This window comes from Streptomyces sp. NBC_00322 (genome assembly GCF_036147535.1).
Taxonomy (GTDB): domain Bacteria; phylum Actinomycetota; class Actinomycetes; order Streptomycetales; family Streptomycetaceae; genus Streptomyces.
In genome coordinates this window covers 7614995-7671937 of the sequence record NZ_CP108019.1, presented here as the reverse complement: position 1 = coordinate 7671937, position 56943 = coordinate 7614995, and the positions used below count along the sequence as shown (strand labels likewise).

The 56943-nt window shown below is 69.5% G+C and carries 55 protein-coding genes and 1 pseudogene (2 of these 56 only partly in view); 28 read left to right on the top strand and 28 right to left on the bottom strand.

All coding sequences use genetic code 11. From position 1 onward, the window contains the following. From OG905_RS35105 to OG905_RS35090, 4 genes are all read right to left on the bottom strand, one after another. A protein-coding gene (locus OG905_RS35105; RefSeq protein ID WP_328680729.1) for an ABC transporter substrate-binding protein crosses the window boundary here: on the bottom strand, positions 1-1194 show its 5' portion. The gene continues 78 nt to the left of window position 1, outside the view; the window shows 1194 of its 1272 coding nt (coding positions 1-1194); its start codon is at positions 1192-1194; its stop codon lies beyond the left edge, outside the window. Further along, positions 1194-3422: a sensor histidine kinase gene (locus tag OG905_RS35100; RefSeq protein ID WP_328680727.1), complete on the bottom strand. Its 2229-nt coding sequence runs from the start codon at positions 3420-3422 to the stop codon at positions 1194-1196. Before OG905_RS35100 ends, OG905_RS35105 begins: the two co-directional genes overlap by 1 nt. A 257-nt stretch (positions 3423-3679) precedes the next feature. Beyond that, entirely contained in the window at positions 3680-4996 is a 1317-nt protein-coding gene (locus OG905_RS35095; protein WP_443044026.1) for an MFS transporter, read from the bottom strand. Positions 4997-5136: 140 nt separating this feature from the next. After that, a complete protein-coding gene (locus OG905_RS35090) occupies positions 5137-5586 on the bottom strand; it encodes an ATP-binding protein (RefSeq protein WP_328680723.1) in 450 nt (149 codons plus the stop codon). 514 nt (positions 5587-6100) lie between these two features. Between OG905_RS35090 and OG905_RS35085 the strand changes: the two genes are divergently transcribed. Together OG905_RS35085 and OG905_RS35080 are read left to right on the top strand one after the other, a co-directional pair. Further along, positions 6101-7681, top strand: a complete 1581-nt coding sequence (locus OG905_RS35085) for an acyl-CoA carboxylase subunit beta (protein WP_328680722.1) — start codon at positions 6101-6103, stop codon at positions 7679-7681. Positions 7682-7710: 29 nt separating this feature from the next. Continuing rightward, entirely contained in the window at positions 7711-7983 is a 273-nt protein-coding gene (locus OG905_RS35080; RefSeq protein ID WP_328682765.1) for an acyl-CoA carboxylase subunit epsilon, read from the top strand. Between the two features lie 3 nt (positions 7984-7986). Here the strand turns inward: OG905_RS35080 and OG905_RS35075 are convergent, their stop codons facing one another. From OG905_RS35075 to OG905_RS35050, 6 genes are all read right to left on the bottom strand, one after another. Continuing rightward, a complete protein-coding gene (locus OG905_RS35075) occupies positions 7987-9225 on the bottom strand; it encodes a cytochrome P450 (RefSeq protein WP_328680720.1) in 1239 nt (412 codons plus the stop codon). A gap of 131 nt (positions 9226-9356) precedes the next feature. Beyond that, on the bottom strand, positions 9357-10631 hold the full coding sequence (locus tag OG905_RS35070; protein WP_328680719.1) for an MFS transporter: 1275 nt from the start codon (positions 10629-10631) through the stop codon (positions 9357-9359). Between the two features lie 218 nt (positions 10632-10849). Next, entirely contained in the window at positions 10850-11773 is a 924-nt protein-coding gene (locus OG905_RS35065; protein WP_328680717.1) for a carbohydrate ABC transporter permease, read from the bottom strand. Continuing rightward, positions 11770-12678 carry a carbohydrate ABC transporter permease gene (locus tag OG905_RS35060; protein ID WP_328680716.1) on the bottom strand — a complete coding sequence of 303 codons (909 nt, stop codon included), beginning with the start codon at positions 12676-12678 and terminating at the stop codon, positions 11770-11772. The genes OG905_RS35065 and OG905_RS35060 overlap by 4 nt, the downstream gene beginning before the upstream one ends. Positions 12679-12808: 130 nt before the next feature. Then, a complete protein-coding gene (locus OG905_RS35055; RefSeq protein ID WP_328682763.1) occupies positions 12809-14104 on the bottom strand; it encodes an ABC transporter substrate-binding protein in 1296 nt (431 codons plus the stop codon). 410 nt (positions 14105-14514) lie between these two features. Further along, on the bottom strand, positions 14515-15480 hold the full coding sequence (locus tag OG905_RS35050; protein WP_328680715.1) for an ROK family protein: 966 nt from the start codon (positions 15478-15480) through the stop codon (positions 14515-14517). Positions 15481-15691: 211 nt separating this feature from the next. Here OG905_RS35050 and OG905_RS35045 point away from each other — a divergent pair, with 211 nt between their 5' ends. Beyond that, positions 15692-16678, top strand: a complete 987-nt coding sequence (locus OG905_RS35045; RefSeq protein ID WP_328680714.1) for a LacI family DNA-binding transcriptional regulator — start codon at positions 15692-15694, stop codon at positions 16676-16678. On the opposite strand, the gene OG905_RS35040 is transcribed toward OG905_RS35045, so the two are convergent. The 6 genes from OG905_RS35040 to OG905_RS35015 all read right to left on the bottom strand — a co-directional run bounded on the left by OG905_RS35040 (position 16664) and on the right by OG905_RS35015 (position 23083). Continuing rightward, entirely contained in the window at positions 16664-18445 is a 1782-nt protein-coding gene (locus OG905_RS35040; protein ID WP_328680712.1) for a serine/threonine-protein kinase, read from the bottom strand. The genes OG905_RS35045 and OG905_RS35040 overlap by 15 nt on opposite strands. A 71-nt stretch (positions 18446-18516) precedes the next feature. After that, positions 18517-19815 (bottom strand): DUF6986 family protein, encoded by a 1299-nt coding sequence (locus OG905_RS35035; RefSeq protein WP_328680710.1) that lies wholly within the window; start codon positions 19813-19815, stop codon positions 18517-18519. 153 nt (positions 19816-19968) lie between these two features. Beyond that, a complete protein-coding gene (locus tag OG905_RS35030) occupies positions 19969-20931 on the bottom strand; it encodes an electron transfer flavoprotein subunit alpha/FixB family protein (RefSeq protein WP_328680708.1) in 963 nt (320 codons plus the stop codon). 58 nt (positions 20932-20989) lie between these two features. Further along, positions 20990-21775 carry an electron transfer flavoprotein subunit beta/FixA family protein gene (locus OG905_RS35025; RefSeq protein ID WP_328680706.1) on the bottom strand — a complete coding sequence of 262 codons (786 nt, stop codon included), beginning with the start codon at positions 21773-21775 and terminating at the stop codon, positions 20990-20992. A 189-nt stretch (positions 21776-21964) separates the two neighbouring features. After that, the gene (locus tag OG905_RS35020) at positions 21965-22471 is read right to left on the bottom strand and encodes a flavin reductase family protein (protein ID WP_328680704.1); all 507 of its coding nucleotides are present in this window, start codon (positions 22469-22471) and stop codon (positions 21965-21967) included. 198 nt (positions 22472-22669) lie between these two features. Next, complete coding sequence (locus OG905_RS35015) at positions 22670-23083, bottom strand: TlpA family protein disulfide reductase (RefSeq protein ID WP_328680703.1); 414 nt, start codon at positions 23081-23083, stop codon at positions 22670-22672. Positions 23084-23158: 75 nt separating this feature from the next. Here OG905_RS35015 and OG905_RS35010 point away from each other — a divergent pair, with 75 nt between their 5' ends. Beyond that, positions 23159-23575, top strand: a complete 417-nt coding sequence (locus OG905_RS35010; protein ID WP_328680702.1) for a DUF4395 domain-containing protein — start codon at positions 23159-23161, stop codon at positions 23573-23575. Positions 23576-23735: 160 nt separating this feature from the next. Continuing rightward, complete coding sequence (locus OG905_RS35005) at positions 23736-24458, top strand: lysophospholipid acyltransferase family protein (protein WP_328680700.1); 723 nt, start codon at positions 23736-23738, stop codon at positions 24456-24458. Positions 24459-24462: 4 nt separating this feature from the next. On the opposite strand, the gene OG905_RS35000 is transcribed toward OG905_RS35005, so the two are convergent. The 5 genes from OG905_RS35000 to OG905_RS34980 all read right to left on the bottom strand — a co-directional run bounded on the left by OG905_RS35000 (position 24463) and on the right by OG905_RS34980 (position 29081). After that, positions 24463-25164, bottom strand: a complete 702-nt coding sequence (locus tag OG905_RS35000) for a B3/B4 domain-containing protein (protein WP_328680698.1) — start codon at positions 25162-25164, stop codon at positions 24463-24465. A gap of 13 nt (positions 25165-25177) precedes the next feature. Next, positions 25178-25756 carry a transglutaminase-like domain-containing protein gene (locus OG905_RS34995; RefSeq protein WP_328680696.1) on the bottom strand — a complete coding sequence of 193 codons (579 nt, stop codon included), beginning with the start codon at positions 25754-25756 and terminating at the stop codon, positions 25178-25180. Positions 25757-25834: 78 nt separating this feature from the next. Further along, positions 25835-26905 (bottom strand): threonine aldolase family protein, encoded by a 1071-nt coding sequence (locus OG905_RS34990; RefSeq protein ID WP_443044106.1) that lies wholly within the window; start codon positions 26903-26905, stop codon positions 25835-25837. Continuing rightward, positions 26902-27657: an SDR family NAD(P)-dependent oxidoreductase gene (locus OG905_RS34985; protein WP_328680694.1), complete on the bottom strand. Its 756-nt coding sequence runs from the start codon at positions 27655-27657 to the stop codon at positions 26902-26904. Before OG905_RS34985 ends, OG905_RS34990 begins: the two co-directional genes overlap by 4 nt. A gap of 26 nt (positions 27658-27683) precedes the next feature. After that, positions 27684-29081: a DUF6421 family protein gene (locus OG905_RS34980; protein ID WP_328680693.1), complete on the bottom strand. Its 1398-nt coding sequence runs from the start codon at positions 29079-29081 to the stop codon at positions 27684-27686. 345 nt (positions 29082-29426) lie between these two features. Here OG905_RS34980 and OG905_RS34975 point away from each other — a divergent pair, with 345 nt between their 5' ends. Next, on the top strand, positions 29427-30110 hold the full coding sequence (locus tag OG905_RS34975; protein WP_328680692.1) for a glycerophosphodiester phosphodiesterase: 684 nt from the start codon (positions 29427-29429) through the stop codon (positions 30108-30110). A 6-nt stretch (positions 30111-30116) separates the two neighbouring features. On the opposite strand, the gene OG905_RS34970 is transcribed toward OG905_RS34975, so the two are convergent. Beyond that, positions 30117-30668 (bottom strand): GNAT family N-acetyltransferase, encoded by a 552-nt coding sequence (locus OG905_RS34970; RefSeq protein ID WP_328680691.1) that lies wholly within the window; start codon positions 30666-30668, stop codon positions 30117-30119. Positions 30669-30982: 314 nt separating this feature from the next. Here OG905_RS34970 and OG905_RS34965 point away from each other — a divergent pair, with 314 nt between their 5' ends. The 6 genes from OG905_RS34965 (at position 30983) to OG905_RS34940 (ending at position 35377) form a co-directional block, all read left to right on the top strand. Continuing rightward, positions 30983-31369, top strand: coding sequence for a VOC family protein (locus tag OG905_RS34965; protein ID WP_324989184.1), 387 nt, complete (start codon positions 30983-30985; stop codon positions 31367-31369). 119 nt (positions 31370-31488) lie between these two features. Then, positions 31489-32034 carry a DUF5134 domain-containing protein gene (locus OG905_RS34960; protein WP_328680689.1) on the top strand — a complete coding sequence of 182 codons (546 nt, stop codon included), beginning with the start codon at positions 31489-31491 and terminating at the stop codon, positions 32032-32034. Between the two features lie 109 nt (positions 32035-32143). Then, positions 32144-33079 carry a M56 family metallopeptidase gene (locus tag OG905_RS34955; RefSeq protein WP_328680687.1) on the top strand — a complete coding sequence of 312 codons (936 nt, stop codon included), beginning with the start codon at positions 32144-32146 and terminating at the stop codon, positions 33077-33079. A 34-nt stretch (positions 33080-33113) separates the two neighbouring features. Next, positions 33114-33800 carry a phosphatase PAP2 family protein gene (locus tag OG905_RS34950; RefSeq protein ID WP_328680686.1) on the top strand — a complete coding sequence of 229 codons (687 nt, stop codon included), beginning with the start codon at positions 33114-33116 and terminating at the stop codon, positions 33798-33800. Between the two features lie 19 nt (positions 33801-33819). Next, positions 33820-34515 (top strand): HAD family hydrolase, encoded by a 696-nt coding sequence (locus OG905_RS34945; protein WP_328680684.1) that lies wholly within the window; start codon positions 33820-33822, stop codon positions 34513-34515. Positions 34516-34708: 193 nt separating this feature from the next. Next, entirely contained in the window at positions 34709-35377 is a 669-nt protein-coding gene (locus tag OG905_RS34940; protein WP_328680682.1) for a TetR/AcrR family transcriptional regulator, read from the top strand. On the opposite strand, the gene OG905_RS34935 is transcribed toward OG905_RS34940, so the two are convergent. Continuing rightward, positions 35350-36864, bottom strand: a complete 1515-nt coding sequence (locus OG905_RS34935; protein ID WP_328680680.1) for an LVIVD repeat-containing protein — start codon at positions 36862-36864, stop codon at positions 35350-35352. The genes OG905_RS34940 and OG905_RS34935 overlap by 28 nt on opposite strands. 178 nt (positions 36865-37042) lie before the next feature. Between OG905_RS34935 and OG905_RS34930 the strand changes: the two genes are divergently transcribed. Then, the gene (locus OG905_RS34930; protein WP_328680678.1) at positions 37043-37717 is read left to right on the top strand and encodes a DUF305 domain-containing protein; all 675 of its coding nucleotides are present in this window, start codon (positions 37043-37045) and stop codon (positions 37715-37717) included. Between the two features lie 25 nt (positions 37718-37742). Here OG905_RS34930 and OG905_RS34925 read toward each other — a convergent pair whose 3' ends face one another. After that, on the bottom strand, positions 37743-38270 hold the full coding sequence (locus OG905_RS34925; protein WP_443044105.1) for a DUF6214 family protein: 528 nt from the start codon (positions 38268-38270) through the stop codon (positions 37743-37745). Between the two features lie 193 nt (positions 38271-38463). Between OG905_RS34925 and OG905_RS34920 the strand changes: the two genes are divergently transcribed. Further along, a complete protein-coding gene (locus tag OG905_RS34920; protein ID WP_328680676.1) occupies positions 38464-39822 on the top strand; it encodes an FAD-dependent oxidoreductase in 1359 nt (452 codons plus the stop codon). A 32-nt stretch (positions 39823-39854) separates the two neighbouring features. Here the strand turns inward: OG905_RS34920 and OG905_RS34915 are convergent. Further along, positions 39855-39989: pseudogene (locus OG905_RS34915) on the bottom strand (transcriptional regulator); the annotation flags it as partial. Positions 39990-40090: 101 nt separating this feature from the next. On the opposite strand from OG905_RS34915, the gene OG905_RS34910 reads away from it, so the two are divergent. The 12 genes from OG905_RS34910 to OG905_RS34855 all read left to right on the top strand — a co-directional run bounded on the left by OG905_RS34910 (position 40091) and on the right by OG905_RS34855 (position 51764). Then, positions 40091-40582: an Lrp/AsnC family transcriptional regulator gene (locus tag OG905_RS34910; protein ID WP_328680674.1), complete on the top strand. Its 492-nt coding sequence runs from the start codon at positions 40091-40093 to the stop codon at positions 40580-40582. 128 nt (positions 40583-40710) lie between these two features. Then, on the top strand, positions 40711-41523 hold the full coding sequence (ddaH, locus tag OG905_RS34905) for a dimethylargininase (protein ID WP_328680672.1): 813 nt from the start codon (positions 40711-40713) through the stop codon (positions 41521-41523). Between the two features lie 143 nt (positions 41524-41666). Beyond that, positions 41667-42086, top strand: a complete 420-nt coding sequence (locus OG905_RS34900) for a DUF6153 family protein (protein ID WP_328680670.1) — start codon at positions 41667-41669, stop codon at positions 42084-42086. A gap of 121 nt (positions 42087-42207) precedes the next feature. Continuing rightward, positions 42208-43302 (top strand): PLP-dependent cysteine synthase family protein, encoded by a 1095-nt coding sequence (locus tag OG905_RS34895; protein ID WP_328680668.1) that lies wholly within the window; start codon positions 42208-42210, stop codon positions 43300-43302. Further along, positions 43299-44603: an MDR family MFS transporter gene (locus tag OG905_RS34890; protein WP_328680666.1), complete on the top strand. Its 1305-nt coding sequence runs from the start codon at positions 43299-43301 to the stop codon at positions 44601-44603. Before OG905_RS34895 ends, OG905_RS34890 begins: the two co-directional genes overlap by 4 nt. A 26-nt stretch (positions 44604-44629) precedes the next feature. Next, positions 44630-45508, top strand: coding sequence for an SDR family NAD(P)-dependent oxidoreductase (locus OG905_RS34885; protein WP_328680665.1), 879 nt, complete (start codon positions 44630-44632; stop codon positions 45506-45508). A gap of 210 nt (positions 45509-45718) precedes the next feature. Continuing rightward, on the top strand, positions 45719-46804 hold the full coding sequence (locus OG905_RS34880) for a WD40/YVTN/BNR-like repeat-containing protein (RefSeq protein WP_328680663.1): 1086 nt from the start codon (positions 45719-45721) through the stop codon (positions 46802-46804). 344 nt (positions 46805-47148) lie between these two features. Continuing rightward, positions 47149-47760: a recombinase family protein gene (locus tag OG905_RS34875; protein ID WP_328680661.1), complete on the top strand. Its 612-nt coding sequence runs from the start codon at positions 47149-47151 to the stop codon at positions 47758-47760. Beyond that, on the top strand, positions 47742-49094 hold the full coding sequence (locus OG905_RS34870; RefSeq protein WP_328680658.1) for a transposase: 1353 nt from the start codon (positions 47742-47744) through the stop codon (positions 49092-49094). Before OG905_RS34875 ends, OG905_RS34870 begins: the two co-directional genes overlap by 19 nt. Then, positions 49076-49753 (top strand): uracil-DNA glycosylase, encoded by a 678-nt coding sequence (locus OG905_RS34865; protein WP_328680656.1) that lies wholly within the window; start codon positions 49076-49078, stop codon positions 49751-49753. Before OG905_RS34870 ends, OG905_RS34865 begins: the two co-directional genes overlap by 19 nt. Beyond that, positions 49750-50751, top strand: a complete 1002-nt coding sequence (locus OG905_RS34860; RefSeq protein ID WP_328680655.1) for an N-acetylglucosamine kinase — start codon at positions 49750-49752, stop codon at positions 50749-50751. The genes OG905_RS34865 and OG905_RS34860 overlap by 4 nt, the downstream gene beginning before the upstream one ends. A 95-nt stretch (positions 50752-50846) precedes the next feature. Then, entirely contained in the window at positions 50847-51764 is a 918-nt protein-coding gene (locus OG905_RS34855; RefSeq protein WP_328680652.1) for a sirohydrochlorin chelatase, read from the top strand. Positions 51765-51884: 120 nt separating this feature from the next. On the opposite strand, the gene OG905_RS34850 is transcribed toward OG905_RS34855, so the two are convergent. From OG905_RS34850 to OG905_RS34840, 3 genes are all read right to left on the bottom strand, one after another. Next, on the bottom strand, positions 51885-52934 hold the full coding sequence (locus OG905_RS34850) for a lactonase family protein (RefSeq protein ID WP_328680650.1): 1050 nt from the start codon (positions 52932-52934) through the stop codon (positions 51885-51887). Positions 52935-53006: 72 nt separating this feature from the next. Further along, positions 53007-54146 carry a nitric oxide synthase oxygenase gene (locus OG905_RS34845; protein ID WP_328680647.1) on the bottom strand — a complete coding sequence of 380 codons (1140 nt, stop codon included), beginning with the start codon at positions 54144-54146 and terminating at the stop codon, positions 53007-53009. Between the two features lie 231 nt (positions 54147-54377). Then, positions 54378-55880, bottom strand: coding sequence for an FUSC family protein (locus tag OG905_RS34840; RefSeq protein ID WP_328682760.1), 1503 nt, complete (start codon positions 55878-55880; stop codon positions 54378-54380). Between the two features lie 258 nt (positions 55881-56138). Between OG905_RS34840 and OG905_RS34835 the strand changes: the two genes are divergently transcribed. Both OG905_RS34835 and OG905_RS34830 read left to right on the top strand, forming a co-directional pair. Further along, positions 56139-56621: an Lrp/AsnC family transcriptional regulator gene (locus OG905_RS34835; RefSeq protein WP_328680645.1), complete on the top strand. Its 483-nt coding sequence runs from the start codon at positions 56139-56141 to the stop codon at positions 56619-56621. A 25-nt stretch (positions 56622-56646) separates the two neighbouring features. After that, positions 56647-56943, top strand: partial view of an HAD family hydrolase gene (locus tag OG905_RS34830; RefSeq protein ID WP_328680643.1) — the start only. It continues 393 nt past the right edge of the window; only the first 297 of its 690 coding nucleotides appear in the window; the start codon lies at positions 56647-56649; its stop codon lies off the right edge, out of view.

The following is a 56943-nucleotide window of genomic DNA, read 5'->3' as shown; positions in this document are numbered from 1 at the left end:
GTGGACCTGCTCCACAATGCCGCGGGCTCCGATGTTCTGGTGGTTGTCATCGAACTTCACGCCATCCCACGGCATGATCGTGTCGCGGCCCGGCACATCGATGTTCACCAGTGCTGAGCGGATATCGGCCGGCGTAGGGGATCCGGCCTCGTTGATCGCCTGTGCGAGCGTCATCACGGCTGTGAACGCACGGGCAGCGTCATCGTTCATGGGAGCGCCGTACATTTTCCTGTAGAGGTCTGCGACGGCCCTGGCCGTGGGGTTGCGCTCGGCCAGGTCGGCAGACCAGGCGAAGCGGCTGCAGACTCCCTCGGCCGCGCTCGGGTCCCTGCGGATGAAAGCGGGATCCGCATGCCCCCCTCCGAAGGCTATGAGCGCGGCAGGCTGGTACATGAGGCGGTCGAAGGCGTCCCTCAGCGCCAGCGCCTGGGATGTGTACAGGAAGGTCAGTACGACGTCGGGGTTCGACGCTGTCACCGCGTGCGCGTGGGAGGACAGATCGCTGGACTGGGCGCCGACTTTGATGTCGGCCACGACGTGGCCGTCGATGTGGGAGACAAGACGCTCGATCATGGCGGATCCGTCGTTGCCGTATTGATCGTCGGTGTGGAGGACTGCGATGCGCTTGACTGACGTTCCCTTGCTCTGGCGTTCTTTCAGCAAGGAGAACACCACGCGGCCGTAGCTCAGGTCGGAGGGGCCGGTGCGGAAGAACCAGTCAAGTCCGCGCTCGGTCAAGGACGATGCGGAGGAACCTCCGTTCACGAACGGGATCCTCAGATCCTCGGAGCGTGCGCTGGCAGCCTCGGTGACGGCGGACTCGTATCCCCCGGCCACGGCGACCACGTGCTGGGTACTGACCAGGTGCGCCACCTCGGTGGCCCCGCGCGAAACGGAGCCACTGGTGTCGGCGGCTATGAGCCTGATCTTCGCGTTGTCCAAGCGAGGCAGACCCGACCCCCGCCCCAGCGGCAGCGCCATCGAGGGGTATTGGCCGTTGACAATCTGCACGGCCAGTTCGGCGCCTCGCTTGGTGTCGGTGCCCACTGAGGCGCCCGGACCCGACAGCGGCGCGAGGAAGCCGATACTCACGGGAGCGCGGGACTGCCGAACAGCCGGCTCACCTGTGCAGGCGGAAGCGAGGAACAGGGCGGCGCAGAGAAGCACGGCGGTACGGGTGGCTGGTCTTGGCATCACGTTTGTCCTTCTGCGGTCGGCAGATCGCCCTGGGTGTCGCTGAGGGTGTGAGGGACCGGGGGCGAGCCGGGCGATGGTCTGTCGCTGATGTGCAGGCCATCGGTGTAGCGGCGGTGCGCCAGCCATTCCTGTGGCGAGCCGAAGACGGGTTCGGCGTTGGTGGTCGGATATGAGCCGACGGCAGGAGCAGGACGGTCCTCCGGTGGCGATGCGGGCACAGGAGCCGAAGACGCCGTCCAGGCCGGGGCAGGGTGGGTGGAGAGCTCGTCGGCCGACGTGGAGTCAGCCCACTCCTGCGCCACAGGGCCGTAGTCGTGGAGGCCGGCCAGCAGGTTCCGGGGGATTCGTACCAGGGCCGTGCTCCCCCGGTGGGGGGTCGAAACAAGATGTACGTCGATGCCGTGTCTGGCTGCGAGGCGGCCCACAACAAACAGCCCCATGCTCTGCCCCGCTTCGGGGTCGAGCGACAACGCCGAGGCCAGGCGCTGGTTCACCGTGGCCAGTTTCTCGGCTGTCATTCCAGTGCCCGCGTCCTCAATGGCGATCATGAGGTCACTGGGACGATCGGAAGCCGTCCGGCAGGTCACGGTGACGCGGGAGCGGGCGCTGGAAAAGACCGTCGCATTTTCCATCAGCTCGGCCAACAGGTGCACCAGGTCGGTAACGGCGTCTGCTGAAATGTCGGCTCCTTGCGACGGACGGCAATCGATACGGGTGTACTGCTCCACCTCAGCGCTGGCAGCCAGCAGAATCTCCGACACCGGCATCGGCTGCTCCCATCCGCGGCCCGTGTCGGAGCCGGCCAGCACCAGAAGGCTTTCGTCCGTGCGGAGCATCTGTGTGGCCAGGTGATCCAGCCGGAAGAGGCGAGCCAGGTGGTTGGGGTTGTCCTCGTGCTGCTCCAAGTCGCTGATCTCGGAGAGGAGTTTGCTGACCAGATGTTGATTGCGGCGGGAGAGGTGGATGAACATGCCGTTGATGTGTCTGCGGAGTGCGGCCTGGTCCCTCACGAGAGCGACGGCGGCACTCTGCACGGCGTCGAATGCTTGGGCAACATCCCCGATCTCGTCGTTGGCCGCGACTGCGGTCGGCGTGGCCCGGTAGTCGCGCAGGTCATCGATGTGGGCCTGCCGAAGCCGTGTGAGTGCCTGCGGCAGGTGCTCGTTTGCGACCTTCAGGGCCGAGATGCGCAGGATCTTCAGGGGCAGGGTCATGGACCGTACGACGACGGTGACGACTGAGCCTGTTACCAGGAATACGGCGAGCAGCCCGGCCGCTCCCCATAGCGCTGCGCTCTGGCGGGAGCTGTGCGCCTGGCCGCTGCGGGCGATGAGATCGTCCAGGATTCGTGATTCCACCTCGCGCATAAGCGCGATCTTGCGGCTGGAAACCTTGTTCCATGTCGCCGGGTCCACTTCGAGGCGCGGGGCCTGTGCCTGCTCGCCGGAGCGTTCCTGGATGGCCTGGGTGGTGCTGACGGATGCGCCCTTGACGGTGTTGGCGTACAGGCTCTGCTGTGCCTCGTTGGCTGAGGCCATGAAATCGTTCACAGACTCCTGCTGGCGTGCGACCGCGCCGGTGAATTCCGGGAACTGACCCACGAGGAAGGTGCCGGTGGTCAAGACGCAGTTGAGGTCTGCTCGCACCCGGCTGGTGTTTTCCACCGCGTATGACAGGGAGTTGAGAGCCCGCACCTGGCCAGCGGTCCTGCTGCCGCCATTGTGCGCGGCCAGGACCGGCCCGAGACGCATGAGTTTGCTGATGGCGGCTGTGTAGTTGGCGAGGATCGAGCCTTGCGTCAGGTTGGCTTCATCAACTGACCTGCGCAGCGCTGGGAGGCTTGCCAGTTCCTGAGTGACGGCGCTCAGGACCTCCTGCAGCTGTGGATCGTCGGAGGCGTCGATGTCATCGGCTGCCTGACGGTAGAGGGCTGCAGCGGCGTCGACTGCGATGCGCTGCCGACGGGGGTTGCTGTTCGCGGCCTTGCGCCGGCCTGCGATGAAGCCGGCTGTGGTGTCGCGTTCCTCCTGGAGCGCGTGGACCAGTCGCAAGGCCGGTTGCTGGAGGCGGGCGAGGACGGAGAACTGTCTGTAGTCCTCGGCGTCGCCGACGGTGCGGGAAAGGCCGGCAACCGCCAGAACGCCGGCCAGGAGCCCGGGGATCAGCACGACCGCGGTCAGTTTATTGCGTACGCGCCAGTTCTTCGGCTTGATGAGGTGGCCCACGGCTTTGAGGTCAGTCGCGTACCGGTGCCGGGGTTTTGCTCTCGGGGGTCGGCTGACCTTCTCGCGCAAAGGATGCCTCTCATGGTGTGGTGCCGACCCGTCTGTCAGACGGCGCGGGGGGATTACGGGTCGTCGCTCGTGCGGCATGTCTGCGCGAACTCCGGCTCACATCCAGCGGGCAGCAACGGCAGTGGTGGGGTGGCCGGCGGCTTCGTCGCCGACCACCGTCGCCAATGGTCAGTGGGTGTGGGACAGGTTCAGGTGAGTTCGGACCCGCGGGTCTCCGGGAGGCCGAGAAGAGCGACGAGTGCGAGCCCGTAGCCGACGGCACCGTAGATCAGCGCACCGCCGACACCCGCCGATGAGAAGCCGACAGCCGTCGGGAAGATGGCTCCGAGCGCGCGTCCCACGTTGTAGGTGAAGCTCTGGCCGGTGCCGCGGACCGTGCTGGGGTAGAGCTCGGCCAGGTAGGAGCCGAAGCCGGAGAAGATGGCGGAGGCGCTGAAGCCGAGGGGGAATCCGAGGATCAGCAGAAGGGAGTTGGAGCCCTGTGGGATGTTGACGTACGAGATCAGAAGGCCGGCGCTCAGGAGCGCGAAGATGACGAAGGTGACTCTGCGGCCCAGGCGGTCGACGAGCTGACCGGCCGTGACGTAGCCGCAGAAGGCTCCGGTGATGAGTACGAACAGATAGCCACCGGTGCCGACGACCGTCAGGCCGCGCTCGGTCTTGAGGTAGGTCGGCAGCCACGTGGCGAAGGTGTAGTACCCGCCCATCACGCCGGTGGACAGCAGGGTCGCACAGATGGTCCGGCGAGCCATGCCGCCCTTGAAGATGGAGGACAGCGGCGGGCGGGCTTCCTTCCTGGCCAGCCGCTCGGTCACCTCGGGGGCGTCCTCGACGTTGCGCCGCACGTACACCAGCAGCAGCGCCGGCAGGGCTCCTGTCCAGAACAGCACACGCCAGGCCAGGTCCGGATCGACGTTGTTCGTGAGGGTCGTGCCGACGATGACGGCCAGGGCCCAGCCGACCGCCCACGCACTCTGGACCCAGGCCAGGACCCGGCCGCGGTAGCGCGGCCTGGCGTACTCGGCGACCAGGATGGCGCCGGCCGCCCACTCACCACCAAACCCGATTCCCTGCAGTGTCCGGAACCCCAGCAGCATCGGGTAGCTCGTGGCGAAGCCACACAGCACGGTGAACACGGCGTAGGTGCCCACCGTGACCATGAGGGTCTTGACCCTGCCGATTCTGTCGATCAGGAGACCGGCGACGATTCCGCCGACTGCCGAGGACAGCAGTGTGACCGTGGTCAGTAGCCCGGTCTGCGCCGTGGTCAGGCCGAAGTAGGCCGTGATGGCGACCATGGCCATCGGGAGCACGAGGAAGTCGTAGGAGTCGAGGGCGTATCCGCCGAATGCGCCCTTGAAGGCCCTGCGGCCCTGCGGGGACATCGACCGGAACCAGGCGAATGGGCCGGTCACCTCGCTCTCGACTGTGGTCGGGGGGCTGGTGGGGATGGATGTCACGGTGACCTCACGGAGATGGAGAGGGACGGGAGTCAAGGCCCTCATCAAGGTGGGCTGTCATCCGTACTGCCGCCTTCACGAGATTCGGACGACGCGCATGCCCTGCGGCTTGACGTGGGTACAAGCTAGGGATCGTTGAACGATCCTTCAAGAGGGGACGAAGCTTTTTCTACAACTCGGTTTCATCACGACGAGCCACGGTCGGACCGTGGAGCCGGCAGGACTGCGGAGTCGACAAGGGCGCCATCAATCGGCAGCGCGGCCCACACCGCATGGCCGTGCGGCAGTTTCCAGGTGCCCCAGTCCGAGGACAGGGCCTCGACCAGGTACAACCCCCGCCCACTGCATGGGATGTCGTCATCGGACCCCGGGGGAGAAAGAACACCGCTCCACCCCCGGCCGTAGTCGCCGACCTCGAGGCGGATCACGTCCCCGGTCGCCATGCGGATGCGCCGCACCGTGTGCCAGATGGGATCACGATCCGAGCCGTGGCAGATCGCATTGGTGACGAGTTCCGAAACGATCAGCTCTGCGTCCTCGACCAGATGCCGCAGATCCCACGCCTGGAGCAGGTCACCGACTTGCCGACGGGCGGATTGAGCAGATGCAGCCACCGCGGGCAGGACCCAGGTCACGGAGACCCGTTGCCCGGTCTCGGTATCCGAGTGGGCCGACTGCACCTGAGTGGAGGTGAAAGGAGGCATTGCGTCCTCACTTGGGGATGCGCGGCCATGTTGCCGGAACTACGCCGCGCGGCGGTCCGCCTGCGAGAGGGCTCCAAGCGGCTGGACGATGACTGACGCTGTGGCATTGGCCGGAACGCGACATCGGGAGGGAAGCCGATCCAGATCCCGCGGCCGCGGACCTCCGCCTTACTCGTGCGTAGGATTGTTCTACAATCCCCTTTCTGGATTACTGGATTATCAGTCAATCTCGCCCATGTCAACCCCTGCCCAACCCGCGCATCCAGAGCGAGACCGGGCCGATGCGCGCTGGCGGCGTTCGCATGGCGAGACCAAATGCCCCATTGAAGAATCGTTCAACAATCCATAAGGTGACATCGCGGTCGTCTTGGTCTCGTTGAACGGCCGCCCGCGGCGCGAGGACCTGCCCCCTCGCGCCGCGGACGTCCCCTGAACTCTCCAAGGCATGCCTTGGCCCTCAAGCCCTGCCCGAGACCCTTCCTTCATCACGACTCGCAACGACACGGAGACCCACGCGATGGCCCCATCGGAGAGCAACATCCGCACCGCTCGAGAGGTGACCGCCCGCGCGCGCGTCGAGCAACTGCTCGACCAGGACTCCCTTGTGGAACTGGACGCGGCCGCCGGGCACCGCCCGAGCCATGCAGACCTCGAGGGAGAACGACCGTACGGAGACGGCGTGATCACCGGCTACGGCACCGTCGACGGCCGCCCGGTGGCTGTCTTCGCCCAGGAGCCCACCGTTTTCGGCGGGGCGATGGGTGAGGCAGTCTGCGGGAAGATCACGAAGGTAATGGACTTCGCGCTGAAGACCGGCTGTCCGGTCATCGGCATCAGCGACTCCCGACGGGCCGGCATCCAGGCCGGGGGCAACGCCCTGGGCACGAGCGGCGAGATGTTCCGCCGCCACGTACATGCTTCCGGAGTCGTCCCCCAGATCTCGCTCATTCTGGGATCGTGCGCCGGCCGTGCGGTCTTCTCCCCCGCTCTGACCGACTTCACCGTGATGACCGAACGCACTTCGCACATGCTCACCACCGGGCCCGAACTGATCAGGACCGTGACCGGCGAAGAGATCGACATCGAGGAATTGGGCGGAGCCCGCACGCACAGCACCGTCTCCGGTGTCGCCCACTGCATGGCGGGTGATGAAAAGGAGGCCATGGAATACGTCAGGGCACTGCTGTCCCACCTGCCCTCGAACAATCTCCAGGAACCTCCGGCCTACCCCGACCAGGCCGACCTGGAGACCTGCGCCGAAGACCTGGAGCTGGACACGGTGATACCAGATTCCGCCAACCAGCCCTACGACATGCACCACGTCATCGAGCACGTCATCGACGACTACGAATTCCTTGAGACCCAGCCTCTGTTCGCGCCGAACATCATCACCGGCTTCGGCCGCATCGAGGGACACCCGGTGGGCATCGTCGCCAACCAGCCGATGCATTTGGGCGGCTGCCTGGACATCGACGCCTGCGAGAAGGCCGCCCGCTTCGTTCGGACCTGCGACGCCTTCAACGTCCCGGTGGTGACCTTCGTGGATGTGCCCGGCTTCGTGTCGGCCACTGACCAGGAACACCAAGGCGTCATCCGCCGCGGCGCCAAGCTGATCTACGCCTACGCCGAGGCCACGGTCCCGCTCATCACCGTCATTACCCGGAAGGCTTTTGCCGACGCCTACGACGTCATGGGCTCCAAGCACCTCGGCGCCGACCTCAACCTGGCCTGGCCCACTGCGCAGATCGCGGTGATGGGCCCCCAGAGCGCCATCGGCATCCTCGTCGGCGTATCGCAGACGGGGGCTGAAGCCCCGGACCCAGTCCACTGGGAGGGGAAGCGCGCTGAGCTGATGAGCGAGTACAAGGACGCTCTCCTCAATCCCTTCATCGCTGCCGAGCTGGGTCACATCGACGCGGTGATCAAACCCTCTCAGACGCGGCAGCACATCATCCGCGGCCTGCGGGCGCTGCGCACCAAGCGGGAGACGCTGCCCCCCAAGAAGCACGGCAACATACCGCTCTAGACGGAGGGACACGTACCGACGTGGCCGACATGGCCTTCCCCATCCAGGAGCACACGATCCCTCTCATCAAGGTGCTGTACGGGCAGCCCACTCCCGAGGAACTGGCCGCCGTGATCAGCGTCGTCCACGCCCGTGCCACCACCACCGCAGCAGCAGCGCCCCGCAGGCCCCCGCTCTCCGCGTGGACCGACCGTGCCACGGCCATCGCCCTCCGCCGTCTGCCTGTCCCCCGACCGGCGCGGCCGGTACAGCCGGTGGCGGCTCCTGCGGAACCGGCAGGCGGTTCTCGCTGCCGGGGTTGAAGATCAGTACACCTGGCCGAGGACGATGGGCAAGGACAGCGGCGCCCGGAAGGACAACAGGCCCAGCATCGGCGAGCGAGCGCTGTCCTTGACTGTGACGGCCTCTGGCAGAGAGCGGGCCGCCGCGCGAAGTGCGATCGCGGCTTCGGTCCGGGCCAGGGAAGCGCCGGGGCAGCGGTGGCGCCCGGCGCCGAAAGCCAGGTGATGGCGGACGTTGTTCCGGTGAGGGTCCAGCAGCTGCGGCTGCTGGAACACGTCTGGATCGGCCCCCGTGCTCATCAGCATCAGCAGCAGCTGGGAGCCCGGAGCGAGTTGTACTCCGCCGAGTTCCACCTCATATGCCGTTGTCCGGCGCCAGCTCGTCACCGGCGACTCGCTCCGCAGGATCTCTTCCACCCAGGCTTGTGCGAACCCCGGCTCCGCGCCGGCCCTGGTCCATCGCTCCGGCTCTTCCAGTGCCCGACGCAGCACGGTGGCGATCAGCTGTCCGGTCGTGGACTGACCGGCGATGAGGACGAAGAAGCACACGGCTATCGCTGTCGCACTGTCCAACTGCGTGCCGTCTGGCAGCAGGTACTGCGACAGGGCGCCCACGAGGCTGTCCTTGTCCACCGAGCCGCCGGACACCTCCTCGGACAGCCACCGGTGGAACGTCGCGACCGATTCGGCCAGTTCCACCTGGCGTTCTACCGTTGCCCGGCCCCAGAACAACTCCAGCGCGTCGTCGCTCCAGCGCACCAGCGTCAGCGGATCCTCTCCGTGCACGCCCAGCAGCCGCATCAGAACGCAGCAGGGGAGGATACGCGCGAAATCGGACACCAAGTCGCCGGGTAGCCCGGCTTCCAGCCTTCCGCGCAGTCCTGTCAGCAACTCCAACGCGACGCCGTCAACAACAGGTACCGCCGCAGCCACACGCTCGGCGTTGAAGAATCGGGTGACAAGCCGACGCAGGCCACCATGGCTCACCCCGCCGTTGTTGGCCAGGGCCGGAGGCAGCGAGAAGCCGGACCGCGCGAGCACACGCAGCGCGGCCACCGACAGCGGCGTGACCGCATTCTGAGCGTTGTCAGGACGGAATGCGACGCTGTCGAGCAGCACGCGACGCACATCCTGGTAGCGGCTCACCACCCACAGGCCCGTCGCCGGATCGAAGCACACGGGTGCTTCCTGTCGCAGCCGAGCGAGCAGGGGATGGGGGTCCTGTACGAACGCTTCGTCGAAGAGATCCAATTCGGCGATCACCAGGGTCCCGCTCCCAACGTACTGAAGGCCGACGGCTGTGACGCTGCCACACCCGCGCGACCAGCGCAGTAAGCCACGACACTGTCGCTCATGCCAGAGACGTGGGCATGATCACTAACCTTTTCGTTGCATCAGGTGAATTCGGTGCCGCGGGTCTCGGGCAGGCCGAGGAGGGCGACGAGGGCGACGGCGTATCCCACGACGCCGTAGACGAGGGCGCCGCCGACGCCCGCGCTGCCTGCTGTGAAGCCCACCGCGGTGGGGAAGAAGGCTCCGATACCGCGGCCGACGTTGTAAGTGAAGCTCTGACCGGTGCCGCGGACCGCGTTCGGGTAGAGCTCCGCCAGGAAGGAGCCGAAGCCGGAGAAAATGGCGGAGGCGCAGAAGCCCAGGGGGAAGCCGAGGACCAACAGGAGGCTGTTGGCGCCCTCGGGGATGTTGATGTAGGCCAACAGCAGGCCCCCGCTCAGGACCGCGAACAGAGCGAACGACTTCTTTCGTCCCAGGAAGTCGATGACGTAGCCGGCGGTCACGTAACCGCAGAAGGCGCCGGTAATGAGCACGAACAGGTAGCCGCCGGTACCGACAACGGTCAGACCGCGCTCGGTCTTGAGGTAGGTGGGCAGCCACGCCGCAATGGTGTAGTAGCCGCCCTGGGCTCCGGTCGCCAGCAGGGTCGCGAAGAACGTCCTGCGCGCCAGGGTGCCCTTGAAGACCGATGACAGCGGGACGCGCGCGTCCTTCTTCGTGAGCCGCTCAGTCACCTCGGGGGCGTCCTGGACCTTGCGGCGCACGTAGAACAGCAGCACCGCCGGCAGCGCACCGGTCCAGAACATCACCCGCCAGGCGATATCGGCGGCAAGATGGTCCATCACCACCGTGCTCACGATGACCGCCAGTCCCCAGCCCACGGCCCGGGAACTCTGGATGAAGGCCAGCGTCCGGCCCCGGTAGCGGCTCCTGGCGTACTCGGCAACCAGGACAGCGCCTGCCGCCCACTCACCACCGAACCCAAGGCCCTGAAGAGCCCGGCTCGCCAGCAGCATCGGATAGCTCACGGCAAAGCCGCACAGCACAGTGAACACGGCGTAGGTACCCACGGTGATCATGAGGGTCCTGACCCGGCCGACCCGGTCGATCAGCCCCCCGGCAAGGATCCCGCCGACCGCGGACATCACCAGTGTCACGGTGGTCAGAAGCCCTGCCTCCGCCTTGGTGAGGTGGAAATAGGCCGTGATCGCGACCAAGCTCAGCGGCAGCACCTGGAAATCGTAGGAATCAAGAGCGAATCCGCCGAATGCCCCCTTGAAAGCCCGGCGCCCCTGCGGGGTGAACGACCGATACCAGGCAAACGGGCCAGTAACCTCCTCGCCGACTGTGTGAGGGCCGGTTGGTGTAGACGCCACGGTGCACCTCACAACGAAGAGCGGGAGGAGGTGTCAGCTCCGAGCCGCCGGCGCGGACCCAGCGGTGCATCCCGGGCTTCCACCCTCCACGAGAACCTCCGTAGATCGCATCTCCTCCGCCGCCCGGAGCCGGCCACCCTCGGGCCGTCGATCTACAGGAATTCCGTCCAGGGTGCGGTGTGGCCCCGTCGCCGCAGGGACGGGGCCACCGCACATTGTCAGCCCTTGGTGGAGCCGAGCGTGAGCCCGGCGATGAAGTGCCGCTGCAGCAGCAGGAAGACCAGCAGCGTCGGCAGCGCGACGATCACCGAGCCCGCGGCGAGCAGGTTGTAGTCGGTGAAGAACTGGCCGCGGAGATTGTTGAGCGCCGAGGTGATGGGGAGCTTGTCGCCGTCGGAGATGAAGACGAGCGCCCACAGGAAGTCGTTGTACATCCAGGTGAACTGGAGTGTGCCGAGCGCAGCGAGGGCGGGTCGGCACAGCGGCAGCGTGATGCGCCAGTACTGCGTCCACACGCTCGCGCCGTCCACGATCGCCGCCTCCAGGATCTCCTGCGGCAGCGTGCGCATGAAGTTGGCGAGCACGAAGACGCAGAAGCCGATCTGGAACCCGACCTGGACCGAGATGACGGCCCAGTACGAGTCGAACATCGTCATCGAGTCGGACATCCAGTACGGCAGCGGGATGCGGTTGAACACGACGTACAGCGGAGTGACGATCACCTGCTGGGGCAGCAGATTGCCCGCGGTGAACAGCATCAGAAGCAGGATCGAGCCGCGCATCTTCAGCCGCGCCACGGCGAAGGCGACGAACGAGGCGAAGAATAGCGCGAGAAGGACTCCCGGCACGGCGATGATGAGGGTGTTGACGAAGTACTTCGTCATCCCCGAGTCGCTGAAGGCCTGCTGGTAGTAGTCGAAGGAGAGCTTCTTCGGCAGCGAGAAGTACCCGTTCTCGGAGGTCTCGTCGTACGGCCTGAGCGAGGCGTAGACCGCGAGCAGCAGCGGCGCGAGGAAGGCCAGCGAGACGGTCATCAAGAAGGCGTGCAGGCCCAGCCGTCCGGGGCGCAGGAGGCGCTTTCGGGGCTGCGCGGGCGGGGTGGGCCGGGCGGCAGCGGGCGCTTGGGCGGTGTCGAGCGTCATCGGTTCTTCTCCCCACGGATCTCCTGGACCAGGTACGTCACGACGAATCCCATGGAGACGAGCAGCAGGACGACGGCGATGGCGGAGCCGAATCCGATCCGGCTGGCCTCGCCGATGATGTTGTCGGTGACAAGGACGGAGAGCAGCTCCAGGCCGTTTCTGCCCTTGTTGACCGCGTAGACGATGTCGAAGGCGCGCAGCGCTTCGATGACGGTGATGACGCCGACGATGACATTGACGGGCCGCAGGGTCGGGAAGACGACGCGGAAGAAGGTCTGTGCCTCACTGGCGCCGTCGATGGCGGCGGCTTCCTTCAGCGAGGGGTCGACGGCCTTGAGCCCGGCCAGGTAGAGGATCATCACATAGCCGGTGTGCCGCCAGGCCGCGGCCAGCAGGATCATCCAGAGGTTGATGTCGGGATCGCCGAGCCAGTCGGTGGGATTCTCGGTGTCCCCGAGGATCGCGTTGAGCGCGCCCTGGTCGCGGGAGAAGACCAGTTGGGCGATGAAGCCGACGACGGCGAGCGAGAGCACCACCGGCATGTACAGCGTGGACTGGTAGAAGCGGCTGAACCGCACGCCCCTGTCGATCAGGACGGCCAGCAGCAGCCCGAAGGGGGTGGCGACCAGTCCGAGGAAGGCCAGCCAGAGCAGATTGTGGCGGGCCGCCGGCCAGAACTGCGGATAGTCGGTGAAGAGGGTCTCGTAGTTCTTCGTGCCGACCCAGGAGATGTCTCCTATGCCGTCCCAGCTGGTGAAGGAGAGGACGACGGAGGCGAGGGTCGGTCCCCACACGATGGCCAGGTCGAGCAGGATCGGTATGCCCAGCAGCACGCCGAGGACGGCGAGGTCGCGGCGGGTGAAGCGCCGCGGACCCCGCCGTGCGGCGCGCCTTGTGATGCTCACGCTCGATCGCCCCCCGGAGTCCTTCAGGGTGCCCCCGGCGGCCTGGGGTTCCGGGCCGGGGACATGTTCCCCGGAAGATTGCAGCAGCGGCACGGCTGGTGGCTCCAAGTCGGTTGCGGCCGGTGTCGGTTCAGCCTTCGGCGGCGAAGATGGTCTTCTTCTGCCTCTCGATGCTGTTGACCAACCCATCCACGTCCTTCGGCTTGTTGATGAAGGTCTGGATGGCCGGAATCATCACCGTCGACGAGAAGTCGGGCCTCGTGTCGCGGTCCAGGAACTGCGAGATCTGCTTGGCGCCCGAGACGAGTTCGACCGCCTTCTTCTGCAGCGGGGAGTACTTCGAGGTGTCGGCCTGGTCGCTCACGGCGATGTTGTTGGGGTCACTGGCGAGGTAGATGTCCTCCGCCTTGCCGGTGGCCAGCCACTTGAGCAGGTCCTTGGCGCTCTCCATGCTCTTGCTGTTCTTGAGCTCCTTGGACTTCTTCGCCAGCAGGAAGCCGTCGATGGGCGCCTCGACCGCGTCCTGTCCGTGCTCGGGGTTGATCTCCGGGAAGGGGAAGAAGTCGATGTCGGCCTGCTCGCCCTCGGGGAACTGGGCGCCGGGGTGCGGGAGTCCGAAGACGGCCATGCCCGCTTCCTTCTTCTGCAGGCTGGTCGCGGCCTCCTGCCAGGTGCGGCCGTTGGCTCCGGGCTGGCAGTACGGGAGGATGCTGCGCCAGGTGTCGAAGACGTCCTTGACGCGCTTGTCGGTCCACGCCTCCTTGCCCGCCATCAGGTTCTTGTGGAACTCGTATCCGTTACTGCGCATGTTGATGTAGTCGAAGGTGCCCATCGCGGGCCAGCCGTCCTTGTCGCAGAACGCGATGGGGACGAGCTTGTCCTTCTGCATCTGCTTGGCGAGGGCTATGTACTCGTCGAGGGTCTTGGGGGCCTGGTAGCCGTACTGCTCAAACACGCTCTTCCGGTGGAAGACGGCCCAGGGGTAGTAGTAGTACGGGGTGAGGTACTGCTTGCCGTCCTCGCCCGTCGACTGGGCCTTCAGCGCGGCCGAGAAGCCCTGGTAGCCCGCCCAGTTGTCGCTGATGTCGTGCAGCAGGCCCTTCTTGGCGAAGAACTGCATGCGGTAGCCCGCGAACCACATGAACACCGAGTCCGGTTTGCCCTGCAGATAGCGGTTGATGTTCTCCTGGAAGGTGTTGTGGTCAACGGTGTTGACCTTGACCTTCCGTCCGTCCTTCGACTGCTCCGCATAGGCGGCGAACGCGTCGGCGAACGCCTTCTTCGGTACGGGGTCCGACGAGTTTGACCCCAGCTTGATGGTCTTGCCGTCCCCGCCGGGGCCACTGTCGCAGGCGGCGAGCAGCGAGGGCAGCGCGATCGCACCTGCACCCACCGCGGCACCGCGCAGCAGACTCCGCCGGGACATCCGATGTCCTGCCACGCTCCCGGGCGCGGCAGGACCGTTGAACGATGACTGCGCCATGTCCCCTCCTCCGGGGTGCAACTCAACACAACCCAACGCGAGGATTGGATCTCACTCCCAGAAAGGGGTGTCGTCAAGGGTTTTGGCGAGACATCGAACAACCGTTACGCTTCTCTTCCAACAGACTCCAACACGCCCTACCGTAAACGCTCGCGACTGACACGCACCTGCAGTCGTCCCAAAATGCGCGAGTGCGGAGGAACGTAACGATGCGTCACCTTCCCGCCCGCAGTACCCGCGGCAGAGTCGTCGGAGCGCTGACCGCGGCGCGGCAGTCACCGACGGCGGGGACGGCGTCGATTCCGACCAGGCCGACTGGGCCGACCTCAGGACCGACTGCTGACGAGCCGGTCTCAGGACCGGCTGCTGACGACGGCTGCCGCCTCACCCTGCCTGCTGAGCGAGGCGGCAGCCGCCGCACCCACCAGACCGGCGTCCGTGCCCGTCAGCGCCGGGGCCACCGTGAGGCGCTGGACGAAGGAGAGCGTCGCGTAGTCGCGCAACGAGCGGCGCAGCGGAGCGAACAGCACCTCGCCCGCGCCCGCCACTCCCCCGCCGATCACCGCGATCTCGATCTCTACGAGGGTCGCGGTGGCGGCGATACCGGCGGCGAGCGCCTGAGCGGCGCGCTCGAAGGAGGCGATGGCGACCTGGTCTCCCGCGCGGGCGGCGGCGGCCACCGCGGCGGCCGAGGTGTCGCCGTCGAGGCCGGGCCGCCAGCCGTTCTCCAGTGCCCGGCGTGCGATGTTCGGGCCGCTGGCGAGGCGCTCGACGCAGCCGCGGGCGCCACAGGGGCAGAGGTCGCCGTCGAGATCCACGCTGATGTGGCCGATGTGCCCGGCGTTGCCGGTGGGTCCCGGGTGGAGCTTGCCGCCGAGGACGAGTCCGCCGCCGACGCCGGTCGAGACGACCATGCACAGGGCGTTGTCATAGCCGCGGGCCGCGCCCTGCCAGTGCTCGGCCGCCGTCATCGCGACACCGTCCCCGACCAGCTCCACGGGAAGCCCGCCCGCGGCCTCGCGCACCCGCGCGACCAGGGGGAACCCGCGCCAGCCGGGGACATTGACCGGGCTGACCGTGCCTGCGGATGCGTCCACGGGTCCGGCGCTGCCGATGCCGACGGCGCAGGCGCGCACCCAGAGCGGGGATGCGGCGAGCTCGCCGAGGACCGCCTCGACGGCGCGCATCACCGTCTCGCCGTCCTCCTTGGCCGGCGTCGGGCGCTGTGCCCGCACCAGGATCGTGCCGCTGCCGTCCACCAACGCGCCGGCGATCTTGGTGCCGCCGATGTCGAGCGCGGCGACGAGGTCGGTATGCATCGGTGTGGGATCCCCCATGGGAGCTGTCGGACCTGCGGGTTCGGTAACAGTCTCCATTCCCCTGACAACGTTGTCCAGGGCCTATGCTCGACGCCACACCCTCGCACACCCGACGACGACAGGACAGCGCACTGTGGCCGAGACCGACCATCCCCTGGCATCGGCCGGGCGCCCCAGAGGCCCCGAGCCCCGCTACGGCAATCGGCCCACCATGAAAGATGTCGCCGCCCGGGCGGGCGTAGGCCTCAAAACGGTCTCCCGGGTGGTCAACGGCGAACCTGGTGTCACCCCCGACACCGAGCGCCGGGTGCAGGAGGCCATCGAATCCCTGGGTTTCCGCCGCAACGACAGCGCGCGCGTCCTGCGCAAGGGCCGCACCGCCTCCATCGGGCTCGTCCTCGAAGATCTCGCCGACCCCTTCTACGGCCCGCTCAGCCGCGCCGTCGAGGAGGTCGCCCGCGCGCACGGCGCGCTGCTGATCAACGGTTCCAGCGCCGAGGACCCGGACCGCGAGCAGGAGCTGGTGCTCGCGCTGTGCGCCCGTCGGGTCGACGGGCTGATCGTGATTCCCGCAGGTCATGACCACCGCTATCTGGAGCCCGAGATCAAGGCCGGCATAGCGACGGTGTTCGTGGACCGGCCGCCCGGTCAGATCGACGCCGATGTGGTGCTCTCCGACAGCTTCGGCGGCGCCCGCGCGGGCGTGGCCCATTTGATCGCGTACGGACACCGCCGTATCGGCTTCATCGGCGACCAGCCCCGTATCCACACGGCCGTCGAGCGGCTGCGCGGCTATCGCGCCGCCATGGAGGACGCCGAGCTCACGGTGGACGACTCATGGGTGTCGCTGGGCTCCACCGCGCCGGAGCGGGTGCGAGCCGCCGTGGCCGCGATGCTGACCGGTCCCGACCCGGTCACCGCGATCTTCGCGGGCAACAACCGGGTGACGGTGACGGCGGTACGGGCGCTGGCCGAGCGCGAGCGGCCGGTCGCCCTGGTCGGCTTCGACGACATCGAGCTGGCCGATCTGCTGGGCATCACGGTCATCGCCCAGGACGCCGCGACGCTGGGACGTACCGCGGCCGAGCGGCTGTTCCGGCGTCTCGACGGTGCGGACGACGCGCCCTCGCAGGTGGCGCTGGAGACGGTGCTGATCGCGCGCGGCTCGGGCGAGATCCCGCCGTCAGCAGACGGGTAGGCCGGGCACCGGCTGGTCGTTGTCGCCGCCCTTGATGTAGACGTCGCTGACGAAGACATTGGCGTTTCCGCTGTCGTCGTCGGTCTTGGCCCACCAGACGTTCGTCCACTGACCGTAGGTCTCGCGGCGGCCCAGATTCTGCTGGCAGTAGAAGTAGTTGGTTCCCGCGTTCAGCGTGCCCACCCTGGTGCCGGACGCCGTGTACGAGTTCGCGGTGCGCCAGACCTCGCAGTTGTACTTCCCGCCGCCGATCGCGTGGCAGGCTGCCGCCGGGGTCGGGTCCGGCCCGCCGCCGGTCGACGAACCGCCGCCCGTGGTCGTGGTGCTGGAGCCGCCCGTAGCGCTGGAGCCGCCGGTCGACCCGCCGGTGGTGCCCGAGGATCCCCCGGTGGCCGAACTGCCGCCCGTGGTACCGGAGTCGGAACCTCCGGAGACCGTGCCCGGCGCCGGCGGCTTCGCTGACGGCGAGGCCGACTTGGTGGCGCCCTTGTCGGTGGGCTTGCCGCTCGGGCTCTGCTTCCCGTTCGTGGGGCTCCCGCCGGGCTCCCCGGGTGCGCTGGAGCTGGCGGCCGGGCTCTCGCCCCGGCCGCCCGCGAGCTCGCTGCCCTTGGTGCCGTCCCCGCCCCGGTCGACGAGGGCGTACGTCACGCCCCCACCGGCGAGCAGGACGGCGAGCACTCCGGCGGCGACCAGGGCCCGCGCCCGACCACGGCCGCCGGACGCGGCAGCGGGGGCATGCGCAACTGCAGCGGCGGCAGGCTGCGGTGGGGCCTGCGGCACGGCGGGACCGAAGCCCTCGGGCCGGTGCGGCATCGCGTTGAGCTCGGTCGGCACCCGGGTCGACGGGTCCGGCGCCGGCGGCACCACGGATCCGAGCGACACGGTCGATGTGCCCGTGTCCTGACCCCCGGCCACCGCAGTCAGCAGGCGGGCCGCGGTGTCCGCGTCGGGTCGCCGCGCCGGGTCCTTGTGCATCAGCTGCCGCAGTACCGGTGCGAGCGCCGCGGCCCGGCGCGGCTCGGGCAGCGGATCCACGACGATGGCGTTCAGCGTCGACCAGGTGGAGGTGCCGCGGAACGGGGCGGAGCCCTCGACAGCCGCGTACAGGGTCGCGCCCAGTGCCCAGATGTCGGAGGCCGGTCCGGGCTCCTGACCTTGGGCGCGTTCGGGCGCCAAGTAGTCGAGCGAGCCGACCAGTTCGCCGCTGCGTGTCAGATGGGTGGTGGAACCGTCGCCCGGGTCGTCCATCGCGGCGATGCCGAAGTCGGTGAGCACCACACGGCCTCCCCCATAGCCTTCGGCATGGGAGGTACCCCCACCTTCGAGCAGCACATTGCCGGGCTTGACGTCGCGGTGCAGCACGCCGGCGCGATGGGCGGCGCCCAGCGCCTCCAGCACCCTGGCGCCGATGGCGGCGGCCTCGCGCGCGTCGATGACGCCGCGTTCGCTCAGCACATCGTCCAGCGAGGGCCCGTCGATGAGCTCCATGACGATGACCGGACGGCCCTGGTGCTCGGCGACGTCGTGGACAGCGATGACCCCGGGGTGGCGTACGCGCGCGGCGGCGCGGGCCTCGCGCTGCATACGCACTGTCAGGTCGGCCAGTTCGGGGCCCGAGGAGTCGGTGTAGGTGCGCAGTTCCTTGACGGCGACCTCACGGCCGAGCACCTCGTCGAAGGCCCGCCACACGACGCCCATGCCGCCGCGGCCCAGCTGTTCGATCACCCGGTAGCGGCCGGCGAGCCGCTCGTTCTCCCCCGAAGACACCGCTGCCCCGATCCTGTTGCGACTGTGGTCGCGTACAGACTAGGGGTCAGCGGTGACGGCTCCAGCGGCTGTTACTTGGCTGTGGCAGTGAGGTCTCCGCGGCGCGGCGCGGCGAATCCGTCCAGATCGGCACGGGTCAGACCGGTGAGCCTGGCCACTTCGGCGGTGTCGAGGGCGCCGCAGTCGATGCCGCGCAGCAGATAGCTGCTCAGCGCCTTGGCGGTGGCGGGCTCGTCCATGACGTCGCCGCCCGCGTGGTTGGCGTAGGCACAAAGGCGTGCCGCGGCCTGCTCGAAGCCCTCTCGGTAGAAGGCGAACACGGCGGCGTAGCGGGTCGGCAGATGGCCGGGGTGCATGTCCCAGCCCTGGTAGTAGGCGCGGGCCAGCGCGCGGCGGGTCAGGCCGTAGTGCAGCCGCCAGGCGTCGTGGACCTTCTCGGTGGTGCCGACCGGCAGGACGTTGGTGGAGCCGTCCGACACGCGTACGCCGGTGCCCGCGGCGGCGACCTGCATGACGGCCTTCGCGTGGTCGGCGGCCGGGTGGTCGCTGGCCTGGTAGGCGGCGCTGACGCCGAGGCAGGCGCTGTAGTCGAAGGTGCCGTAGTGCAGTCCGGTGGCCCGGCCCTCGGCGGCGTCGATCATCCGGGCCACGGCCGCGGTCCCGTCGGCCGCGAGGATGGACTGGCTGGTCTCGATCTGGATCTCGAAACCGATGCGCCCCGCGTCCAGGCCGCGGGCCTTCTCGAAGGCTTCGAGCAGCCGGACGAACGCGGTCACCTGCTCCGGGTACGTCACCTTGGGCAGCGTGAGCACGAGTCCGTCGGGCAGGCCGCCGGCCTCCATCAGGCCGGTGAGGAAGATGTCGAGGGTGCGGATGCCGCGCTCGCGTACGGCGGCCTCCATGCACTTCATACGGATGCCCATGTACGGGGCGGCGGTGCCGTTCCGGTACGCCCCGGTGATCAGCCGGGCGGCGCGGGCGGCGTGCGCGTCCTCCTCGGCGTCGCCGCGGCCGCCGTAGCCGTCCTCGAAGTCGATGCGCAGATCCTCGATGGGCTCGCGCGCCAGCTTGGCCCGCACGCGGTCGTAGACAGGCGCGGCGAGTTCGTCGGAGAGGCCGAGGACGGCGGCGAAGGACGCGGCGTCCGGGGCGTGCTCGTCGAGCGCGGCCAGCGCCTGGTCGCCCCAGGAGCGGATGCTGTCGGCGGCAAAGGCGTCGCCGGGTACGTAGACGGTGTGGACAGGCTGGCGTGTGCCGGGGTCTCCCGGGTAACGGCGGGCGAGCTCCGCATCCACCGGCGCGAGGGAGGCGCTGATGCCCTCGCTGACCGCGCCGGCGAGGCTCGTTGCCACCTTCTCCTGCTGACCCATCCCGTACCCTCCAGTTTTCCGCTCCACGGAATCAACAATCCGTATAGCGAAGTTAATAGGCGGTGACGACCTGCGTCAATGGTCGCCCGAATGACGGCGGGGCCGCGCGGTGACCAGCACCGCGCGGCCCCGGCCGCTCAGGACATGCGCAGGTCAGCCCTTGCGGCTGTTGACCTCTTCGGTCAGCTGCGGGACGACCTCGAACAGGTCGCCGACCACGCCGTAGTCGACCAGGTCGAAGATCGGGGCCTCGGCGTCCTTGTTGATGGCCACGATGGTCTTCGAGGTCTGCATACCGGCCCGGTGCTGGATCGCGCCGGAGATGCCGGAGGCGACGTACAGCTGCGGGGAGACCGACTTGCCGGTCTGGCCGACCTGGTTGGAGTGCGGGTACCAGCCGGCGTCCACCGCGGCACGCGAGGCGCCGACGGCGGCACCGAGCGAGTCGGCCAGCGCCTCGATGATGTGGAAGTTCTCGGCGCCGTTGACGCCACGGCCGCCGGAGACCACGATCGCGGCCTCGGTCAGCTCGGGGCGGCCGGTCGACTCGCGCGGGGTGCGGGAGACGACCTTGGTGCCGGTGGCCTTCCCGGAGAAGGAGACCGCGAGGGCCTCGACGGTGCCCGCGGCCGGAGCGGCCTCCACGGCGGCCGAGTTCGGCTTGACCGTGATGACCGGAGTGCCCTTGGAGACACGGGACTTGGTGGTGAAGGAGGCGGCGAACGCGGACTGCGTGGCCACCGGGCCCTCGTCGCCGGCCTCGAGGTCCACGGCGTCGGTGATGATGCCGGAGCCGATACGGACCGCGAGGCGGGCCGCGATCTCCTTGCCCTCGGCGGAGGACGGGACGAGCACGGCGGCCGGGGAGACGGCCTCGTACGCGGCCTGCAGCGCGTCCACCTTCGGCACGACGAGGTAGTCGGCGAACTCGGGGGCGTCGGCGGTCAGCACCTTGACCGCGCCGTGCTCGGCGAGGGCGGGGGCGGTGGCCTCGGCGCCGGAGCCGAGGGCGACGGCGACCGGCTCGCCGATGCGGCGGGCCAGGGTCAGCAGCTCAAGGGTGGGCTTGCGGACGGCGCCGTCCACGTGGTCGACGTAGACGAGAACTTCAGCCATGGGATTGCTCTCCTGCGAATGCGAAGTGTCTGGGGGCGGTTGGGGAAGTGGCCGAAGCTCAGATGAACTTCTGGCTCGCGAGGAACTCTGCGAGCTGCTTGCCGCCCTCGCCCTCGTCCTTGACGATCGTGCCGGCAGTGCGGGCCGGACGCTCGGCCGCCGCGTCCACCGCGGTCCAGGCGCCCTCGAGGCCGACCTCGTCGGCGTCGATCTCGAGGTCCTCCAGGTCCAGGGACTCCACCGGCTTCTTCTTGGCCGCCATGATGCCCTTGAAGGACGGGTAGCGGGCCTCGCCCGACTGGTCCGTCACGGACACGACGGCCGGCAGGGACGCCTCGAGCTGCTCGCTCGCGGTGTCACCGTCACGACGGCCCTTGACGACGCCGTCCTCCACCGAGACCTCGGAGAGCAGCGTGACCTGCGGGACGCCCAGCCGCTCGGCGAGGATCGCCGGGAGGACACCCATGGTGCCGTCCGTCGATGCCATACCGGCGATGACCAGGTCGTAGCCGGTCTTCTCGATCGCCTTGGCGAGGACCAGCGAGGTGCCCATGACGTCGGAGCCGTGCAGGTCGTCGTCCTCGACGTGGACGGCCTTGTCGGCACCCATGGACAGCGCCTTGCGCAGGGCGTCCTTGGCGTCCTCGGGACCGACGGTCAGCACGGTGATCTCCGCGTCGTCCGCCTCGTCGGCGATCTGCAGCGCCTGCTCGACCGCGTACTCATCCAGCTCCGACAGCAGGCCGTCGACGTCGTCGCGGTCGACGGTCAGGTCATCGGCGAAGTGCCGGTCGCCGGTGGCGTCGGGCACGTACTTCACACAGACAACGATCCTCAAGCTCACGCCGGCTCTCCTACTGCATCGTCTCTATTGAGCTGCCTTCTGTTGGCAGCATAGGCGCCTTACTGGGCGGATCCCGGTCGGGGCTGGCCGCGCACCGAACGAAATATTACTCGTCAGTACACCTAGCTCTTTCCCCATATGCAAGCGCTTAGTGCTGTGACCTTGCCAACGCTGCGTAACCGGAAACCCTTAGTCCCTGAGGGCGTTGAAGCGTCCTTGGTGATAGAGCAGCGGACGGCCGGCTCCCACGGGGTCGCCGACGACGGCCTCGGCGATCACGATGCGATGGTCCCCGGCCGGGACACGGTTGATGATCCGGCACACCAGCCAGGCCAGTACGCCGTCGAGAACGGGCACGCCTTCGGGGCCGGCGCGCCAGGAGGTCGCCGGACCGAAGCGGTCGGCGCCGCTGCGGGCGAAGGTGGCGGCCAGATCGTGCTGGTGCTCGCCGAGTATGTGTACGCCTATGTGCTCGGCCCGGGCGATGATCGGCCAGCTGGAGGACGAGGCCCCCACCCCGAAGGAGATCAACGGGGGCTCGGCGGCTACCGAGTTGAGAGAGGTGGCGGTGAATCCGACGGGGTTCTCACCCTGGGCGGTGATCACCGCGACGCCCGCGGCGTGCTGCCGGAAGACGGAGCGGAGCAGGTCGGGAGATGCCAGCTGAGGAGTGCCGAGTTCGGGCGAAGCCGTCATGGAGTTGGCCTTCTGGAGGGATGCGAGTAGGGCGGCGGTGGCTGTTCACACAGCCGGACAGCGCGCGCTCGCGTTCCGGGCCAGGTCCACATGAGCCCGCCCGTAGAGAAGGAGTTCTGAAGGCACTGCGTCAGCGTGACGATGCATGGCGGGTGCAGTCAAGCGCGTTCCACGATGTGCGACACGTGTCACGGGGCGTCACACCGCATGCCCCAGTGCGGCGATGACGTCCACCTTGCGGGGCTGGCCCGACGCGCGGGTGACGATACGGCCGTCCGCGTCGAGCACCAGCACGGTCGGCGTCTTGAGAATGCCGAGCTCCCGTACCAGCGCGAGCCGCTCCTCCGCGTCGATCTCGACATGGGTAACTCCGTCGACCATGCCGGCGATTTCGCTGAGCGTGCGCCGGGTGGCCCGGCACGGCTGACAGAAGGCGCTGGAGAACTGCACGAGCGTCGCCCGCTCCCCGAGCCCGGCACCCAGTTCGTCAGCGCCGAGCCGTCTGCCGGCATCCCGTCCGCGCACCTTCAGCCTCCCGCCGCTGCGTCGCTGCCACACGCCGAAGGCGCTCGCCGCCGCGAGCACCACCGCGCACACCACCAGTCCGGTCATCCCAGACTCCAGCATTCACGAGACTGCAAAGATTCCCGCACCGCTCCCGCCCAACAGCTGCGCGATGCTGTGGCCATGGACATCGACGCCAGGGGGCCGCGTTTCGGGGCCGCCGTCACCACGGTCGTACTCGCCGCCGTTCTCGTCAGCGGGAGCGGCATCCTGCTCGCCTGGCAGGCGCTGTGCTTCGCCGCGGGGGCGCTGTTCGGTGTGCCGCGTTCTCCGTACGGATGGCTCTTCCGCACCGCAGTACGCCCCAGGCTCGGGCCGCCGGCCGAACTCGAGTCCCCGGCGCCGCCGAGGTTCGCCCAGGCCGTGGGGCTGGCGTTCTCGCTGACCGGCCTGGCCGGCTATGTCTGGGGGCCTGCGTGGCTGGGGCTCGCGGCCACCGGATGCGCACTCGCCGCCGCGTTCCTCAACGCCGTATTCGGGTACTGCCTGGGGTGTGAGCTGTTTCCGCTGCTGCGCCGCGCGGCGCCTGTCCGGTCATGATGTGACAAGAAGGACGTGAGAAGAATCTCGCGCGCCCAAGGCCCCAGGACTGGTCAGCACGCCGCGCATGGGGCACGATCTGCCCAATGCCGAAAACCTACGGCTGCGTAACTTCCGCCGGGAGAACCCTCCCCGGGCACAACAGAAGGGTCTTCTCCAGATGGCAGAGCTCGTCTATCGGCCGGTCATCGGCGCCGCTCGAACCATGTTCAAGGCGCTGGACCTGAAGATCGACACTCAGGGTTCGGAGAACATCCCGCGCTCGGGCGGCGCTGTGCTCGTGAGTAACCACATCAGCTACCTGGACTTCATCTTCACCGGCCTCGCGGCGCTCCCCCAGAAGCGCCTGGTGCGCTTCATGGCGAAGGAGTCGGTCTTCCGGCACAAGATCTCCGGCCCGCTGATGCGCGGAATGAAGCACATCCCGGTGGACCGCAAGCAGGGCGAGCAGGCCTACGCGCACGCGCTGGACTCGCTGCGCGCCGGCGAGATCATCGGCGTGTTCCCCGAGGCCACGATCTCGCAGTCGTTCACCCTCAAGTCCTTCAAGTCGGGTGCGGCCCGCCTCGCCCAGGAGGCCGGCGTACCGCTGATCCCGATGGCGCTGTGGGGCACTCAGCGGATCTGGACCAAGGGCCGCCCGCGCAACTTCAAGCGCAGCCACATCCCGGTGACGATCCGAGTGGGCGAGCCGCTGGAGGCTCCCGCCGACCAGTACGCGGGCGCGATCACGCGCCGGCTGCGCGAGCGGGTGCAGGAGCTTCTGGAAGCGGCGCAGCGCGCCTATCCCGTACGCCCCAAGGACGCGAGCGACACCTGGTGGGTGCCCGCGCACCTCGGGGGTACGGCTCCGACGCCCGCCGAGGTCCGCGAGGCGGGTTGAGACGTCACACCTGGGGCTGGGGCGGGTGGACCGTGATCCGCGCCCCGGGACTCAGCTTCTCCAGCGACTCGGCGAGTTCGGCGGCTGCGGCCCCGAGCTCGCCGATCGTCATGGGGGCCATGGACTCCAGAAGGAACAGCGCGTTCACGGACTGTTCGGTGAGCCGGGTCCGTACGCCCTGACGCCAGTTCCAGCGCCGGCAGGTGACGCCCTCGTCGTCGCACCAGACGACCTCGCCCGCCTCCGGATGCTCCACGGTCTCCTCGCCGCCCGCGACGGTGACGAACGGCTCATCGCCCGTGGCGCGCAGCAGCCTCATCCCGCCCTTGATGTGGTCGGTGTCCTCGCCGCCGACCGGGATCAGATGGGCCACGCTGACCGCGTTGTAGGCGTCGACCAGCAGATTGATCCGCGGCAGGCCGCCGTCCGCGAGCGCGCGCCTCGCGAGCGCCTCGGCGGAGTTACGGGTGCGCGACGGCTTGGCGCCGAAGGCGGCGTACGCCTCGCGCCAGGCGGCGATGTGCGGGTCCTCGTGCGGGGCGCGCGAGCCGAGCCGCTCTGCGAGCCTGCGGGCGGCGTCGTCGAGGAGCGCCGAACTGTCCGCGCTGCTGGGCCCGTTGACCAGACCGCGGGCCTCGACGGCGACGTGGGTGAAGCCGGGCGCGACCGCCCGGACCTCGTCGGACACGGTGAGCGTGAGCGTCATGGTTCTTCGTGCCTCACAGTTCGGCTGGGTACAGGGTCCACAGGGTGTCCTGGTCGGACGCCGCCCTGAGGGCGTCGAGCACGGCCGGGTGCGGTACATCATAGAGCACCGGATAGTTCATCTCATTGGACTCAGGCTCCACCTCATAGGCGAGACGCTCCCGCTCGAGCGAGAACTGCGCGTCGATTCCGGCCTTGTTGCCCCGGGGGTCCACCCGCGCCCACCGCTCCCTGCCGGGAAGCTTCAGCGCGACCAGACCGTGGACGACGTTCAGGCGCTGGTAGCACAAGGCGGCGGGGATGGACCCGGCGCGCAGCAGGGCGACGAGCGCGTGGGACTTGGCACAGCAGATGCCGGTGCGCTGCGCGAGGACGTCGGATGCACGCCAGGGGACGCGCATGTCCCCCGTGTCGCAGGAGTGCGGAATGGCATCCCGCACGAACTCGAAGGCCGCTTTCGCGTATGAGTATGCGTCGAGCGTATCGACTTTCAAGTCGGCCGCGGTCTCCCGAACCAGCGGGTGCCCATGGTCGACGACCTCATCGGCGGCCAGATAGGCCGAGATTTGGGGTACGTTCTGGATCAGCTCCATGTTCGCCGACCCTAAGGAAGTGGCCGGCCGGAAGTCAATGACTTTCCGGTCGGCCACATACCCATGCAATTGCTCGACTCAGCGGGCCATCTCTTCCTTCAGAGCCTGGACGAAGGAGTCGACGTCCTCCTCGGTGGTGTCGAAGGAACACATCCAGCGGACATCGCCGGCCGCCTCGTCCCAGAAGTAGAAGCGGAAGCGCTTCTGCAGCCGCTCGCTCACATCGTGCGGCAGACGCGCGAAGACGGCGTTGGCCTGGACGGGATGAAGGATCTCCACACCGTCCACGGTGCGTACGCCGTCGGCCAGCCGCTGGGCCATGGCGTTGGAGTGCCGGGCATTGCGCAGCCACAGATCACGGGCGAGGAGCGCCTCCAACTGCACCGATACGAAACGCATCTTGGAGGCCAGCTGCATCGACAGCTTCCGCAGATGCTTCATATGACTCACGGCGTCCGGGTTGAGGACCACCACGGCCTCGCCGAACAGCATGCCGTTCTTGGTGCCGCCGTAGGACAGGACGTCGACGCCGACGGCGTTGGTGAAGGCGCGCATCGGCACATCCAGCGACGCGGCCGCGTTGGCTATCCGGGCCCCGTCGAGATGGACCTTCATGCCGTGCCCGTGGGCGTGGTCGACGATCGCCCGGATCTCCTCCACCGTGTAGACCGTGCCCAGTTCGGTGTTCTGGGTGATCGACACGACCTGCGGCATCGCCCGGTGCTCGTCGTCCCAGCCCCACGCCTGCCGGTCGATGAGCTCGGGCGTGAGCTTGCCGTCCGGCGTCGGTACGGTCAGCAGCTTCAGCCCGCCCATCCGCTCCGGCGCGCCGCCCTCGTCGACGTTGATGTGCGCCGACTCGGCACAGATCACCGCGCCCCAGCGGTCCGTGAGCGCCTGGAGCGCCGTGACGTTCGCGCCGGTGCCGTTGAAGACCGGGAAGGCCTCGGCCGTCGGGCCGAAGTGGCTGTGCATGACCCGCTGGAGGTGCTCGGTGTACGCGTCCTCACCGTACGCGACCTGGTGACCACCGTTGGCGAGCGCGAGCGCAGCCAGGATCTCGGGGTGGGCGCCGGCGTAGTTGTCGCTGGCGAAGCCCCGTACCGCTGGGTCGTGATGACGTCGGGCGTCGGTCTTCGGCGGTGTCACGGCTTGGGGGTCAGCCACAGGCGCTGTCCATTCGCTTCCCGGGCGGGCCGGTCCCAGACTCCGGCGATGGCCTCGGCCAGTTCAGCCACGTCCGTGAAGCCCGCGAATTTCGCGTTCGGGCGCTCGGCGCGCATGGCGTCGTGCACGAGTGCCTTGACGATCAGGATGACAGCAGCGGCCGCCGGGCCGTCCTCGCCCCCCGCCTTGCGGAAGGCGTCGCCGAGGGCGAGCGTCCAGGCCTCGGCTGCGGCCTTGGAGGCGGCGTAGGCGGCGTTGCCCTCGGTGGGGTTGGTCGCCCCGGACTGGCTGACCAGTACGAAGCGGCCCCTGTCGCTGCGCTGCAGCGGCTCCTGGAAGGCAAGGGAGGTGTGCTGGACCGTACGGATCAGCAGCTTCTCCAGGAAGGTCCAGTCGGCCAGTTCGGTCTCGGCGAAGGTGGCACTGCCGCGCCAGCCGCCGACGAGATGGACCAGGCCGTCGATGCGGCCGAACTCCTTCTCGGTCTGGTTCACCCAGTCGCGCGTCGCGGCCAGGTCGAGCAGATCGACCGTGTCGCCGGTGACGGTCGCCCCGCCGTGCGAGTACCGGGCGGCGTCGACCGCCTCGGCAAGGCGGGCTGTGTCCGCGTCGGAGGCCACGACGATCGCCCCGGCGTCGGCGAGCTTGAGCAGGGTGGCGCGGCCCGCAGGACCGGCCGCTCCGGCCACCGCGATCACGGCACCGTCCAGCGCCCCGTTGCCGTTCGTGTTCATAGACCTGGCCTCCTGGGTACGAGTGCTCACGCGGCTGCCTGCTCGACGCTCGCCGCGGTGATCCCCTTGGTGGAGGCGATCACGTTCTTCAGCTTCTTGGAGAGCGCCTCATAGAACATGCTGAGCGGAAACTCGTCAGGAAGCACGTCGTCGACAAGTTTGCGCGGCGGCTGCGTCAGATCGAGAGCATCGGGACCCTTGGCCCAGCGGGAGCCGGGGTGCGGCGCGAGGTACGTCGAGACCAGGTCGTACGCGGCGAACCAGTGCACGAGCTTGGGACGGTCGATGCCGTCGCGGTAGAGCTTCTCGATCTCGGCGCAGAGTTCGTTGGTGACCTGCGGGGCGCGGTCCCAGTCGATCTTCAGCTTGTTGTCGGTCCAGCGCACCACTTCGTGCTTGTGGAGGTACGCGAAGAGCAGCTGGCCGCCGAGACCGTCGTAGTTGCGCACCCGGTCGCCGGAGACCGGGAAGCGGAACATCCGGTCGAAGAGCACCGCGTACTGCACGTCGCGGCCGTGCCCGTTGCCCTCGGCCTCCAGTTTCACGGCCTCCTTGAAGGCGGTGAGGTCGCAGCGCAGCTCCTCCAGGCCGTACATCCAGAACGGCTGGCGCTGCTTGATCATGAAGGGGTCGAAGGGCAGGTCGCCATGGCTGTGGGTGCGGTCGTGGACCATGTCCCAGAGCACGAAGGCCTGCTCGCAGCGCGACTGGTCGGCGACCATCTCGCTGATGTCCTCGGGGAGTTCGAGACCGAGGACGTGCACGGCCTCCTCGGTGACGGCGCGGAAGCGGGCCGCCTCGCGGTCGCAGAAGATGCCGCCCCAGGTGAAGCGCTCGGGGGCCTCGCGCACGGCGATCGTCTCCGGGAAGAGCACCGCGGAGTTGGTGTCGTAGCCCGCGGTGAAGTCCTCGAAGGTGATGCCGCAGAAGAGGGGGTTGTCGTAGCGGGTGCGCTCGAGCTCGGCGAGCCACTCGGGCCAGACCATGCGCAGCACGACCGCTTCGAAGTTGCGGTCCGGGTTGCCGTTCTGCGTGTACATGGGGAAGAGGACCAGGTGCTGCAGTCCGTCGACACGGCCGGCGGCCGGCTGGAAGGCGAGCAGTGAGTCCAGGAAGTCGGGGACGGTGAAGGAGCTGTCGGCCCACTTGTGCAGATCGGCGACGAGCGCGCGGTGGTAGGCGGCATCGTGCGGCAGCAGTGGGGACAGCTCTTCCACGGCGTCGATCACGCGGTCGAGCGCGGCTTCCACGGTGACCCGGGCGGGGGCGCCACCGGCGTCGAAGTCGATCGAGCCGTCCTTGGACTGCCAGGGGCGGATCTCCTCGACGGCACTCTTGAGCTTCGGCCAGGCCGGGTGCTCCATCACCGGGGCAGCATTCGGTATGCCCCCTACTGCTGGATCCTGCACAAGAATTTCCGTCATGTCACTTCCTCCACAGGAGAACCTCGCGTCAAGACACCGTATCTGTGCATGGTTCTCCCGTACAAGTGAAGCTTTGGGAAATTATCCTGCCCCACCACATGATCACCGGAGGTTTTGCGGCGAGCGCCCGTCAACCCGGGCATGACGCGCCCACGGGCGGGTGACACGGTTCACGCCGCTGCGGCGCCGACGGGCCCCCAGGCGGCGCGGTGGGCAGAGCGGAGCACTCCACTCCCCCGCGCGCGAGCGGTTCCATCGCGCAGGCGGGCCATTAGGCTGCGAGCTTGCCGTGCGGCTGCCGGGATGCGCCGCGCGGGAGCCGCAGTCGACGGAAGCGAGAGAATCTTGACTTTCCTCACCATCGGTCATCGCGGGGTCATGGGCGTCGAGCCGGAGAACACCCTGCGCTCCTTCATCCGTGCCGAACAGTCCGGCATGGACGCCATCGAACTGGATCTGCATCTCAGCAAGGACGGCGCGCTCGTCGTCATGCACGACGCGGACGTGGACCGTACGACCGACGGAAACGGACCGATCGCCGACAAGACCCTCGCCGAGCTGCGGGAGCTCGACGCGGGCGGGGGCGAGCGGGTGCCGGTCTTCGACGAGGTCCTCGACGCCGTACGGGCCCCCCTCCAGGTGGAGATCAAGGATGTGGCCGCCGCCCGGGTGCTCGCGGAGGTGATGCTCCGCCGCGATCTCGTCCACCGTGTCGAGGTGTCCTCCTTCCACGACGACGCGATCGCCGAGATCGCGGGCATGGTGCCGGGCGTACGGACCGTGCTGGTCGCCAGCCGCTGGGGCGCCGACATCGCTGACCGCGCGAAGACCGTCGGCGCTGCCGCGCTCGCGCTGAACATCCGCAGGCTGACCCTGGAGACCGTCGAGCACGCGCACGCCGAGGGACTTCAGGTCATCGGCTGGGTCGTGAACACCCAGGACCATCTGCGGCTGGTGCGCGCCCTCGAACTCGACGGCGCGACCACCGACTTCCCCGAGATCCGGCGCACCGGCCGCTTCACGGCCTGAAGCCCTCTACGGCAGGTCCTTCACCAGGAGCTCGAAGGCGAGATCGTCGCGCTGCGGGATGCCGAAGCGCTCGTCGCCGTACGGGAAAGGGGTCAGCTTTCCCGTACGGCGGTAACCGCGCCGCTCGTACCAGGCGATCAGCTCGTCCCGTACCGAGATCACGGTCATGTGCATCTCGCTCACACCCCAGCGCTCGCGCGCACTGCGCTCCGCCTCGGCGATGATCCGCCGGCCGAGGCCCCCGCCCTGCAGCCCGGGGCGGACGGCGAACATACCGAAGTAGGCGGCCTCGCCGCGGTGTTCGAGCTGGCAGCAGGCGATCAGCTCACCGTCGCGCTCCACGACGAGCAGGGTGCTGCCGGAGGCGGTGATGACCTCAAGGACGCCTTCCGGGTCGGTGCGCCGGCCGTCGAGTATGTCCGCCTCGGTGGTCCAGCCGGTCCGGCTCGCGTCACCTCGGTACGCGGACTCGATCAGCGGGACGAGCGCCGGCACATCGGCCTCGACCGCGTCACGGTAGGTGAGCTCGCCGGAGTCCCGGAGTGGTGCGGTGTCCATGAGGTGGGCTCCCCTCTCGACTGTCTACAGGTGTCCCGAGACTAACCCGGCCCTCCTGATCCAGGCCCTGTCCGGCCGATCTTGCCGGGCTCGTCGACCGGAAGGACCTAGGGCCTGTCGTTGGGATCAGGCCGGATCAGTGAGCGGGGTCTGGTGCGTGCGATCGCAAGGCGGAGGAAGGAGCCCACGCGGAGCGTCGGCGACTGACGCAACGCAGCATGGGGGCACCTCCCGTGCCCGAAGGGCTACGGGGGAGTGCGTGCCAGGGCACGCGAGCCCGGCAAGATCCAAACGACAGGCCCTAGGGTTCGGCCATGGTTCATGTGCTCAGCAGCCGGATCCTCCTGCGCCCCGCCGACCCCGAGCGGTCCCGGCGTTTCTACGGGCAGACGCTCGGCCTGCCGGTCTACCGCGAGTTCGGCACCGGCCCCGAGCGGGGCACGGTCTACTTCCTCGGCGGCGGTTTTCTGGAGGTGTCGGGGCGCTCGGCGGACGCTCCGTCACCAACCGTGCGGTTGTGGCTCCAGGTCGAGGACGCGGCCGCCGTGCACGCCGAGCTCTCCGGGCTCGGCGTCGAGGTGCTGCGGCCGCCGGTGCGTGAGCCGTGGGGGCTGATCGAGATGTGGATCGCCGACCCGGACGGGCACCGGATCGCGATCGTCGAGGTCCCCGCCGATCATCCGCTGCGCCATCGCCCCTGACGGCCGCGTGCGCCCGCTCGCACCACCGTCCATGCTCCCTGCGCACCCCCGTGCGCTCGCGTAGGCCTCTCAGGAGCCGGGCATCGACCCCTTGACGCCGTCTGAGGGGGAGGTACGCCGTGCACGGACCCGCGGTGTCCGGCTGGCTGCTCGTGACCCTGTGCGGGGCGACCGGCGCCTACTGCCTGGTGCGGATGCGCAGTTGCTCCGGCCAGGCGCGCGAGGCGGCCGGCGGCGATGCCCTGATGGGGCTGGGGATGGCGGCGATGGCGGTGCCGGCTGCCGTGTTCGCGCTGCCCCGGTGGGTGTGGGTGATGTACGCGACGGTGTTCGGCGCCGCCGCGCTGCGCGCCCTGTTGCCCTCCCGACGCGGCACCCACCATCTGCACCATCTCGTCGGCTCGCTCGCGATGGTCTATATGGCGGTGGCCATGCCGTCCGGCGCCGCTCACGCCGGGCATCCGGCCGCCGGAATCCCGCTGCTCACCGGCGGACTGCTGGCGTACTACACCATGTACGTCTTGCGCTCGGGCGTCCGGCTGGTGCCCCTGGCACCCCCCGCGGGCGGTGCGGCAGCCATCCCCTGGGGTGACCGTCCCGAACTGGCGCCGGCCTGCAGGCTCGCGATGGGCCTCGCCATGCTGGCGATGCTGCTCACACTCTGAGTCTCGCCTCTGTGAGCCTCCGCGGGCACACGGGACCGAAACCGTGTCGTACGTCACTTGGGACCCGCGGCCATACCCGCAGGTAGCCCCGCGCTCATAGGCTGACACCATGTTGGTCTCCCTCGTGCTGCTGGCTCTCGGCGCACTGGCCGCCGTCGTGGCACCGCGACTCGTGTCGCGCGCCGACTGGCCGGAGCGGGAGCCCGTGGTGGCACTGTGGGTCTGGCAGTGCGTGGTGGCGGCCGTACTGCTCTGCTTCGCCCTCTCCATGACCTTCAGCGCGGCAGCGGCCTGGCAGCTCGTACGCGGCCAGGTCTTCGCGTCCGCGCCGCACCGCGTGATGGAGGCGTACGCCCTCGGCGCGGGGGAACCGTACTCCGCCGTCCTCGCCGTGATCCTGGCCGCCTGCGGGCTGTGGACCGGCGCAATGCTCACCCGGGAGATCTACCGGTCCCGTGTCCGGCGCAAGCGGCGGCGCACGGAACTGCTCGTGCGCTCCCCCCTGATGCCGGGCGAGGAACCGGGCAGCGAACCGCTCGTCGTCCTCGAGGGCGAGCGGCCCGACACCTGGTGGCTGCCGGGAGCGGCGCCCCAACTGGTCATCACCACGGCCGCGTTGCGTCGACTGAAGGGCCGCCGGCTCGATGCCGTACTGGCGCACGAGCAGGGGCACGCGCGAGCCAGGCACGACTGGCTGCTGCACTGTTCCGCCGCGCTCGCATGCGGCTTTCCGCAGATCCCGGTGTTCGCGGCGTTCCGCGACGAGATGCACCGCCTGGTCGAGCTGGCTGCCGACGATGTCGCCTCCCGGCGCTTCGGCCGGCTGACGATCGCGCTGGCACTGGTCGAACTCAACGAGGACCGTGGGGTGTTCGGGCCCTGCCCCACCCCGGACGCCCAGCTGCCGCAGCGGGTGAACCGGCTGCTCACGCCGGTGCCGCGGCTGACCGCGGGCCGGCGGCTGCGGCTGACGGCGGCCGCCGCGCTGGTTCCGGTGGTCCCGCTCCTGGTGGCATTCGTGCCCGGACTGCGCGCGCTGGGATAGCCGTACGCGGCCGTCGGCGGCGAAGATCTTCCCCATGCACCTCCCGCGCCCAGCACACCCCACCCCACCGGCGCCCGTCCCGTTCTCGGCAGCCGCCCGTGCGGCCGCGGTGTTCGGCGCCCTCGCGGCGCTGCTGCTGACCCTGGTCGCGATCTCGTGGGCGCCCCTCATCTCCTTCGACCGGGCGATCGCGGACGCACTGCACCGTTCGGCGGTGGCCGAGCCGGGGCTGACCCGGGTCAACCGGGTGCTCACGGACTGGGTGTGGGACCCGTGGACGATGCGTGCGCTGATCGCCGTCGCGGTCCTGTGGCTGCTGTGGCGCAGACAGTGGCTGCTCGCCGCGTGGATCGCGCTGACGAGCGCGGTGGGCACCCAAGTCCAGCAGGGGCTCAAGGCCGCCGTCGGCCGCGAGCGGCCGCGGTGGTCCGATGCGGTCGACACGGCGCACTACGCGGCCTTCCCCTCGGGCCATGCGATGACGGCCATGGTCAGCTGCGGGCTGCTGCTGTGGCTGCTCAGGCGGTACGGAGGCCGGGGCCTGCTCTGGAAGGTGAGTGTCGTGGCCGCGGCCGTGTCCGTCGCAGGGGTGGGTTTCACCCGGCTCTACCTCGGCGTGCACTGGCCCTCCGACGTACTCGGCGGCTGGCTGCTCGGCGCCTGCTGGGTGGCCCTTGCCATCGCGGCGTACGAGCGTGTGGTCTTGTCCCGGGAACGCTGATCCCGGAAGGATCGCGGTCATGGCGATCAAGGGTGTGCTCTTCGACTTCTCCGGAACCCTCTTTTGTATCGAGCCGGTGCGGGACTGGCTGCAGACGGTCCTGGACGAACGCGGCAGCCGTCTGTCCGAGGCCGAACTGGCCCGGTACGCCGAGCAGTTGGCGGCCGCCGGGGCGCTGCCGGGCGGTTCGTACCCGCAGCGGATGCCCTCCCACCTTGCCGAACTGTGGGCGACCCGCGACGAGAGCGCGGAGCGGCACCGCGCCGCCTACACCGGGCTCGCCCGCCAGGTGGCGCTGCCCGACCCGGGTCTGTACGACGCGCTCTACGAACGTCATATGACACCCGCCGCCTGGCGCCCCTACCCCGACGCGGCCGAGGTGCTGCGCACGCTGCGGGAGCGGGGCGCGGGCATCGCGGTGGTCAGCAACATCGGCTGGGACCCGCGGCCCGTCTTCCGTGCCCATGGCCTCGACCCGTGGGTGGACGCGTATGTGCTGTCGTACGAGCACGGAGTACAGAAGCCGGACGTACGGCTCTTCCGCGCGGCCTGCGAGAAACTGGGCCAGGACCCGGCCGATGTCCTGATGGTCGGCGACGACCGGCGCGCGGACGGCGGGGCCGCGGATCTGGGATGCGCTGTCCACTTCGTGGACCATCTTCCGGTCGAGGAGCGGCCGGCGGGCCTGCGCCCGGTACTCGGACTCGTGGAGTGAAAGGGCCACAGGATCACGAAAGGCGACAAAACGGCCCACAGGAGCACTCTGAAGACACGCCAAAGCCACCCGAACCGGACGATCCCCCGCGTCGCCCGGTTCGGGCAGCACCGCCGCTGATCAGGCCCTGAAAGCCTCCCAGCGGGACACGTTGAGTATACTGGCTCGGAGCCAGTCAACGCAGGAGTTAAGCATGTCCCCGCGGAGCGCATCGGTCAATGAAGAGCTTCGTCGGCGTTCCCGGGAGCGGCTTCTCCAGGCAACCGTGGAGCTGGTCGGAGAGCGCGGATACGAAGCCACGACGCTCGGCGACATCGCCGACAGAGCGGGCTCGGCGCGCGGCCTGGTCTCGTACTACTTCCCGGGCAAACGACAGCTCCTGCAGTCGGCCGTGCATCGCCTGATGCATCTCACCCTCGATGCGGCACTGGAGCGCGAGCCCCGCACCGACGACGGACGGGAGCGGCTGGCGCGGGCGATCGACGGGATTCTCGGGCTTGCGGTCGACCATCCCGTACTGATGCGTACGCACATGTCGGGGGTGCTGCAGGCCGACGGGTTCAGGCAGTGCCCGGAGCAGCAGCGGCTGGCGGCGCTGCTGCGCGACACGGTGGAGCGGTACGGATCGCAGAACGTCGAGGTCGACTATCCGCTGCTGCGGGCGCTGCTGATGGGGGCGGTCTTCGCAATCCTGCTGCCCGGCGTGCCGATGCCGCCGTCGCGGCTGCGCGCGGAGCTGTTCCAGCGCTACGGGCTGGAGTGGGAACTCGGCGTTCCGCCGGACGACGAGCCGCCCGGCGGAACACTTGATGACACCGTTCTCGAGCCGCTTGCTCAGTCGCGGTCGAAGTCGTCGAAGTAGTCGGGCTGGGTCTGGACATTGAGCTCGTCCATCCGCACCCGCTTCGCCGGATCCGTCCGCCGGTCGTCGAGCTTCAGCACGTCGAAGCCCTTGGCGATGTCGTTCGAGTAGATGTAGCCGTTGTAGTAGTACGCCGACCAGGAGCCGCCGGTCACCATCGTGTCCGCGCTGAGCGGGCCACGCTCGAAGTAGGCGATCTCCTTGGGCTTGCTGGAGTTGGTGAAGTCCCACACGGAGACGCCACCCTGGTACCAGGCCTGGACCATGATGTCGCGGCCCTTGACCGGGATCAGCGAGCCGTTGTGGGCGACGCAGTTCTCGGTGTCCGCCTGGTGCCGGGGGATCTTGTAGTAGCTGCGGAAGACGAGCTTGCGGTTCTCGCCCCTGCCGACGATGTCGTAGATGCCGTCGGCGCCGCGGTTCGGACCGATCGCGGCGTTGCAGGTGGCCGCGCCGCCGCCGCCGAGCTCGTCGGTGAAGATGACCTTGTTGGCCTTCTGGTTGAAGGTCGCCGAGTGCCAGAACGCGAAGTTCACATTGTCCTGCACCTGGTCGATGACCTTCGGGTGCTCCGGATCCTCGATGTCGAACAGGATGCCGTCACCCATGCAGGCGCCGGCGGCCAGGTCCTTGGAGGGGAGCACCGTGATGTCGTGGCAGCCGGTGGTCTTGGAAACGCCCGGGTTGGTGGGTGAGCCGGGGTTTCCGCCGCCGTCGGGGCCCTCGCCCGGGAAGAGCACCGGGAAGTTGACGACGGCCGCCTTCTCGGGGGCCCTGCGCGGCACCTTGATGACGGAGATCCCGTCGTGCGGCGGCTGGCAGTCCGGGAAGGTGGCGTTGGGCGAGTACGAGGCCACGTAGATGTAGACGTTGCGGCGCTTCGGCACCAGGGTGTGCGTGTGGGAGCCGCACGCGGTCTCGACTGCCGCGACGTACTTCGGGTTGCGCTTGTCGCTGATGTCGAAGATCTTCATGCCCTCCCAGGACGACTTCTCCGTCGCGGGCTGCGTGGTGCTGCTGCAGGAATTGTCGCTGCGCGAGGAGTCGGTGGAGAGGAAGAGCAGGTCGCCGGAGACGGTGACGTCGTTCTGCGATCCCGGGCACAGGACCTGCGCGACCGTCGTGGGGGCCTTCGGGTTGCTGATGTCGAAGATCCGGAAGCCGTCGTAGTTGCCCGCGTAGGCGTACTTGCCCTGGAAGGCCAGGTCCGAGTTGGTGCCCTTGAGGGCGTCCTTGGGGATGTTGACGAGGTGTTCGATGTTGTCGCTGTGGACGACCGCGTCCACAGGGGGTATCTCGCCGCTCGCGATGGCCGACTTGGTATCGGCGGCCTGCTCCGATGAGATCGCTGCCTGGGCGGGGGTGTCCCCAGGGTCCGGCGTGGCGGCCGCGGGTCCGGCCGTCAGCAGGGTGGCGAGGAGCCCGGCCGCGGCTGCCGCCACGCCCAGCCGTCTGCGCCGCACTCGGGTGGTGTGCAACAGGGTCACTGCGTGTCCTCCCTTGTATCCGTTCGCAGTTGAACGGTTCACGGACCCCGGCAGTATGTTCCTTTCCATGTACATCTCAACAGATGGCAACAGAGACGTAATGAAAGTTTTTGATCATCCGCGTGCGGAAGAGTGCTAAGACGGTCCCCGAATACCCCAAGTGCCACAGGAGGTCACCGTGTTGAACCGTCACAGGACCGCGCGTGTCCGCAGGCCGGTCGTCGCTGCCGCGGTCGCTGCCGCCGTACTCGCCCTGGGCGCCTGCGAGTCGGACTCCGACGCTCCGGCCAAGGCCAAGGGGGATGCCGGACCGTCAGTGGTGGCGCCGGGCAAGCCGGGCGAACCGGCCAGGACACTCTCCGCCGACGAGGCCGCGAAGGCCGCCCCCGACGACTCCCCCAACTCGGCGGACTTCTCCTACGCGCAGATGATGATCACGCACCACGGCCAGGCACTGCAGATGACCGCCCTGGCACCGGAGCGGGCGGGATCCACGCAGGTCAAGCGGCTGGCGGAGCGCATAGCGGCCGCGCAGAAGCCGGAGATGGGCGCGATGGCGGGCTGGCTGAAAACCAACGGAGGGGACAAGGGCAAGGGGGGATCGGGCGGCCACGACCACGCTCACGCGGCGATGCCGGGGATGGCCACCGCCACCCAACTCGCCCAGCTGCGCGCCGCGAAGGGCACCGCCTTCGACCAACTCTTCCTGAAACTGATGATCACTCACCACCAAGGCGCGCTCACCATGGCCACCGAGGTCCTCTCGGACGGCAACAACGTCCTGATCGAGGAGATGGCCAACGATGTGATCGCCCAGCAGACCAGCGAGATCAACCGGATGCGCTCGATGTGACGGACAGTTGCGAGGGGCCCGGGGCTCACGGGGTCCGGCGGCGGTTGTGGCGGGGCGCGAGATAGCCCTCGTCCCGGGCGCCCGCGATGAGCCGGAGCGATTTGCGGCGACTGCGCCCGGTCACAGCCATCACAGCGAGCACGGGGTCGCGCCCCTCCAGCTGCGCGGCCCGGTAGGCGTCGGCCGCGAGCCGCCGGCCGGCGCTGCCACGCACCACGACGGGCCGGGGCCGCCGACGGCGGGCTGCGGAGCCGCGCGAGGGTGCCGCCTCGACCGGCGGTTCGGGCTGCCGCTCGGTGACCCCACAGGCGTCTTCGAGGGGCTCCTCGATCCGGTCGGCGAGCACCGCAAGGCTCTCCAGGGGCAGCGGCGGATCGGCCCGCAGGTCCTCGATGGCGATCCGCCCGTCGTCGACGACGGCGAGTACATCGATGCGGGCGCCGTCGGCGAAGGCCAGCCGGACGTTGAACCAGGGCGGCCGGATCTCGTGACCCCCGGGCTCCGAGGTGACCCTCCCGGCGCCTTGCAGCTCCCAGGCGGGCGGGTATGGCAGCACCCCAATCGGGTCATACTGATCATTACTGGTAAGAAACGTAGTTTCTTGCACAATTAACACGTAACCAGCCAAATGGTCAGCTTTCCCCGCGGCACGCACGCCGCACCGCACCAAGGCACCCCGTCAGCTCATCTCCCCAGCCCCGCACCCCGGTGCGATGCTGGAGTCCCCTGCGGGAAGGAGCGCAGCTGTGCTTCGCGTCGCCGTTGTCGGATCGGGACCCAGCGGGGTCTACGCCGCGCAGGATCTCGTCCAGCAGAGCCGGGTGCCCGATGTGCGGGTCCACGTGCTCGACCGGCTCCCCTGCCCCTACGGACTCGTGCGCTACGGGGTCGCGCCCGACCACGAGAAGATCAAGTCGCTGCAGAACAATCTCCGCACCGTGCTGGAGGACGACCGGATCGACTTCATCGGCAATGTGGAGGTCGGGGCGCACGGGCTCGGGCCGGAGCAGCTCCTGGAGCTCTATCACGCGGTCGTGTACTGCGTAGGGGCCGCCAAGGACCGCAGGCTCGGCATTCCCGGCGAGGATCTGCCGGGCAGTCACTCGGCCACCGACTTCGTGTCCTGGTACAGCGCGCACCCCGACGCGGCGGGCAACGGCTTTGCGCTCGCGGCCCGTTCGGCCGTCGTGATCGGCGTCGGGAACGTGGCCGTCGACGTGGCCCGCATCCTGGCGCGGGGCGCGGACGAGCTGCGCCCCACCGACGTTCCGCAGGCGGCGCTCGGAGCGCTCGCGCTCAGCCAGGTGCGCGAGGTGCACATGGTGGGCAGGCGCGGACCCTCGCAGGCGAAGTTCACCACCAAGGAGCTGCGGGAACTGGGCACGCTGCCCTCGGCGGACGTGCTGGTCGAGCCCGATGACCTGGCCCTGGATCCGGCGTACGAGGACGCCTCGGCCGCGGCCGCGCTGCCCGCGGTCAACCGGCGCAACCTCGATGTCGTACGCGGCTGGGCCGCGCAGCCTTCCCAGGGCCGGGAGCGGCGCATCCATCTGCGGTTCTTCCTGCGCCCGGTGGCGCTGCTGGAGCGGATGGGGCGGGTCGGCGGCGTACGGTTCGAGCGCACCGTTCCGGACGGCGAGGGGGGCGTGCGGGGCACCGGGGCGTACGAGGAGATCGAGGCGCACCTGGTGCTGCGGGCGGTCGGCTACCGCGGTGTGCCGCTGCCCGGGCTGCCCTTCGACGAGCGCCACGGCACGGTGCCGCATGCCGCCGGCCGGGTGCTCCGGGACGGGGTTGCTTCGCCCGGCGAGTACGTGGCGGGCTGGATCAAGCGGGGGCCCACCGGGGTGATCGGCACGAACAGGCCGTGCGCCAAGGAGACCGTGAACTCACTGCTCGACGACGCGGCGGCGCTGGCACTGCGCCCGGTCGCGGCGGATCCGCTCGCCGTGCTGCGGGAGTCCGGGCACCGTCCCGTCCAGTGGCCGGGCTGGCTGGCGATCGAGGTGGCCGAGGCGGCGCTGGGGCGGACGCTGGGGCGGCGGTCCGTCAAGATCCCTGACTGGTCGGGGCTGTTGACGGCGGCGGACGTGCGGGGCGGGTGACGCCGACGGGGGCGGCCTTCGGCCGCATGCCCTCACACGCCGGACGGGCTGGAGAGGCGTTTCGCCTGACCCTCCGCCGCCACGAGCACGCTGTCCAGCAGCCCGGGGAACAGTGCGTCCAGGTCCTCGCGCCGCAGCCCGTTCATCTTGGCCGTGCCCTGGTAGGTCGCCGTAATACCGTTGATCTCGCACAGACCGAAGGCAGTGCCCCGCGGGCGCCACGCAGCGCCGGGTGACAGGATCACCGCGGACCGAAAGGAGCTGCCTCATGTCCCGGCGCGGAGCTGAGCTCGACGAACTCGACCGTAAGATCATCGCGGCGCTGATGGCCGATGCGCGCGCGAGTCTGCGGGAGATCGGTGTGTCCATCGGCCTCTCGGCGCCCGCCGTGAAACGCCGGGTCGACCGGCTGCGGGAGCAAGAGGTGATCGCCGGTTTCACCACCGTGGTGAAACCCTCGGCGCTGGGCTGGCACACCGAGGCGTACGTGGAGGTGTTCTGCGACGACGCCGCTCCGCCGCGAAGGCTGGCGGAGGTGGTCCGCAATCACCCCGAGATCCAGTCGGCCGTGACGGTGACGGGCCGGGCGGATGCGATCCTGCACATCAGGGCGCTGGATGTGGCGCACTTCGAGGACGTCCTGGAACGCATCCGGTCGGAGTCCTTCGTGAAGGCCACCAACAGCTTCATCGTGCTCACCCACCTGCTGCCGAGCAGCCCCGAGGCCGGATCCGGACGCATCTCGCCGGAGATGACGTAACAAGTAGTCGCTCCGGGCCCCGGAAACGCAACATAGTTGCGAGTGCACGCAACTCATTCGTCTTGTTGCTGTGCGTCACCTCTCTCTAGCGTGGTGAGCATCCCCCGTCCGAGGAAAGGAAGCCGAGGATGCCGCCCACCCGAACTGCGAAGCAGCGCCGGTACCTTGTCTGCCCTCCGGAGCACTTCGACGTCCGGTACGCCATCAACCCCTGGATGACTTCACTGGAGCCGGTCGACGTCCCGCTGGCCCATAAGCAGTGGGACGCGCTCGTATCCCTGTATCGCGAGCTGGGGCATACCGTCGAGACGGTGGAGCCGGTCGCGGATCTTCCCGACATGGTGTTCGCGGCCAATTCGGCGCTCGTTCTGGACGGCCGGGCATTCGGCGCGCAATTCCACGCACCGCAGCGGCAGCCGGAGGCCGGCCACTACCGGACCTGGTTCGAAGACGCGGGTTTCGAGACGCTCGTTCCGTCCCACACGTGCGAAGGGGAAGGTGACTTCACCCCGGTCGGCGGGTTCATTCTCGCGGGTACGGGCTTTCGCACCCTCCCCGCGGCTCACCACGAGGCGCAGGAATTCTTCGGCACGCCGACCGTGAGCCTGCATCTGGTGGATCCGCATTTCTACCATCTGGACACGGCGTTGTTCGCGCTCGACGACAGCAACATCGCCTACTATCCGGGCGCTTTCTCGAACGGCAGCCAGCAGGTCCTCAGGAAGCTCTTCCCCGACGCCGTCATATCCACCCGAGAGGACGCGCTGGCGTTCGGGCTCAACTCCATATCGGACGGCCGCCATGTGGTGATGGCGCAGGACGCGACGGGCCTCATGGAGAGCGTCGCGGCGCACGGTTACGAGCCCATTCCCGTGGATCTCTCGGAGTTCCGCAAGGCGGGCGGCGGGGCGAAGTGCTGCACCCAGGAGCTCCGCGGGTAGCGGTCAGCTCCCCTTCGAGGCGGGTCCAGGCATCACGCCACGGGGCAGCGCGTCCGGCACCTCGCCGGAACGCTCTGCCCCTCGCCCGTTCGGTGGCCGCGCATGTGCGTAGCCGACCGGCCACAAGCGGTTAGCATCGCGTCGTGATCACGGCCCGGTCGCCCTTCGGCGTACGACGCAGCCGCCCCCTGGCGCGCACGTCGCGCCTGTGGTGGCTCGGCCTGCTCCTGTTCGGCGTCCTCTACTCCCATGGCATCGGCGTGGAAGGCGGCTCCGGGCACATCTCTCCCGAGACCTTGACCGCATCGGTCACCAGTGCGCAGCAGCACAGCAGCGACCCGGCGTCCGGCCATCACGACGGCGAGGAATCGCCACATCCCGAGGGGGACTGCCTCTCCGGTCAGCCCCAGGACGGCCCCTTCCTCGCAGCGCCCTGTTCACCGGCACTCGACTCGCCCACGGCCTCCGGCGCACAGCCCGCCGCGGCCGCCCGCAGCAACGACGGCAGGCGGGATGGTCACGCCCCGCCGGATCCCGCTCGGCCGGCGATTCTCAGGATCTAGGAGTAGGCGACCCCCGCACGGTCGTCGGCACCGCAACTCCCACGCTCCTCATACGCGCACGGGATTCATGACGGCCTGCACCCATCTCGCCACCCCTGTTCGCTGCGATGAGAGCGGAACCATGCAGTCTCTGATCACCACCGATGTCACTCCCGCCACTGCCACCCTCTCGGGCCTGGTGGGCAATACCCCCGTCCTGCGGGTCGCCGAGCCGCTCGTCCCGGACGGCCGCGGCTTCTGGGCCAAGCTGGAAGGCTTCAACCCCGGCGGCCTCAAGGACCGTCCCGGCCTGCACATGGTCGAACGCGCCAGGGCCCGCGGCGATCTCCCGCCGGGCGCCCGCATCATCGAGTCCACCAGCGGCACCCTCGGCCTCGGACTCGCCCTCGCCGGAATGGTCCACGGACACCCCGTCACTCTGGTCACCGACCCCGGGCTCGAAGCGCCCACGACCCGGCTGCTCACCGCCTACGGCGCCCGGGTCGAGATCGTCACCGAGCCGCACCCGCGCGGCGGCTGGCAGCAGGCCCGCCGCGACCGCGTGGCCGAACTCCTCGGCAGGCACGCTCACTCCTGGTGCCCCGATCAGTACGGCAACCCGGACAACACCGCCGCGTACACCCCGCTCGCACTCGAACTCGCCGCCCAGCTCGGCCATATCGACGCCCTGGTGTGCAGCGTGGGCACCGGCGGCCACTCGGCGGGCGTCTCCCGTGTGCTGCTCCAGCTCTACCCCGGGCTGCGGGTCATCGGCGTCGACACCGTCGGCTCGACGATCTTCGGCCAGCCCGCGCGTCCGCGCCTGATGCGCGGTCTCGGCTCCAGCATCCATCCGCGCAATGTCGCGTACGAGAACTTCCATGAGGTGCACTGGGTCGCCCCCGCAGAAGCGGTGTGGACCTGTCGGCGGCTCGCCTCATCGCACTACGCCACCGGCGGCTGGAGCGTGGGCGCGGTGGCCCTCGTGGCCGGGTGGCTGGCCGGGTCGCTGCCCGGCGACGCCCGCATCGCGGCCGTCTTCCCTGACGGCCCGCAGCGCTATCTCTCGACGGTGTACGACGACGGCTACTGCGCGGCTCACGGTCTGCTCGGCGTCCCTCCCGCCGCGGAACCGGACGAGATCGCGCACCCCGGCGACAAGGAGGTCAGCCGCTGGACACGGTGCCGCGAGGTCGTAGACCCGCTCGCCGCGGCGGGCAGGGACGGTGTCCGGTGAAGGGAACGCTGCGGCAGCTCGGGACGTTCGAGCGGAGCGTGCGGCTGCTGATGGTGAATCAGTTCACCATCAATCTCGGCTTCTACATGCTCATGCCGTATCTCGCGGCGCATCTGTCCGGAACGCTCGGCCTCGCCGGATGGACCGTCGGACTCGTCCTGGGCGTACGGAACTTCACCCAGCAGGGCATGTTCCTGGTGGGCGGGACGCTCGCCGACCGGATCGGCTACAAGCCGCTGATCGTCGCAGGGTGTCTGCTGCGCACCGTGGGCTTCGCGACGCTCGGACTGGTGGACTCGACTCCCGCGCTGCTGGCCGCTTCCGCGGCCACCGGACTTGCCGGCGCGCTGTTCAATCCGGCGGTCAGGGCATACGTGGCGAGGGACGCGGGCGAGCGGCGAATCGAGGCCTTCGCCCTCTTCAACGTCTTCTACCAGGCCGGGATTCTGCTCGGGCCGCTGGTCGGCCTGGCCCTGACGGCCGTGGGCTTCCGCACCACCTGCCTGGTGGCCGCGGCCGTCTTCGGCCTGCTCGCCGTCGTACAGATCCGGGCCCTGCCCCCGCGCCGGGCCGCCGACGGGGACAGGGCCCCGACCGATCGCGACGGGGTGCCGGCGCAGTGGCGGCAGGTCGTCTCCAACCGGCCGTTCCTGCTCTTCTCCGCGGCCATGACCGGCTCGTACGTCCTGTCCTTCCAGGTCTTTCTGGCGCTGCCGCTTCAGGTCCGCCTGGCCGGCGGCGACGGGCCGGCCGGCGCGGCGGCCACGGCGCTGCTGTTCGCGGCGTCAGGTCTGAGCACCATCCTGTTCCAGACCCGGGTCACCGCGTGGTGCGCGGCGAGGATGGCTCCCGGACGGGCGCTCACCTGGGGGCTCGTCACGATGGGCGCCGCGTTCGTGCCACTGCTCGCCGCCGCGTCGCTGTCCGTGCCGCAGGGCGGAGCCGGTGGGTGGCTGTCGGCCTGCGTGCCGCCGGTGCTCTCGGCGCTGCTGCTGGCATTCGGCACGATGATCACGTACCCCTTCGAGATGGACACCATCGTCCGGCTGTCGGGAGACCGCCGTGTCGCCACCCACTACGGGCTCTACAACACGGTGTGCGGCATCGGCATCACCCTCGGGAATCTGCTCACCGGCGCCTCGCTGGATGCCTCGCGGGCGGCCGGTGTCCCGGCGCTGCCATGGCTCGCGCTTCTCACCCTCGGGCTCGGCTGCGCCGCCGCGCTGCGCGGGCTGAACCGCTCCGGCAGGCTCACCCGCGCGGCACCGATGAGTTCCGGACCCAGGGAACGTCTCCACTGAGGACGTCCGTACCAAGGAGGTACATCGTGTTGCTCGAGAACAGGAACGCCGTCGTCTACGGAGGGGGCGGCGCGATCGGCGGGGCGGTCGCCCGCGCCTTCGCGCGCGAGGGAGCCCGGGTCCATCTCGCCGGGCGTACCCGCAAGGGCCTGGAGGAGGTGGCCGAGTCCATCCGCTCCGCCGGCGGCCGGGCCGACACGGATCAGGTCGACGCCCTCGACGAGGCGGCGGTGGACCGGTTCACGGACGCGGTGGTCGAGCGGGCCGGGAGCCTCGACGTCTCCTTCAGCCTCACGTCATTCGGGGAGGTACAGGGAATCGCGCTCACCGAGATCTCCCTGGCGGACTTCGAGCGTCCTGTGCACAACGCCGTACGCGCGATGTTCCTGACCGCACGGTCCGCGGCTCGGCACATGATGCGGCAGAAGTCCGGCGTGATCCTTGCCTTCGGCGGCTACGGCGACCCGCCCCGCGCGCACAAGATGGGCGGGTTCCAGGTGGCGTTCGGAGCCATGGAGTCGCTTCGCCGGAATCTCGCCGTCGAACTGGGGCCGCACGGCATCCGCGTCCTCACGCTCCAGACGGGCGGCGTGCCCGAGACGATCCCCGAGGGCTTGGACTACCGCGATGCCATCACCGATGAGATCGCCGGGCAGACGATGCTGGGGCGGGCGGCCTCGCTGGAGGACGTGGGCAATGCGGCGGTCTTCGCCGCCTCGGACATGGCCCGCTCGATGACCGCTGCGGCTCTCAACATCACCGGCGGCTCGGTCGTCGACTGGGTCCTGTCCGGTCGATCAGGCCGGATCAGTGAGCGGGGTCTGGCGCGGTGCATCGCAGGCCGGAGCATGGGGGTCCCCCCGCCGAAGGCAGGGGGAGAGCCCACGCGGAGCGTAGGCGACTGACGACAACGCAGCGAGGTGCCGTGCCAGGGCACGCGAGCCCGGCAAGATCGGCCGGACAGGACCTAGGAGGATCCGCCGGACACCCCCTAGCCTCACTCACCCCTTCCCCACCGGCCTGACCTGCACGAAGCCCCGTCCACGAGCCACTGTCGGTGGGCAGGTGCAGACTGGCCCGTATCCGCGACAGAGTCGTCCTGGAGGCAGTAGGCCATGACTGATGTACTTCTGACCGTAGGCACCCGAAAAGGGCTCTTCATCGGCCGCAGGCGCGGCGGCACATGGGAGTTCGACGGCCCGCACTTCAACGCTCAGGCCGTGTACTCGATCGGGATCGACACACGCCGTTCCGTGCCCCGGCTGCTGGTCGGGGGTGACAGCGCGCACTGGGGCCCCTCGGTGTTCCACTCCGACGACCTCGGCGCGACATGGATCGAGCCACCGAAACCGGCCGTGAAATTCCCCAAGGACACGGGAGCCTCGCTGGAGCGGGTCTGGCAACTGCATCCGGCCGGTCCTGCCGCACCGGATGTGGTGTACGCGGGGACGGAGCCCGCCGCGCTGTTCCGCTCGGACGACGGCGGCGAGACCTTCGAGCTCGTACGGCCGCTGTGGGAGCACCCGACCCGCTCCAAGTGGGTGCCGGGCGGCGGCGGTGAGGCGGTGCACACGGTGGTGACCGATCGCAGGGATCCGGAGTCGGTGACGGTCGCCGTGTCGACGGCCGGCGTGTTCCGCTCCAAGGACGGGGGCGCGAGCTGGGCGCCGTCCAATCAGGGGGTGTCGGCGGTCTTTCTGCCCGACCCCGACCCGGAGTTCGGCCAGTGCGTCCACAAGATCGCGCAGGACGCGGGCGATCTGGACCGGCTGTATCTGCAGAACCACTGGGGCGTGTACCGAAGCGACGACGGGGGCGCCAAGTGGACCGACATCGGTGAGGGCCTGCCGTCCGACTTCGGATTCGCGGTGGCCGCCCATCCGCACCGCCCCGGCACGGCCTATGTCTTCCCGATCACGGCCGACGCGGACCGCGTGCCCGCCGGGCGCCGCTGTCGCGTCTACCGTACGAGCGACGCGGGCAGCAGCTGGGAGGCGCTGTCGGCCGGGCTGCCGGAGGGCGACCATTTCGGCACCGTGCTGCGGGACGCCCTGCGCACGGACGACGCGGATCCGGCAGGGGTGTACTTCGGCAATCGCAACGGCGAGGTGTACGCCAGCGCGGACGACGGTGACAGTTGGCAGCTGCTCGCCTCCCATCTGCCGGATGTGCTCTGTGTACGGGCGGTGGCCATGGCGTGAGACGGGCATCGCCGCACCAGTAGAGTGACGCCCCATGCGAGCGGGCACCGCAAGGTGTCATCCGTTTCCAAAGACGTCTGGCCGCCTGACCAGCGCGAATATCCATGCTGACCCCGGCCTTCCGCCAGCCACATGAGGCATGGGACTTCTTCCGGGGTCCCGCCAAGCGCGACAGCGAGCCCATGGGTCAACACCGAACACGACGGGACGCCTACAGCCGTCTGCTGAAGATCCTGTTCCCGCCCCGAACTGACAGACCTGCGGCCTAGGATGCCCGGACACAGGTGATCCCGGCAGTGCAGCAACACCGCCGGGATCTGTTTGTCAGTCGCGAGGGGACCGACATGACCAAGACTCTCACGCTCAAGGCGGTCGACTATCTCAGGGTGTCGACCGAGGAGCAGGCCAAAGGCTACGGCGTACAGGCGGCAGCCAAGAAGACCACCAGGCACATCAGCAAGAAGGGTTGGGAACACGTCGACACCTTCGCCGACGAAGGGCTGAGCGGTTCGCTTGAGGCCCACGAGCGCCCCGACCTCAAGCGACTCATGCAGCAGGCTCGGCAGAACCTCCGCCCGTTCGACATGGTGGTGGTCTCTGAAGGCCGCGCCATCGGCCGCACTGGCCGCGCCTTCTGGCGCTGGGTGTGGGAGCTGGAAGAGTTGGGGGTGTACGTCGCCGTCGTCAAGGGCGACTACGACAACTCCACTCAAGAGGGCCGCAAAAAGATGCGCAAGGATGCGGACTACGCCGAAGAAGAGCGCGAGATCATCCGCGAGCGCACGCAGAGCGGCAGCAGGAGAAGGCGGAGGAGGGCGGCCACTTCGGCGGCAACCCGCCCTACGGCTGGCGCATCGAGGACAAGGGCAAGCTCAAGCTCAGCCGCCTCGTCATCGACGAGCACGCTGCCCCAGTCCTGCGCCGGGCGTGGAGCCTCATGGTCACCGAGGGCATGAACATGCGTGAGGCCGCCATGACGCTGGTTGCCGAAGGCCACACCGCGCCCCGCGGCGGACGCTGGTCCGCCAACAGCCTCCGCAAGATCCTCAGGAGCCCACCCCTGCAAGGGGGGGTTCGGGTGTACCGCAGCCCCAAGAGTTCCACCGGGAAGCGCGGCACCAAGTTGGACACCGACGGTCGTCCCGTTTACGGCGAGACCGTAACCGTCGAACTGGACCGCATCTTCAGCGAGGAGGAGGTGATCAAGCTCAACGCCGCGATGAAGCGCACTGCGCGCAAGCCCTTCAGGAAGGGCGGGGCCTCCCACCCTCTGAGCAAGCGCCTCTTCGGCGCCTGCGGCAAGCACTACACGGGCGTCAACCGCACCGACCGGTACGGCCGCGCCTACCGCTGCTCCGGCAAGGTCGAGTCATACGCAGGACAGCCGCGATGCGGCTGCTCACAGGTCGACGCCGAGGCCTTGGAGGCCCGCGTGTGGGGCGAAGTCTGCACCCTGCTGGAAGATCCGGAGCGCCTGGCGGCCATGGCCGGAGACTGGGCCGAGATGGCCCAGCGCAGCGGCGTGAACCACGAGGACCGCGTCACTGAGCTGGAGGGGCAGATCGCGGAGCAAGACAGTGCAATCACTGCGGCCGTCGTCATGGCCGCCAAGGAGCCGGACGCAGCCGCCGCCTTCATGGCGGCCGTCAGCCAGCTGAAGGAGGAGCGAGCCCGCCTGGGCGCCCTCCTGGAGGAGGCGCAGGCGTGGCGCACCGAGTCCCAGGCCGCCGGCCAGAGGGCCCGCGACCTTCAGGCCCTGGCCCAGTTGGCCCGAGAACGGCTGCACGACATGCAGCCCGGCGATCAGGCCGAGGTCTTGGCCCTGCTCGATGTTCGGGTCACCATCCTGGGCGAGGTCCCGACGCGAGTAAGAGAGGACGACCGGGTGAGCGGCTGGTTCCGCTCGCGCGGCAGGACTGTCCCCGACCTGACGGACAAGGCGTGGGCTTTGGTTGAGCCGATCCTGGTCGCACCGCGGCCCGGGCGGCCGACGCTGGCGCCCCGCCAGGCGCTGGACGCCATGCTGCACAAGGCCCGCACCGGCTGCACCTGGCGGGATCTGCCAGAGGCGTACGGGCCGTTCGGCACGGTCGCCAGCGCCTTCAACCGCTGGCACCACTCGGGCCTGTGGGAGCAGGCCATGGATCTGCTGGCAGACGTGCCCAGCAGGCCCCTGCCGGGGAGCATCGCACTCCCGCCCCTTCAGGTAGAGGGGCGTCTCGACCCGCGACTGCTCATTGACACACAAGCGACACCTGGAGACAACCGCTCGTGGCAGCACGACCGTTGAAAGAAATCGTCGAACCGGGCTGGGCCGACGCCCTCGCGCCGGTGGCCGAACGCATCGCCGCGATGGGCGACTTCCTGCGCGCGGAGATCGCCGCGGGACGCACCTATCTGCCGGCCGGACCGAATGTGCTGCGGGCATTTCAGCAGCCCTTCGAGGACGTGCGTGTCCTGATCGTCGGTCAGGATCCGTATCCGACGCCCGGTCATGCCGTGGGGCTGAGCTTCTCGGTGGCGCCCGAGGTGCGGCCGGTGCCCGGCAGCCTGGACAACATCTACCGGGAGATGCACGCGGACCTGGGGCACCCCCGGCCGGCCAACGGCGACCTCACGCCCTGGACCCGGCAGGGTGTGCTGCTGCTCAACAGAGCGCTCACCACCGCGCCGCGCAAGCCCGCCGCCCACCGCGGCAAGGGCTGGGAAGAGGTGACCGAGCAGGCCATCCGGGCGCTTGCCGCGCGCGGCAAGCCGCTGGTGTCCGTGCTGTGGGGACGTGATGCCCGCAATCTGCGTCCGCTGCTCGGCGATCTCCCGGCGATCGAGTCCTCGCACCCCTCCCCCATGTCCGCCGACCGCGGCTTCTTCGGCTCCCGCCCCTTCAGCCGCACCAATGAACTCCTCGAACGCCAGGGGGCGCAACCGGTCGACTGGCAGCTTCCGTGACCGTTCGCCGCGGCGACTGGGTGCTCGGGGTGGACTCAGGCGGCTCCGGGCTGCGCGCGGCGCTTGCCGACGCGGCCGATCCGGGACGTCCGGAGACCGCCGAGTCCCGCGAACCTGTGCGTACGGGCAGCGGCGGGATCGACGCGCAGCATCTGCTGGATCTGCTGCTGCCGATGGCTCGTGCGCTGCTGGAGCGGACCGGTGGTGGCTCCCTGTCGGCCGTCGCGATCGGCGCCGCCGGGATGGCGACGCTCGGCGGCGCCCTGCGTGCCGAACTCCCCGCCGCACTGGACCGGTCGCTGGGCGTACGGCGTCTGGCGCTCGCCGCCGACGCGGTCACCGCGTACGCGGGGGCACTCGGCCAGCAACCGGGAGCCGTGGTCGCCGCGGGCACCGGCATGATCGCGATGGGCACGGATCTTGAGGCGTGGCACCGGGCGGACGGCTGGGGCCATCTGCTGGGCGACTGCGGGGGCGGGGCCTGGATCGGCCGGGCCGGTCTGGAGGCAGCGCTGCGCGCCCACGACGGGCGGCGTGGCGGTTCGTCCGCGCTGCTGACCAGGATGGAGTCGGTTCTCGGTCCGGCGCAGGAGCTGCCGGGACTGCTGTATCCGCGCTCCGACCGGCCCGCGGTGCTCGCCTCCTTTGCGCCGGAGGTCGCCGGGTGCGCCGCGGCCGGTGACGAGGTGTCGGCGGGGATCCTCGCGGCGGCCGCCCGGCATATCGCGGAGGCGGCCGCGGCCGTGTGCCCGCCCGCATTGGAGAATCCGGAAGGATCCCAAGTCGCCCTCACCGGCGGGTTGCTGAAGCTGGGCGAGCCGCTCCTGACGCCGCTGAGGGCAGAACTGGCCGGTCAACTACCGCATGCGCGGCTCGTGTCCGCGGCCGGTGATCCGCTCTCCGGCGCGGTGCTCCTGGCGGCCGCGCTCGCCACCGATTCGCTGCTGCTGCCACGCCATCCGACACTGTTGCACGCACCGACAGAGCCGCACACGTGAGGCGTACTGCATTCATCGGATAAATGCGGACAGATAACGCTTGACTGCCCCCTCCCCGAACAGAGGAGCACACAAAACCAGTAGCATGCGGCGCCATGAGCTCCCCCACTGGGCCGGCATCCGGCCTGCCTGTACGAATGCCGCGACCCCGCCAGTCCGGGCGGCACCGCCGCCCGGAACCCGTGGCGGCTCCCGAGGGTGCGCCCGCGCTGGTTCTCGCCGTGCCCGGCGCTCCCGCGCACGCCACGCGCAGCCTGGCCGAAGAGGTCATAAGCATTGCCCGTTCCGAGCTGCCGGGCCTCGATGTCGCCATCGGCTACCTGGACGGCGACGACGCCGAGTACCCCACGCTCGAGACCGTCCTCGCGCAGAACGCCGCCCGGCGCACCGAGCGGTACGAGATCGCGAGGGCCGCGGGCCGTGAAGTGGCCGCGCCCGAAGGGCCCGCCGCCGTGGTGGTGCCGCTCCTCGCCGGTCCCGACAACGCCCTGATGCGCCGGATCCGCCAGGCCGTCATGGACAGCCGTTCCGCCGCCGAGCTGACCGATGTCCTCGGCCCGCACCCGCTGCTCGCCGAGGCTCTGCACGTCCGGCTCTCGGAGGCCGGACTGGCGCGCGCCGACCGCGCCCGGCTGTTCACCGTGGCCACCGCCGCCGACGGCATCATCCTGGCCACGGTCGGCGGCGAGGAGGCCGTCCAGGCCGCCGGGATCACCGGCATGCTGCTGGCCGCGCGCCTCGCGGTGCCGGTGATGGCGGCCGCGCTCGACCACGAGGGAGCGGTCGGCGCGATCGCCGAGCAGCTGCGGGGCTCCGGCTCCGTGCAGCTCGCACTTGCCCCGTATCTCGTCGGTCCCGAGCTGTCCGAGGGGCTGCTCGACGCCGCCGCGAAGGAGGCCGGCTGTGCCGCCGCCGAGGCGCTCGGCGCCTACCCGGCGATCGGCAAGCTGGTCCTGTCGCAGTACACGACCGCGCTGGGCATCGCCCCGCCTCAGGGCTCGCCCTCGCTCTGACCGCCCGGCGGTCTGCCGTACGTACGCCGAAGGGCCCGCACCACTCGAACGGTGCGGGCCCTTCGACAGGACGCGGCCGGTGCGGGTGCCCGTACCGGTCAGGCCAGGTGCCTGAATCAGTCAGGCGAAGATCACGCAGGAAGCCGCAGGGGCGGCCAGGGAGCCCGCCCTCTGCGGCACTCCGGTGTCCGGGTCGATGTCGAACCAGGTGACGTCCCCGGAGCGCTCATTGGCGGCGTACAGCCTGCGTCCCGTGGGGTCGAGGGTCAGATCGCGCGGCCAGTGCCCGCCGCACGGCACGGTGGTGACCAGCTCCGCCTTCTCGCGTGTCTCGTCGAGCTTGAGGACGGCGATGCTGTCGTGGCCGCGGTTGGCGGTCCAGAGGTGGCGTCCGTCGTGCGAGACGACCACCTCGGACGGATAGACGTGCCCTGCCACGCCGGGCGGCAGCACGGACTGTTCGCCGAGTGGTTCCAGCACGCCGGCATCCGCGTCCCAGCGGCAGACGGTGAGGGTCGGCTCCAGTTCGTTCAGGACATAGGCGTGGCTGCCCGCCGGGTGGAAGGCGAGGTGGCGCGGCCCCGTCCCCGGACGCAGCGCGGTCTCGCCGTGGAGCGTCAGCTCGCCCGCCCCTGGGTCGAGTGCGCAGATCCGTACGCTGTCGGTGCCGAGGTCGACCGCGAGCACCCATCGCCCGCTCGGGTCGGGCAGCACCTGGTGGGCGTGCGGGCTGCGTTGGCGCTCCGGGTCGGGGCCCGTGCCCTCGTGCTGCAGGACGCCGGTGGCCGCGCCCGGCTCCCCGGCCGTCCCGAGCGGGAGCACGCTGACGCTGCCTGAGCTGTAGTTGGCGGTCACCAAGTGGCCTGCGGCGAGCGCGAGATGTGTCGGCCCCTCGCCGCACACCGGGACCCTGGAGCCGACGGGCCTCGGCGAGGGCCCGTTGACGTCGAAGGCGGCGACCGCGCCCTCCTGCGTCTCGGAGACGGCGTAGAGGACCGGACCGCGGAGCCCGATCGCCAGGGCGAGATACGACGGGTCCGCGAGGGCGTCACTCACTCCCGTTTCCGTCAGAGTGCCGGTCTCCCCGTCGACGGTGGCCGCGATTATCCCGCGGCCACCGGCCGAGGTGAACGACCCGATGAATGCCCGCCCCGCGCCTGCCTCGCCCACAGCGTGTCCCCTTTCCGCCCTCTGATCGCTTGCTGCGGGGCCGACAGTAGCAGTCGGTCTAGACCAATCCCTCTACCCACTTCCTTCGCCGCGGGCTCGCGCCTGCGCCTCCGCGTGATGCACGTAGGCGGGACGCCACTGCGTCGGGTCGTAGGTCCGGTGGAACACGGGCGTCGCGGAGCCCGACATCGGCGGCACGATCCACGACCAGTCGGCGCCCACGCCGCGGCCGCGGCTCTGCTCGCGGTCCAGATGGGTCAGGAAGCGGCGCGATTCCGTGTGGTGGTCGGTGACGGTGACTCCCGCGCGGTCGAAGGAGTGCAGCACCGCGCGGTTCAGCTCGACCAGTGCCCGGTCCTTCCACAGGGAACGGTCGTTGGCGGTGTCGAAGCCCAGCCGTTCGGCGATACGCGGCAGTTGGTCGTAGCGGTCGGTGTCGGCGAGATTGCGCGCGCCGATCTCGGTGCCCATGTACCAGCCGTTGAAGGGCGCCGCCGGGTAGCAGATCCCGCCGATCTCCAGGCACATGTTCGCGATCGCGGGCACTGCGTGCCAGCGCAGCCCCAGGTCCGCGTACCAGCTCTCCTCCGGGTGGTGCAGTTCCACTTCGAGCACGGCGTCGCGCGGCAGCTCGAAGAAGCGCGGCTTGCCGTCGCCGTCCTCGATGACCAGGGGCAGCAGGTCGAAGGGTGTGCCGGGCCCGCCCGCCCAGCCGAGCCGGAGTGCGAAGTCGGTGAGCCCGGCATTGCGCGGATCGCCGACGGCGGGCCCCTGTGCGGGGCCGTAGCCCGCGTACCGCACGAGCTGCTCGTTCCAGATCCTCGGTCCGGGCCTGCCGGGCGCGTCCGGGGCGAAGACGGTTATCAGGGGGCGGATGCGGCCGCCGTTGGTGGCCTCCCGCAGATGCTCCGCGGACTCACGTGCCACGGAGTCGGCGTCGTCGATGTGCCGGCGGTCGCGTATGCGCAGCGAGTGCCAGTACAGGCGGCCGATGCAGCGGTTGCTGTTGCGCCAGGCCACACGCGCGCCGTAGACGAGTTCGGCCCGGGTGTGGCGGTAGGTGCCCCTCTCGTCGATCTCCGCCCGTACGGCGGCGATCCGGGCCTCCGGGTCCCCCGCGGCCTCCTCCCGGTGGAAGAGCCGGATGAAGTCCTCGGCCTCCTTGCGCAGTTCGGTGTCCGTGGCGGACGCGGGCGGCTCGGTGTGGCTCACCGGGCAGTGCGCCGCGGCAGACGGAGCGGACTCCGGTCTTTCCCTGTGTGCTCCGTCACGTGCTCCGTTCCGGCGCAGATATCTGAGTAGAGACTTCCGCATGGTGCGCACCCCCTGGGTCCCACAGGACGTACGTGGATGCCGCTCTGGTTACCCCCCGAACACACTGATCTACCCTGTGTGTGCCGGTGGAATGTGCCCCACTCAAGGGCTGTGTGGCGGTTGCCCAGGTCAGGCAGGCACGAGAGGGGCACGCGGAGAGGTACGCAGGGGCGCGTCGAGTTCGCCGAGCGCCTGCTCGAGTGCCTCAAGGTGCGTGAGCGCGGCCTCGGCCCCGGGGTGGTGCTGCGGCGCCGGTACGGAGTGGATGTGGACCTTGGTCTGCCGGGTGGCGGGCGGCACCAGGTCGTGCACGGCGGCCTCGACGCGGCTGCACGCGGCGGCGAGCCGTGCGTCGTGGGACGCGTCGGGGTCGGCTGCCACGGCGGTGAGTCCGCGCACCTCGCGCGCGCAGTCGTCGAGCAGCACGATCACCTGGCGGGCGCGCGCCTTGCGGGCCCGCAGCGGGCTGAGCGGGTGGACGAGCGGCGCGAGGGAGAGCCGTACGCGGCCCAGCAGCAGCTCCAGTTCCGCGGCGAGCGGCGCGGGGTCGGCCTGCTCGTCCCCCGCCAGCCGGCGCGCAGCCTCGGTGGTGCAGCCGTGGACGCACCTCAGCGCCCGCCGGATCCAGGCGTCGGTCGCTGCGTGCGTGGTCACGGGCAGGATCAGCGCGACACCGAGTGCCGCGCCGAGGGCGCCGACCGCCGTCTCCTGGAGGCGGAGCAGCAGCAGGCCCGGATGCAGAACGCCGAGGAGTCCGTACAGCAGACCGGCCATGACGGTGACGAAGAACATCATCCAGCTGTACGAGGGCGCGGCCGTGTAGAAGATCCCGAAGACGCACACCGCGACCAGGGCGGCGGTGGGCGCGGGCGCGCCCGCGATCGGGATGGCGATCAGCAGACCGGCGGCGATGCCGGTGACGGTCCCGACCACGCGGCGGAAGCCCCGTACGAGGGTCTCGCCGCGCGAGGCGGTGTTGACGAAGATCCACCAGGCGGTGCCGACGGCCCAGTACCAACGGTCCGGCGAGATCAGCTGCCCGGCGGCCAGCGCGACGGCGCAGGCGAAGGTCGCCTGGAAGGCCTGGCGGGTGGTGGGGCGGGCGAGTCGGCGGCCGGGGAGCGGTGCGGGCGCGGCGGGCGGAGGCGTACGCCGCTCGATGCACCACAGCCCGAAGCGGACGGCCGACGAGGCGGTGACGGCCAGCGCGACCGCTCCGTACAGCTCCGGCAGCTGGGCCGGGAGCGCGTGCAGGAACTGGGTGACGAAGAACATCATGAAGGCGAAGATCCCCAGCGCGTGTCCGCGCGGGCCCCAACGCCTGGCGTAGACGCCGCAGAAGACCACCGCGAGCCAGGCGGCGGCGCGCAGCAGCGGCTGACCGTGCAGGGTCGTCGCGAGCGCGAGCACGGTGAAACCGGCGGCGGGCAACAGGGCGGTCGTGACCGCCTGGCCGCGCACGCTGGTGTCGGCGACGGTGAACAGCGCGAGCATCGCTGCCAGACCGCCGGTGATGGAGGCGACGAGGGAGAGACCGGCGAGCTCGGCGGCGGCGACGGCGAGGCCCACGCCGAGCACGGCGCGTGTCGAGACACGCAGCCGTACGCGCCCCGGATCGGGGGCGACGAACATCCTCTTCACACCGGTCAGGCTCTTCACCGCGGCCGTCCCGCCCCCCTTGCTGTTCGACTCCTGTGCGGACACGCTCCGCGGACATGGCAAAGGCGCCGCGGGTCCGGTCCGGCTCCGTCGCCGTTCCGGCGCTGCGCAGCGCCATCTCTCCCAAGAGGAAAGCATCACGAAGGACACCGGCTCAACTCGATCGCCATAGGCTGGGCCATTGGTACAGTTCCCTTCGGTAAATCCGTACCAGAGGGAGACCAACGGACCATGGCGGTGGACGCTCTCGACACCCGGATCCTGCGGCTGCTGATGGAGCAGCCGCGCACCAGCGTGCGTGAGTACGCCCGGATTCTGGGCATCGCTCGCGGCACCGTCCAGGCCCGGATCGACCGGATGGAGCGGGAGGGCGTGATCACCGGCACCGGCCCGTACCTCTCCCCCGCCGCGCTCGGGCACCCGGTGCTCGCGTTCGTCCATATCGAGGTCACCCAGGGGCATCTGGACGACGTCGGCGACGCGCTCGCCGCCGTACCCGAGATCATCGAGGCCTTCTCGATCACCGGCGGCGGGGATCTGCTCACCAGGGTCGCCGCGCGGGACAACGGTCATCTCGAAGACGTCATCCAGCGGCTCATCCAGCTGCCTGGCGTGGTGCGCACGCGCACCGAGATGGCGCTGCGCGAGCGAGTGCCGCACCGGCTGCTGCCGCTGGTCGAGTCGGTGGGCCGGGCGGCCGGCGCGGCACGGTGAGCCACGCCTTGGCATGCTGGAGCGCATGGGCATCGTGCGCACTGCTTCGGTCATCTTCGATCTCGACGGAACACTCGTGGACAGCGAGCCGAACTACTACGAGGCGGGGCGCAGGCTCCTGGCCCAGCACGGCGTGAGGGACTTCAGCTGGGAGCACCACACGCGGTTCATCGGTATCGGGACGCGGGAGACCCTGGAGATCCTGCGCGGGGAGTACGGGATCGAGGCTCCGGTCGACGAACTGCTCGCCGGGAAGAACCGGAACTATCTGGAGCTGGCCCGGGCCTCGACGGACGTGTTCCCCGAAATGCGGAAGTTCGTG

Excerpts from the sequence above, each read along its gene's own strand:
- OG905_RS34880 (WP_328680663.1), top strand. The coding sequence starts at position 45,719 with ATGACTGATGTACTTCTGACCGTAGGCACCCGAAAAGGGCTCTTCATC.
- OG905_RS34945 (WP_328680684.1), top strand. The coding sequence starts at position 33,820 with ATGGCGATCAAGGGTGTGCTCTTCGACTTCTCCGGAACCCTCTTTTGT.
- OG905_RS35045 (WP_328680714.1), top strand. The coding sequence starts at position 15,692 with ATGAAAGATGTCGCCGCCCGGGCGGGCGTAGGCCTCAAAACGGTCTCC.
- OG905_RS35000 (WP_328680698.1), bottom strand. The coding sequence starts at position 25,164 with ATGACGCTCACGCTCACCGTGTCCGACGAGGTCCGGGCGGTCGCGCCC.
- OG905_RS34950 (WP_328680686.1), top strand. The coding sequence starts at position 33,114 with ATGCACCTCCCGCGCCCAGCACACCCCACCCCACCGGCGCCCGTCCCG.
- OG905_RS34870 (WP_328680658.1), top strand. The coding sequence starts at position 47,742 with ATGGTCACCGAGGGCATGAACATGCGTGAGGCCGCCATGACGCTGGTT.
- OG905_RS35095 (WP_443044026.1), bottom strand. The coding sequence starts at position 4,996 with ATGAGGGCCTTGACTCCCGTCCCTCTCCATCTCCGTGAGGTCACCGTG.
- OG905_RS34995 (WP_328680696.1), bottom strand. The coding sequence starts at position 25,756 with ATGGAGCTGATCCAGAACGTACCCCAAATCTCGGCCTATCTGGCCGCC.
- OG905_RS34895 (WP_328680668.1), top strand. The coding sequence starts at position 42,208 with ATGCAGTCTCTGATCACCACCGATGTCACTCCCGCCACTGCCACCCTC.
- OG905_RS34840 (WP_328682760.1), bottom strand. The coding sequence starts at position 55,880 with ATGTTCGTCGCCCCCGATCCGGGGCGCGTACGGCTGCGTGTCTCGACA.
- OG905_RS34835 (WP_328680645.1), top strand. The coding sequence starts at position 56,139 with ATGGCGGTGGACGCTCTCGACACCCGGATCCTGCGGCTGCTGATGGAG.
- OG905_RS34980 (WP_328680693.1), bottom strand. The coding sequence starts at position 29,081 with ATGACGGAAATTCTTGTGCAGGATCCAGCAGTAGGGGGCATACCGAAT.
- OG905_RS35035 (WP_328680710.1), bottom strand. The coding sequence starts at position 19,815 with ATGGGTCAGCAGGAGAAGGTGGCAACGAGCCTCGCCGGCGCGGTCAGC.
- OG905_RS34875 (WP_328680661.1), top strand. The coding sequence starts at position 47,149 with ATGACCAAGACTCTCACGCTCAAGGCGGTCGACTATCTCAGGGTGTCG.
- OG905_RS35065 (WP_328680717.1), bottom strand. The coding sequence starts at position 11,773 with ATGACGCTCGACACCGCCCAAGCGCCCGCTGCCGCCCGGCCCACCCCG.
- OG905_RS35030 (WP_328680708.1), bottom strand. The coding sequence starts at position 20,931 with ATGGCTGAAGTTCTCGTCTACGTCGACCACGTGGACGGCGCCGTCCGC.
- OG905_RS34940 (WP_328680682.1), top strand. The coding sequence starts at position 34,709 with ATGTCCCCGCGGAGCGCATCGGTCAATGAAGAGCTTCGTCGGCGTTCC.
- OG905_RS34985 (WP_328680694.1), bottom strand. The coding sequence starts at position 27,657 with ATGAACACGAACGGCAACGGGGCGCTGGACGGTGCCGTGATCGCGGTG.
- OG905_RS35055 (WP_328682763.1), bottom strand. The coding sequence starts at position 14,104 with ATGTCCCGGCGGAGTCTGCTGCGCGGTGCCGCGGTGGGTGCAGGTGCG.
- ddaH (WP_328680672.1), top strand. The coding sequence starts at position 40,711 with ATGCCGCCCACCCGAACTGCGAAGCAGCGCCGGTACCTTGTCTGCCCT.
- OG905_RS34970 (WP_328680691.1), bottom strand. The coding sequence starts at position 30,668 with ATGGACACCGCACCACTCCGGGACTCCGGCGAGCTCACCTACCGTGAC.
- OG905_RS35080 (WP_328682765.1), top strand. The coding sequence starts at position 7,711 with ATGGCCTTCCCCATCCAGGAGCACACGATCCCTCTCATCAAGGTGCTG.
- OG905_RS35010 (WP_328680702.1), top strand. The coding sequence starts at position 23,159 with ATGGACATCGACGCCAGGGGGCCGCGTTTCGGGGCCGCCGTCACCACG.
- OG905_RS34855 (WP_328680652.1), top strand. The coding sequence starts at position 50,847 with ATGAGCTCCCCCACTGGGCCGGCATCCGGCCTGCCTGTACGAATGCCG.
- OG905_RS34965 (WP_324989184.1), top strand. The coding sequence starts at position 30,983 with ATGGTTCATGTGCTCAGCAGCCGGATCCTCCTGCGCCCCGCCGACCCC.
- OG905_RS34955 (WP_328680687.1), top strand. The coding sequence starts at position 32,144 with ATGTTGGTCTCCCTCGTGCTGCTGGCTCTCGGCGCACTGGCCGCCGTC.
- OG905_RS35050 (WP_328680715.1), bottom strand. The coding sequence starts at position 15,480 with ATGCATACCGACCTCGTCGCCGCGCTCGACATCGGCGGCACCAAGATC.
- OG905_RS35020 (WP_328680704.1), bottom strand. The coding sequence starts at position 22,471 with ATGACGGCTTCGCCCGAACTCGGCACTCCTCAGCTGGCATCTCCCGAC.
- OG905_RS35015 (WP_328680703.1), bottom strand. The coding sequence starts at position 23,083 with ATGACCGGACTGGTGGTGTGCGCGGTGGTGCTCGCGGCGGCGAGCGCC.
- OG905_RS34910 (WP_328680674.1), top strand. The coding sequence starts at position 40,091 with ATGTCCCGGCGCGGAGCTGAGCTCGACGAACTCGACCGTAAGATCATC.
- OG905_RS35085 (WP_328680722.1), top strand. The coding sequence starts at position 6,101 with ATGCCTTGGCCCTCAAGCCCTGCCCGAGACCCTTCCTTCATCACGACT.
- OG905_RS35005 (WP_328680700.1), top strand. The coding sequence starts at position 23,736 with ATGGCAGAGCTCGTCTATCGGCCGGTCATCGGCGCCGCTCGAACCATG.